The sequence below is a fragment of the Kitasatospora sp. SUK 42 genome (genome assembly GCF_015776785.2).
Lineage (GTDB): Bacteria > Actinomycetota > Actinomycetes > Streptomycetales > Streptomycetaceae > Kitasatospora.
The window spans coordinates 1785381-1841679 of the sequence record NZ_LFMD02000003.1 but is presented as its reverse complement, the minus strand read 5'-3'; the positions used below and the strand labels follow the sequence as shown (position 1 = coordinate 1841679).

The window sequence follows — 56299 nt, the reverse complement described above, 5'->3', positions numbered from 1 at the left end:
CGAGGAGGTGATCGCGGCCGTCTTCGGGGAGATCCTCGGGCTCGACGGGGTCGGCGCCGACGGGGACTTCTTCGCCCTCGGCGGTGACAGCCTGCGCTCGGTGCAGATCGTCAGCCGGGCCGCCAAGGCGGGGCTGACCCTCTCGCTGGCCGACGTCTTCACCCACAAGACGGTGGCGGCCCTGGCCGCGGCCGCCCGCCCCGCGCAGGCGCCCGTCCGGGAGCTGCCGTCCGCCGGGACCGCCGCGCTCCCGGCCGCGATGCTGGGGCCGGTGCTGCCGATCCGGCCCGGCGGCGGCGCGGAGCCGCTGTTCTGCGTGCACGGCGGGGTCGGCTTCGGCCTGCCGTACGCCGAACTGGCCCCGCACCTGGACCAGGACCGCCCGGTCTACGCCCTCCAGTCCGAGGGCATCGCGGCGCCCGCCGGGCAGTGGCACAAGCCGCTCGGGGTGGGGGAGCTGGCGCAGGTGTACCTGGAGCGGATCCGGGGGGTGCAGCCGCACGGCCCGTACCACCTGCTGGGCTGGTCCTTCGGCGGGCTGGTCGCGCACGAGATCGCGGTCAGGCTCCGGGAGGCGGGCGAGCGGGTGGACTTCCTGGCGGCGCTGGACGTCTACCCCGTGCGCCCGGGGGACCCGAACCCCACCGACGAGGAGATCCGGGAGGCCTTCCTCACCCACCACGCCGCGGACGGCGGCATCGAGGAGGGGGAGCTGGCCCGGCTGATGGCCGTGATGCGCCACCACACGGACATCGCACGGGAGTTCACCCCTGGGCGGTTCGACGGCCCGATGCTGCTGTTCGTCGCCGCCGACGAGCCGCAGGGCGCGCCCGGCGCCGAGCTCGCCGAGCGCTGGCGGGCGCACCTGGGCGGCCCGCTGACGGTGCACCAGGTGCCGTGCGGGCACGAGGAGATGCTCGGAAAAGCGGCGGCCGGACGGATCGGTGGGATCACCGATGCCGCCCTGCGCCGCCGCTAGTCCTTCAGTCCGTCCTTGAGCCCGGGGCGAGCTGCCCTCGCCCCGGGCTCACAGGGACGGGTCCTGCATCAGGATCGCCTGGTACAGGTGGTGGAGCCGGCGGCTCGGTTTGAGCCCCAGCTCCTCGTCGAGCCACTTGCGGGTGCGGTGGAAGATGTCCACCGCCTCCGACTGGCGGCCGCAGCGGTACAGAGCGATCATCAACTGCTCGCTGAACCGCTCCCGTTCGGGGTACTGGGCGAGCAGCTGTTTCAGCTCGGCCACCACCGCACCGGCCTCGCCGGACTGCAACTGCGCCGAGATCAGGTCCTCGCGGGCCGTCTTGCGCTGTTCGTCCAACCGCAGTGCGACCGCTCGGCACCACGGTCCGTCGCTGGTGTCGAGCAGAGCCGGTCCGCGCCACATGGCCAGCGCCCCGCGGAGCGTGTCCATGGCCTCGTACGGCCGGTGCTCGACCAGCCCCGCACCCTTCTCCGCAGTCCGCAGGAAGCGGTACGCGTCGACCGCCTCCTCCGGGATGTCCAGCATGTACCCGTTGTCGACCGTGCGGATCAGCTCCTGGTCCGGTCTTTCCAGGCCGTGTTCGGCCAGGGACTTCCGCATCCGCTTGACGTTGGCCTGGAGGGCGTTGCGCGCGTTCTTCAACGGCGCCTCCCCCCACAGCTCGTCGATCAGCTCGTCGAAGGCGACCACCTGACCGGCGTTCAGCGCCAACATGGTGAGCATCACGCGGTTCTTCTTCGCCCGTAGACCCACGGTGCGCTGACCGTCCCCGATCAACAGTGGGCCTAATATGGAGATGTACACCAATTTCCCCGTTCCTAGCGGTGAACTCCAGCCACAGGCTTTTCCGTTGATTCATCAGGGCGTCACCACCAGTGGTGGTCGATTTGTTTGGAAGGGCCTGAAAAAGGGAAAAGCCGGGTATCATTCGCGCCGGTCAAGTATCGGACACGCGCGGCTCGTCCGGCCATGTACCTTCGTACATGAGTTGGTGGACCTGGGCCACCAGCCCGGCCTGGAGCCGCGACTCCACCCCGAGTTTTGCCAGGATGCTGGCGACATGGGCCTTGACGGTGCGTTCCGTGACGTGTAGTCGGTCGGCGATGCCGCGATTGGAATGGCCGGCTCCGATCAGGTCGAAGACCTGTCGCTCCCGGCTGGAGAGCGTCCCGACTCTGGAGAGTTCCTCGCGCCAGCGCGCCGAGGCGAGGCCGTCACCGTGCATGCCCCACCACCACACCAGCCCCCCCGCTTCCGTGGTGCGCCCCGTCGCAGATGCGCCCTCCTCCGGGAGGCTGCTCGCGCAACGACGAACGCGTTTGCGATTCTACAACTCCCGTAACAAACCACCCCAGGCCAGGCGCCGTCAAACCCCTCGTCGCGACCGGATCGCCGACGGGGTGTACGCACGAAGCGGCCGGGGAGGGCCGAAGCCCGTCCCCGGCCGTTCTGCCGGTTGCCCTGGTGTTACGGAAGTGTCGTCCGGGCGGCAGCCGAGGCCGCCGCGGCTGCCACCATCGCGGGCATCCGCGGGGTGCGGGCGACGGACTGGCGGGCGAGGCGGGAGGGCCACCAGGTCTTCCAGCCGAGCAGGGTGATCATGGCCGGCAGCACCACGATCCGGATCAGCGTCGCGTCCAGCAGCACCGCGCAGGCCATGCCCACGCCCATCTGCTTCATCTCGATGTAGTTGAGCGAGGCCAGCAGCGAGAACACGCAGACCATCACCACCGCCGCGCTGGTCACCACTCCGGCGGTGCGGGTGATGCCCTGCTCGACCGCCTCCCGGAGCGACAGCCCGCCGCGGGCCGCCTCCCGGATCCGGCTGACCACGAAGACGTGGTAGTCCATCGAGAGCCCGAGGAGGATCACGAAGAGCATCAGCGGCAGCCAGGCCACCACCCGCCCGGTGGACTCGAAGTGCAGCAGTCCCTCCGCCCAGGTGTGCTGGAAGATCAGCGCGAGCACACCGAAGGAGGCCACCGCGGAGAGCAGGTTGAGCACCACGGTGATCAGCGCCAGCACCAGCGAGCGGAAGGCCAGGGCCATCACCAGGAAGGTCAGCGCCAGGGCCACCCCGAGCACCCAGGGCATCTTGTCCATCACGTTCGCCCGGTAGTCCACGTCGTAGGCCACGTCGCTGCCGCCGACCGCGAACTGGGCGCCCTCGACCGCGCCGAGGGTCTGCGGGACGAGGTCCCCGCGCAGCCGCTCCAGCGAGGCGCGGGCCTGCGGCGAGCCGCTGTCGAACTGGGTGCCGATCGCCACCGTGGCCACCGTGCCGTCCGCCGAGGTCCGCACCACCGGGGCGGGGTCGTGGACGAACAGGTCGTCCGTCATCGCGAGTTGGACCAGCTCGTCCACCGCCGTGCCCAGCTCCGCCGACCGGTCGGCCGGGACCTTCACGGCGACCGTGTGGGTGTCGGACTGGCTCGGGAAGGAGTGGGTCAGCCGCTCGTAGGACTGCATCGCCGGGATGGACCGGGGCAGGTCGTCGATCCCGGTGGCCTTGAGCTTCAGCCCGAGCGCGGGCAGCGCGAGCAGCAGCAGCGCGCCGACCGAGGCCACCAGCGCGATCACCGGGTGGCGCAGCGAGGGCTTGAGCATCGTCGACCAGAGCCGGGGCTTGACCCCGCCCCGCTGGGTGAACCGCCACACCAGCGGCACCCGTGGCGCGTCCAGGTAGCGGCCGAACCGGGACAGCATGGCCGGCAGCACCGTCAGCGAGGAGATGATGGCGATCGCCACCACGATCACCGCGCCGGTGGCCATCGACTCGAAGGCGATGTGCCCGGCCAGGTAGAGCGCGCCCATCGAGACCAGCACGACCACACCGGAGACCAGCACCGAGTGCCCGGAGGTGGCGGCGGCGATCTCGATCGCGTCGATGTTGTCGGCGCCCAGTGCCCGCTCCTCGCGCTGGCGCTTGAGGTAGAAGAGCGAGTAGTCGACGCCGATCGCCATGCCCATCAGGACCATGAACTGGGTGACCGGCCCGGGATCGGGGATCCACTGCGAGGCCACCCCCCACAGGCCGAGCCCGGCCAGCACCGAGGAGAGGCCGAGCACCACCGGGACGCTCGCGGCGACGATCGCGCCGAAGACGAAGACCATCACCAGCAGGGTCACCGGCAGGCTCAGCACGGTGGCCTTGCCCAGGTCCCTGCTCAGCATCTCGTTCAGTCCGGCCTTGATCGAGCCGGCGCCGACCAGCTCCATCCGCAGGTCGGTGTGCTCCTTCCGGGACCGGTCGACGGAGTCCAGCAGCGGCTGCACCCGGTTGGCGGCGGTCTCCGGGTCCCCCTCCAGGGTGACCGGGACCAGCAGGGCGGAGCCGTCCGGGGCGGACTGCGGCTTGCCGATCGAGGCGATGCCGCCCAGGGTGCTCAGGTCCCGGACGGCGTCCACGGCGGCGGAGCGCGCGCGGACCGGGTCGAGGGCGCCGCCGCCCCAGGCGGTGATGAGGAGGTTCTCCACGGCGCGGTCCTGGAGGCCGCCGCTGCGGGCGATCGCGGCGGCCCGGCCCGACTGTCCGATGGAGAGGTCGGAGTTGGTGGCCTGCCGGGTGCCGGTGACGCCGCCGACCACCAGGGCGCCGACCACGAACACCACCCAGAGCGCGATCGCCCACCAGGGGTGGACAGCGCTCCACCGAGCCGCCCTGGTGATCACGTTCCTGCCTTCCACGATCACGTTCCCCTCCTCTTCAGCAGAATTCGCCCGGACCCGGGCACGGGCCGAACCGACGATCCGGCCGTGCGGTGCGGCGTGCGTTCGTACCGGAGAATCTAGTGACGATCCGGCACGTGATCACGGGTACAACTTCGCCGTTTCGAGGGGGAGTTTCTTCTACTTGACACCCGGTTTGTGCGGGGTGGGGTCGGAATCCCCAGGCGCTATTGGATACCACACTCCTCCGGAGACGCTGAAGGGTCCGTCGCCCAACAGCGCGACGGACCCCGCGTATTCCTCCGGGAGCGGCAGGTCGGCCACTCTCCAGGGCCCCGTGAGCGGCCCGGAATCCGGCGCGTGCACGGTGGCCTCGGCGGCCGGGTGGGCCACCGGGAGCGCCAGCCCCTCGGTGAGCCTGCCGCCCGAGGCCTTCACGCACGCCTCCTTCCTGGCCCACAGCCGGGCGAACGCCGACCGGCCGCCCCGGGCGACCAACTCCTCCTCCTGACAGGGGAAGAAGCGCCGGGACAGCCGGTGGACGTCCCGGCCGGAGCGGACCAGTTCGAGGTCCACGCCGACCGGCCGGGGGGCCAGCGCCAGCAGCGCCAGCTCACCTGAGTGGGACAGGCTGAAGTGCAGGCCGGGAGCGTCCGCGACCGCCGGTTTGCCCCAGCGGCCGCGGACGAAGCGCAGCCCGTCCGGAGGGCGGCCCAGCCGCTCGCCGAGCAGGATCCGGGTGGCGGCGTGCGAGACCACGAAACGGCGCCGCACCCCGGGCAGCCGACCGCTGCGGGCGCGGGCCCGTTCGTCCGCGTCGAGCAGTTTCTCCAGTTCCGCCAGAAACGGCGCTTCCTCCGTACCCGGTTGAATCGGACCGGACAATGGAATCCGCCAGACCAGGACCGATTGTCCGGTCCCGTACGGGACTTCCGCACTGATCGGATCTCCCGTTCCGATCGGGTTCCCGGTTCCGGTCGGATCCTCGGTCCTGATCGGATCCTCGGTCCTGTTCAGAGCCGGCCGACCTTTCCGGTGTGCAGTCCCTGGAAGAGGGTGAGCTTCTGGATGTTCCGGGTCCCCTCCATGAACTCCACGCCCCGGGCGTCGCGGGCGAGTTTGTCCAGCAGCGGGTGGTCCAGCCGGGCGCCGGGGCCGAAGAAGCCGGGCGCGCGCAGCGTGACCTCCTCGGCCACCTCGCAGGCCCGCGCCTTCGCCGCCGAGGCCAGGTACCCGTCGGACGGCTTGTCGTCCACCGCGAGCGCCGCCCGGTAGGTCAACCGCCGCGCCCCGTCGATCCGTCGGCCCAGCTCCTCGTACAGGTCCCGCTCGGCGCCCCGCAGTTCCTTGCGGTTGTCGCCGATGTAGTCGTGGGCGGCCCGGGCGATGCCGAGCGCGATCGCCGCGACGCTCGGACGCAGCCGGTTGAAGACCGAGACGATGCCCCACATCCCGCGGCGGGTCGGCGGCAGGTGGGCGCCGAGCACCTGCTCGGCGGGGACGTGCACCCGGTCGAAGGTGATCCGGCACAGCTGCACCCCGCGCAGGCCCAGGGTGGGCAGCGGCTCGGCCCGGTAGCCTGGGTCGGCGGTGTCCACCAGGACGGCCAGCACGCCGAGCCGCTCGGTGCCCGCGACCCGGGCGAAGACCGCGCCCAGGTCGGCCCGGGCGGCGTTGCCGACGTAGCGCTTCTCGCCGTCCAGCAGGTAGGAGCCGTCGCCGACCGGGGTGAGCGTGGTGGTCATCTCGCCGATGGCGGAGCCGCGGTCCGGCTCGGTGAGGGCGAAGCAGGTCCAGCGCGGGCGCTCGCCGAGGCGGCCGTACACCCAGTCCTTCTGCGCCTGGCTGCCGAGCACGCCGAGCAGTACCCCGGTCATCGAGGCGCCGGGGGAGCCGAGCATCATCCCGGCGTCGCCGCGCGCCAGTTCCTCGCTCACCAGGACCCTCTCCAGGGTGGCCAGGCCGTGTGCGGGGCCGCTGCCGGCCTCGGGGCCCGTGCGGTCCCACTCCGGGGGCGTCAGGTGGCCGGCCAGGAAGCGGACCGCGGGCAGGTCCAGGTAGCGGTGGACGGCGTCAGGGTCGCGGTCCAGTTCGAGGGCGCCCGCCCGCAGGTCGTCGGCCCACTGCCGGACGTGGCGGTGGGTGGTCCGGAGCGGGCCAGGCAGGGTTCTCACACGGTCCCCTCGGGGGTGTTGCGGTCGTTCTCGGAGTGCTGGGCAGGGCCGGGCCAGCCGCAGTAGACGTCGGCGAGCAGCTCGGAGGCGTACGCCGCCTGGCCGGGGCCCTCGGCGGTGAACCCGTACGCGCCGAGCAGCCGCAGCAGGGCGCGGTCGACCTCGGTGATCTGGGCCTGGAGCCGGGCCAGGGCGGGCGGGTCCAGCGGGAGGGCGGGGGCGAGCGGGGAGCAGCCGTCGGGGCCGGTCTCCTCGGCGTCCTCCGTCAGGTAGTCCAGCACGCCCTCGATCTCCAGCTGTTCGATCAGGGCGTCGGCGAGCGCGCCCTTGACCAGCTGCTGGAGCAGCAGCGAGGTGCCCTCGACCTTGCGGGTGGCGAGGTAGGCGACGCAGGCCTCGCGCAGCCGCTCGGAGTTGCCGAGCCGCAGCCAGGCCAGGCCGGCCCCCCAGGCGTCCGGGTCGGGGCCGGGCAGGGGCTGCGCGGTGGTGGCGGGGCCGAGGACGGCGAGGCCGGGCAGCGGGTCCGCCGGCTCGGCCTCGGGGCCCGGCCGGTGGCTGTCCGGCTGGTGGCTGTCCGGCCGGTGGCCGTCCGGTTCTGCCGGGGCGCTGGTCCCGGTGCGTTCGCCGTAGCCGCCGCGATCCGCGAACTCGCGGTACTCGACCAGGAGTTCGCGCGGGACAACGGCGTGTCCGCGCGGGCCGCGGGGCGGCGTGCTCGGGGACAGCGCGCGGGACAGCAGGGTCAGGGCGGGGACGAGTCCGTCGTTGCGCGCGCTGACCCTCGCCTCCCGCCAGTGCTCTCGCACCTCGGCCGGAACGGTCATCTGTGTCTCAACTCCCCCGTGTGGAGCGTGCAGTAGGCCAGGAAGTCGCGTTCCCGGTCGTAGTCGGCGACGACCACCGGCCGGTCGCCGCCGTCGACGGTGAGCAGTGCGGCCCAGCTCCCGGTGGCCGGGCGTCCGGCCACCGCCTCGGCCGAAGTGCCGTGGTGCGGCGGGAGGTCGGGGCAGTCCGCCAGGCCCGCCCCGGCCACCAGGGCCGCGTCCTGCGGCCACGCCTCGAACAGCGCCGCCCCGGGCCGCCCCTGGGCCAGGCCGTCCAGCGGCCGTTCGCCGCCGTCCCAGCGGAGCAGCAGGGCGACCGCCGAGTCGCCGCGGACGGCGGCCGGGGACGGCTCGGCAGGCAGCGGGAACGGCTGGGTGCCCTGGTCCACGACCAGCAGCAGCAGGCGCGACCAGCCGCACCGCCGGGCGTACTCCACGGCCACCCGCAGGGCGCTGAACGGCGCGAGGCCGCCCTGGTCGGACAGCGCGAAGGCGAGCGGCTCGCCGGGCAGCCGCCGCTTGACGCAGGAGGCGACCAGCTCGGTGTGCTCGAAGTCCGGGGCGGCGTAGGCCACCACCACCACCTCGGGGGCCTCCTCGGCGCTCAGCGGCCCGAGCGCGTCCAGCGCGCCGTAGGCCAGCTCCACCGAGGTGCGCCGCCCCGAGGCGGCGAACTGCTCACGGTCGAAGGACGCCCCGTAGAGCGCCCCGAGTTCCGCGTAGAACTCCTCCCGCGCGTCCCCGGGCCGGTACGGCTCGCCCGGCTCCGGCGGGGTGTGCACGGCGGCCCGGACGAGCCGGGGCAGCGCCGCGGGGCCGACCGGGTGCGGGCGCCGTACCGGCGCGGTCGCGCGGAACATGCTCAGGCGCTCGCTTCCGCGGCGACGAAGCCGGCCAGCGAGCCCACGGTCTCGAAGTGGGTCATGTCCAGCTCGTCGGCGTCGAACTGCACGTCGAGGATCTCCTCGATGGTGATGAGCAGTTCGAGCGCGCTGCTGGAGTCCAGGCCCAGCTCGTCGAAGAGGCGGACGTTCTCGTCGGCGCCGGAGACGTCCTTGTTGAGGACCTCCGACAGGCCCTTGCGGACGGCGTCGACGAACTTCGGGTCGGTCGCGGTGTCGCTCATGAGTGTGCTCCTCGCTGTGGTCCCGGCCGCCGGTCGGCGGGCCGGTGGGGTCCGGTGCGGCCCGGTGGGGCCTGTGTCGCTGGTGGGGCCGGTGCGGCCGGGGGCGGTCAGTCCTGCCGCGGGGAGGGCCGGTGGAGCCGCTGCCCGGCGAGCATCACGTCCACGTCGTCGCGCTCGCGGACCAGGTGCGCCCGTCCGTCCAGGACGAGCACCTCGGCCGGGTAACCGTGGCTCAGGAAGTGCACCGGCGAGGCGGTCGGCCCGTACGCGCCGGAGCGCTGCACACCGATCAGCTCGCCCGGCCGCAGCGCCGGCATCGGCACCTTCTTGCCGATCACGTCGTTGGGCGTGCACAGCGGGCCGGTGATGTGCCAGGGCTCGGTGGCCGGGTCGTCCAGCCGCTCCAGCGCGGCCATCGGGAAGTTGCGCTTCACGTACGAGCCGATGCCGACCGCCGCCATGTGGTGGTTGGTGCCGCCGTCGGTGACCGCGAAGTTCTCGCCCATCGAGGTCTTGGTGTAGCGCACCCGGGTCACATAGGTGCCGGAGGCGGCGACCAGGAAGCGGCCCAGCTCCATGATCAGGCGGGTGCCGGGGTGCCGCTCGGCGAAGTCCTCGATCAGCGGGTTGAGCCCGGCGGCCAGCACCGCGACGTCGAGGTCCTTCTCGTTGTCGAAGTAGGCGATGCCGAGGCCACCGCCCACGTCCACGGTCTCCAGCGGGAAGCCCAGCTCAGCGGAGAGCCGCTCGGCCAGGTCGAAGATCCGCCGGGTGTTCTCGACCACCGACTCCTCGGAGAGGATCCGGGTGCCCAGGTAGACCTGGACGCCCATCAGCCGCACGTTCGGGTGGCGGGCGGCGAGGCCCTTGCCCTCGGCCAGCAGCAGCTCCTCGTCGGTGCCGAACTGGCGAGGCTTGCCGCCCATGGTCAGGCCCGAACCCTTCACCTGGAAGCTCGGGTTGACCCGCAGCGCGACCCGCGCGGTGACGCCGCGCTCGCGGGCCAGCTCGTCGATCAGGCCCAGCTCCTCGACCGACTCGCAGACGATCGCGTGGATGTCCTCGTCCAGGCAGGCGGCCACCTCGGCGCGGCTCTTGCCGGGCCCGAGGAAGATGATGTCCTGCGGGCCCACCCCGGCCCGGCGGGCGGTGACCAGCTCGGTCAGCGAGGACACCTCGGCGCGGGCGCCGCAGCTGTGCAGCAGCGCGCAGATGGAGATGTTGGGGTTGGCCTTCAGCGAGTAGAAGACCTCCATCGCGGGGTGCAGCGCCTCGCGCAGGCCCCGGAAGCGGGTGGTGATCTCCTCGCCGTCGTACAGGTACAGCGGGGTGCCGAACTCCTCGGCCAGCTCGGTGATCCCGAGGCCCTGCACCTCGAATGCGACGCTCACGCTCAGCTCCGTTCCGGGTAGGCCGCGAGGCGGCTGGTGATGTCGGTGTCGATCTCCGCGATCTCCTCGTCGGAGGCGCCCACGAGGACGCCGTACAGCCGGCCCTCGAAGCCGTCGGCGCCGTCGGCGGCGGTTCCCGCGGCGGCGTTCACCGTGGCGTAGTTGTTGACGAACAGGCCGCGGGGGCGCGGGCCGCGACCGGTCAGCAGCAGCCCGTCCAGCACCTCGGCCAGCTCGGCGAAGGGCAGCGGGCGGGTCAGCCGCAGCGGGTAGTGGCGGGCTACGGCGACCTCCTCGGGACCGGCCAGACCGCCCTCGTGCACCACGTTCTGGTACGTGGACATGTTGTTGCGGGCGTTGATCTCGATCACCGGGTACAGGCCCTCGTCCGGGTCGACCATCGCGTCCACCCCGACCACGCCGTAGTAGCCGTCCGCGGCGAGACGCTCGCCGAGCCGCAGCGCCGTTCCGGCGATCTCGTCGACCTGGGCTCCGGTCAGCCGGGCCGGGATGCGGTGGCCCTTGTGGACGCCGCCCTCGGTGAGCAGCTCCTTGACGAAGTCGAAGTGCACCGAGCCGTCGCGGCCCACGGTGAACTGGTAGTTGAGGTCGCACCGCTTGGCGACCCACTCCTCGATCACCAGGGCGGTGCGCGGCGCCCCGCCCTCGGCCCTGGCCGCCTTCTCGGCCTGCTGGACGGCCATCCGGTGCAGCCGGCCCAGCCGGGTCGAGCTGTCCAGGACGACGATGCCCTTGCCGGACACCCCGAAGGCGTCCTTGAGCACCACCTTGCGCCCGGCGTCGAGCAGCTCACCGGCGGCGGCCACCGCCTCGGCCAGCTCCTCCAGGGTCTCGCAGGCCCAGCCGCGCGCCTGGCGGATGCCCAGCTCGTCGGAGAGGCGGCGGCTGTACACCTTGCTGTTGACCCGCTTGCAGACCGCGGCGGAGGGCGCACCCAGCGGCACCCCGGTGCGGGCGGACAGCTCCTCCTCGACGGTGGAGATGCCGTGCGCGGTCAGCCGGGCTCCCTCGGCGGTCAGGGCGGCGAGGGAGCGCAGCAGGGCCTCGTCGGCGAGGGCGTCCTCGCTGACGGTGCGCTGCGGGTCCTGGTCGGCCACCACGTGCACGGTGGGCAGTTCGAGGCCGAGGCCCTCCAGGTAGCCGCGGTAGCCCTGGTCCAGCGCGGTCTTCAGCACGACGTGGTCGTTCTTGCCGCCGAGCAGCAGCGCGAACTCGTCCATGCGGTTCACCACCGCGCTGCCCGCGTGCGAGGCGACCCGGGGCAGCGCGGGCTCGCCGAGCGCCCAGTGGTTCTCCACCTCGAAGTTGCCCAGGAACACCAGGGGGGTGTCCGCGGAACCGGTCACCGCGCGCTTGAGCCGCGCGCTGAAGCCGGCGGAGGGAAGGTGCATGTCGACCTCGTCAATTCTCGTGTGCGCCGGACCGGGAGGGGCCCTTGGGCGCCGTCAGTGCTCGAAGACCTCGGTGCTCGATGGCTCAGTGCTCGAAGACCATGGCGGCGAAGGTCGCCCCGAGTCCCACGCTGGTCATCAGGTAGCGGTCGCCGGGGCGCAGCCGCCCCAGCTCGGTGGCCTTCTGCAGGTTGATGAAGGGGTCGGCGCAGAAGCAGTGGCCGGTCTCGCCGATCAGGTCGAGGAAGACCCGGTCGATCGGCAGCCCGAGCTCCTTGCAGACGCCGATCCAGGACAGCCGGTTGACGTTGTGCGGCAGCACCAGCGCCAGTTCGTCCAGCCCGCAGCCGGCTTCCGCCAGGGCGGCCTCGATCACCTCGCACAGGCCGGGCCCGTACAGGTCCTGGAACTCCTTGGCGGCGCTCTCGCTCATGATGAACTCGTCGCCGAACCGGGTGTGGGTGCGCGACGCGTAGCCGAGCATCCGGTCCGGTCCGGAACGGTCCGCGCTCACCAGGAAGGCCACCGTGCCCTCGCCCATCACCGTCACGTCCGGGATGGACTGGGTGTGGGTGGTGCAGGCCTTCTCCCCGGCCACGACCAGGGCGAGCGCGTTCGGGTCCGGGTCGGCGGCGAGCAGGGTGCCGGCCAGGTCCACGGCGAGCAGCCCGGAGGCGCAGGCGTGGTGCGAGACGACGAACCCGGCGGCGTGCTCCAGGCCGAGTTCGGTCTGGAGCGGCCGCAGCGAGGTCATCGGGTACGGCAGCGGCGAGGGCATGGTGCGCGCCTGGAGGACGTACTTGACGCGCTGTTCCTGTCCGCGCAGCTCCACCAGCTTGGTCGCGGCGCGCAGCAGCAGCTCGGTCTCGGTCGCCGCGGGGTCGCGGCACACCTCGGCGAGCCCGTAGAAGCGCTGGTAGCGCCGCAGCTGAACATCCGTCAGCTGGAGTTCCTTCTGGAAGCGGGCGATCGGGATGGTGTCGGGAAGACAGCTGGAGACTGCCGTGATCGACGTCATGCCCACTACGGTCGCGCGCGGCGCTGACGCTTAGCTGACGCTGCGCTGACCGCCGCCGATGTACACCCGGCGGGGCACTCGGCAGGGCACTCGGCGGTGCCCCGGGCGAGGCACCCGGTGGGCCGCCCGCCTCAGCGGGCGGCGTGGCGTATCGCGTCCAGGGCGAGCGCGGCGGAGGCCAGGGCGGCGGCGAGGCCCGCGACCGCGAGCGGGGCCGGTGCACGGTCACCGGTGAGGCCGAGGAAGTCCAGCCCGGAGACGTGGTTGACCATCCCGTACCAGAGCATCGGGTAGACGGTCTGGAACAGCCGGGGCCCGCGCGTGACGGCGCCGCAGAGCATCGCCAGGGCCGGGACGAGCACCGCCCCCGCCAGAGCACCCCCGGCGGCCCGGGTCTGCCCGGCGCCGACCAGCCGCAGGACCGGCACGGCGACCACCACCAGCGCGGGGACGACCCCCGCGAGCAGGACGGCCAGCCCCCGGCGCAGGGGGGAGGGGCAGGCGCCGAGCAGTTCGTCGATGCTGCCGCCGCCCGCCCGGTGCCCCATCCGGGACCAGAGCAGCACCGGCCAGAGCATCGCGAACGGCAGCACCGAGTGGCTCGGCCGGTCCGGTGCGACGGCGGCCGCGATCGCCGCGAACGCGGCCGCCCCGGCCCACCACCGCCGGTCCGGTACCAGGATCCGCAGCTCCCCGAGCACCGTGTCGAACCCCGTGCGTCCCTCGCGGGCCGTGGTCAGCCGGGCCGGGTCCAGGGCGAAGCCCGCCGGGGCGGCGGCCGACGCCGACGCCGACGCTTCCGCGGCCGCCTCCGCTTCGGCCGGGCGGGCGCCGAGGCCGGCCGCCGACCCGTCGAAGCGCCGGAACCAGAGCGCCCCGAGCAGCGCGATCCCCACCGCCGCGCCGACCAGCAGCACCCCCACCGAGGCCGGACCGCCCGCCTCGCCCGGCCCGAGGCCGGGCCAGTCGAAGCTGCCGAGCACCCGGTTGTCGGCGGTCAGGCCGACCCCGAACTCCACCCCGTCCACCGGCCGCCCGCTCGCCGTGAGCGTCTCCCGGATCGACGCGGTGATCCGCCGCATGCCCAGCAGGTCCGCCCCGCCGGCCGACTGTGCGCCCAGCACCAGGGCCGTCCAGACCACGAACCAGACCAGGGCCCCGATCCCGCCGCGCAGCCCGGGCACGGTGTCGAACAGCACCGCGCACCCGGCCACCGCGGCCAGCAGCGGCAGCGTGATCAGGACGTACGGCAGCAGCAGCCGCACCACGTCCACCCGGCCGGAGTCCCCCTTGACCAGCTGCACCGCGAGGGCGGTGCCGGCCAGCGCGAGCAGCATCGAGCCGAACAGCAGCAGGTTGCTGCCGAACTTGCCCGCCAGGTAGCCGATCCGGCTCAGCGGGGTGGCCGCGAGCAGGCTGCCCACGCCGCTCTGCTCGTCCCGGACGATCGTGCCCCGGGCGATGCCGAAGCCCGCCAGCGAGAGCCAGACCGCGCCGCCGAGCGCCGTCACCGTCCCCACGTAGCCGCTGGTGTAGCGGCCCTGGAGGTCGGTCACCTGGAACACCTGCCAGCGGGAGTCCCCCACCGGCGCGGCCAGCAGGCCGAGGGCCAGGGTGCCGAGCAGCACGACCAGGTAGCCCGCCCGCCGGCGGCGCTCCCGGAAGTCGGCGAGGGCGATCGCTCCGATCCGCGTCACCATGCCGCCACCCGCCCGGGTACGGCCGGTCCGGCGGTGAGCAGCAGGTACGCGTCCTCCAGCCGGGGCGGTACGGGTTGCGCCTCCGGTGCGGGCGGGTGCCCGGACAGCACCCGGACGCTTACGCCCCGCGGAGTGCGGGTGGTGCCGCCGAGCAGGAACCGCGAACGCAGCAGCGGGAGTTGATCGGCGGCGACGGTCAGTTCCCAGACCGAGCCCTCGGCACCGAGGAGCAGCTCCTCCGGGCTGCCGTGGTGCAGCAGCCGCCCGGCGCCCATCACCGCGATCCGGTCGGCGGTGGCCGCCACGTCCGGGACGATGTGGGTGGAGAGCACGACGATCCGCTCGGCGCCGAGCCCGCTCAGCAGACCGCCGAAGCGCAGCCGCTCCTCGGGATCCAGCCCGACCGTCGGCTCGTCCACGATCAGCAGCGCCGGGTCGTTGAGCAGCGCCTGGGCGATGCCGACCCGCTGACGCATCCCGCCGGACATCGCCCCCAGCCGCTGCCCGGCCGCGCCCGAGAGGTTGACCAGTTCGAGCAGTTCCTCGATCCGGGCCCTGGCGGAGCGCCGCCGCAGCCCCTTGGCGGCGGCCAGGTAGCCGAGGAACTCGCGGGCGGTGAGCTGTGGGTAGACGCCGAAGTCCTGCGGCAGGTAGCCGACGGCGCGGCGCAGGGGCCCGGGCCGGCGGGTGATGTCCACGCCCTCCCACAGCACCCGCCCCGAGGTGGGCCGGGTGACCGTGGCCAGGATGCGCATCAGGCTGGACTTCCCGGCGCCGTTGGCCCCGAGCAGGCCGAGCACGCCGGGCCGCAGCGTCAGCGTGAAGGAGTCCACGGCGCGTTTGCCGCCGCGGTACTCCTTGGTGAGGTCGAGGATCTGGAGTTCGGTCACGACCGGAATGCTTCCGCCCGGGCCGGCTTCGCACATCTGCCGTTCGGCAGATATCCGCGGGGTTCCCGGGGCGGAGAACGCCGGAGGGGTGGGCCTTTCGGCACACCCCTCCGATCATCGGACCAGGCGTCAGTCCTCGTCGCCGAGGTCGCCGAAGTCGCCCCCGGCCTCGCTCCCGTCCGGCGTGCCGCTGATCGCGTACCCCTGGCGGCGCGCCTCGTAGCAGGCCACCGTCGCGGCCGCCGAGACGTTCAGCGAGCCCACCCGGCCCAGCTGCGGCACGAACACCACCTGGTCGCAGAGCGCCAGCGCCTCGGGGGTGATCCCGCGGTCCTCGTGCCCGAGCACGAAGGCCACCGCAGGCGTCAGCTCGGCGGCGAACATCGGCACCGCCTCGTCCGCCAGTTCCAGCCCGACCACCTTGAAGCCGTCCGCCTTCGCCGCGGCCACCGCCTCGGCGACGGTCGGGAAGTGCTCCACCTTCAGGTACTTGTCGGTGCCCATCGCGGCCTTCTGCGCACCGGAGGAGCGCACCGACGGGGTGTCCCCGGTCAGGTACAGCTTCTCGGCACCCATCGCCGCCCCGGTCCGGACCACCGAGCCGACGTTGAACGGCGACTGCAGGTTCTCCAGGATCATCGCGAGCCGGAACTCGTTGCTGCGCCGCCAGGAGCGGTGCAGTCGCTTCAGTTCGGTCCCGCGCAGCTGCTTCACGACGTCGTTCCCCGTCCACTCTCCGAGCCCTCGCCCGACTCCGGGCGGGGTTGTGCTTCCAGAATCCGGAACCCGTTGACCGACGTGACCCGGGAGGTCGGGTAGCCCTGGTCGTTGAGCCACTTCTGCAGCGAGTCCGAGCCCAGGTGCTTCTGCACCACCAGGAACGCCGAGCCGTCCGGGGTCAGCCGGCCGAGCCAGTGCGTCAGCAGCCCGCGCAGCGCGGCCTTGCCGATCCGGATCGGCGGGTTGGAGTAGATGGTGGCGAACCGGAGGTCCTCGGGGACGTCGTCCGGCAGCGCGGCCTGGACGTTGCCCAGCCGCAGCGCCTCGGCGTTCAGCCGCACCAGCTCCAGCGCCCGCTCGTTGACGTCCACCGCCCACACCGGCAGCCGCTTGCGGCGGGTCGCCCAGGTCAGCGCGATCGGGCCGTAGCCGCAGCCGATGTCCAGGATCGGGCCGCGCACCCGCGGCTGCGGGGCGTGCTCCAGCAGGATCCGGGTGCCCGGGTCGAGCCGGTTGCGGGAGAACACCCCGGCGTCGGTGGTCAGTTCGAGGGTGACGTCCGGCAGTGCGACCGTGATCGGCCGGCGCTCGCTGGCGACCTCGGGTGCACCGGTGAAGTAGTGCGAGCCGGACATGCTTTCCCCGTCGTTCGTAAGGGCCTGGGGGCCACCGGGTGGGTGTGGTTAAGCCCTGGGTACGGCACCGATCGTACCCCCGGTGGCCTGCGGCGCGTTCCGGGCGGCCGGGCCGTGCGGGCCTCCCGAGGGGGCTCCTACGGGGTGCCCGGGGTCTTGCGGGTGGCCACGTTGATCCGGTTCCAGGCGTTGATCGTGAAGCAGACCGAGATCAGCTGCGCCAGCTCCGCCTCCGGGAAGTGCTCGGCGGCCCGGGCGTACACCGCGTCCGTGACGCCGCCGTCGATCCGGGCGATCTCCTCGGCGAGCGCCAGCGCGGCCCGCTCGCGCTCGCTGTACACCCCGGCCGGGGCCTCGTGCCAGACCGGCAGCAGGTAGATCCGCTCGTCGGTCTCGCCGGCCTTGCGGGCGTCCTTGGCGTGCATGTCCAGGCAGTAGGCGCAGCCGTTCAGCTGCGAGGTGCGCATCTGCACCAGCTCGACCAGCGCCGGGTCCAGGCCCTCGCGGGCGGCGGCGTCCAGGGCGATCATCGCGCGGAACACCTTCGGGGCGGTGCGGGCGTAGTCGAGGCGGGCGGGGGCCGCGGTGGTTCCGTTCGTCGTCATGGCTACGACCCTAGGTGCGGAATGAACCCGTTCCTTGGGTCATTCAGGGGTTGGTTTTGTGGGTCAATTCGGCTTGGGGTGACAGGGGACGGGCAACCCGCCGGAGCGGTTCCCGCGCGTCGCGCCCTCGCGCCCGACGGCGGATACTGCCAGTACCGCCACCAGTGCCCTGCGAGCCTCCGAACAGTGAGGACGGACGCCATGCCGCAGAACCACGAGGACTACCTGATCGACGAGGTCGTCGAGATCATCGAGCCCGACGAGGAGCCCCCCACCGGAGACGAGTACGACGAGGTCGCCGAGCGTCTGGCCCTCGGCGCCGACCCGGCCACCAACGTCGCGGACGCCGCCGAGCAGAGCCGGGCCGTCCAGCTCGACGAGGACTACGACCGCGAGTAGTAGGCCCTGGGGCCGTCGGGCACGGCCTAGACGGCCTTGCGCCGCCGCAGCCAGGCCAGCGCCGCCCAGCCCGGCAGCACCGGCAGGATCAGTGTCAGCAGCCGGAACAGCGCCACGGCCGCCAGCGCCCCGCCCTTCTCCATCGACGCCGTCTGCTGCATCAGCCCGACCAGGAACGTGTCCACCGCGCCGGCCCCACCCGGGGTCGGTGCGGCGTTGCCCGCCGCGTTGCCCACCAGGAACACCACCGCCATCGAGGCGAAGGACGGCTCCCTGCCGATCGCCCGCACACAGCAGTACAGGCAGGCGATCAGGCAGAGCGACACCAGCAGTTGCCCGGCCACGCCCACCGACAGCCGACCCGGGTTGCGCAGCAGGTCCAGCAGCCGCGGCAGCACCTCGGCCGTCAGCGGCCGCAGCCGCGCCGCCAGCCACTGCCGGGCCGGCGGGATCGCCCACACCACCGCCAGCAGCACCGCCGCCACCGCCAGCCCGCCGACCACGGCGGGCAGCGCCTCCAGCTCCGAACCACCCGGCTGCACGTCCAGCAGGTAGACGAAGGCCCCCAGCTGCAGCAGGTGCAGCACCAGCCCGATCAACTGCCCCACCCCGACGCTGGACAGCGCCTGCGCGGTCGGAATGTTCGCCTGCTGCAGCAGCCGGGTGTTCAACGCGATCCCGCCGACGCCTCCGGGCGACACCAGCTTCACGAACGCCCCGGCCAGCTGCGCCAGCACCGCGTTGCGGAAGTCCAGCCGCTCCGGCACGAACCCGACGAACCCCATCGCCGCCGCCACGTGGCTCGCCCCGGCCGCGACCAGCGCCAGCACCAGCCACCAGGGATCGGCGTCCGCCAGCACCGCGACCGGGTTGTCCTCCGCCGCGAACAGCTGCGGGATCAGCAGCCACCCGGCCACCACCCCGCCGACCACGGCCATCAGCGTCCGCGGCCGCAGCCGCTCCAGCCGCACCGGGCGCACCACCACCTCCGGCCGGCCCCGCAGGACCTCCGCCCGGATCTCCTCCAGCAGGCCTCCGCTCCCGGGCTGCCCGTCGGTGCCGGGGGTGGGCCGGTCGGTGGGGGGCTGTTCCCCGATGGGGGTGGGCCGGTCAGTGGGGGGCTGCTCGTGGGTGGGGCCGCCCGTCGGTACCGGGGTCGGGGCGGGCTGCTCCCCGGCGGCCGGTGCTGCGGCGGACCCGTCGACGGGCTGCTCCGTCTGCGCCCGGGCGTCGCGGCCGCCGGTCACCCCGGTCCGGGGCGTGTTCGCGTCCGTGGCCGACCGGGCGGCCGGGACGGTCGGGTCGGGTATCGGCGCGGCCGTGCGGCGCTTGAGGGACTGGCGGGTGGTGCGGGTGAGGGCGATGGGCTGGAGGAGGGGGAGTGCGGCGCCGATGGGTCCGGGGCCGAGGACGGCGGTGGCGGTGCGGACGGCGCGGGGTGCGCCGGTGCGCAGGGCGAGCGTGGTGAGGAGCTGGGCGAGGTCGCAGCAGAGGACGAGTTCGCTCGCCGCGATGTCGCCGTCCGCGAAGTCGACCAGGTGGACCGCGCCGGTGTCGTCGATCAGCAGGGAGGACGGGACCAGGGCGCGGTGGGCGATCTCGCGGCCCTGCAGGAGGGCGAACTGGTGCCAGGCGTCCGTGAGGAGCTCGTCGGTGATCTCCTCGTCGGCGAGCTGGTCCAGGGTGCGGCCGGCCAGGCGCTCGTACGCGATCAGGGCGGTGTCGTGGCCGAGTCCGGCGGTGGCGGCGATGCGGCGGGTGCGGACGCCGGCGGCCAGGGCCGCGTACGTGACCAGGGCCTCGTGCTCCAGCCCGGTGCGCGGCGAGCGCAGTGCGCGGGGGTGCGGGGCGGTGCGCAGCCGCAGGCGGCGCCAGGCGCGTTGGACGGCGGCGGCGGTGACGGCCTGCCGGTCGAGGAGTTGGACGTCGAGTTCGGGCCGCCCCTCGGCCTGCTGGACCCGGTAGCGGTCGGGCCCGACCGGCACCGCCTCGATCGGCCGCAGTCCGCTGTCCCGCAGGGCGCGCAGGATCTCGCCGGGCCGGGGCCGCGGGTCGGGGGTGCCGACGGCGTAGAGGGTGCCGTGGGCGCCGGTCCAGCCGATGAGCAGGCCGAGCAGCAGTGCGGTGGGCGTGGCGTACCCGCAGGCCAGCCCGGCGAGGCCGGAGAGCGCGAGGACGGTCCAGGGCACCCGCCGTTCGCGGCTGCCGGAGGCGGTCATGAAGGCGAGGGCGGGGGCGAGGTAGCCGTAGACCGGCTCGGTGTGCCCGAGTACGTCGCCGGGCAGCCGCTGGGTGAGCGCGGCGGTCAGGGAGACCGGGGCGGAGCCGTCGATCCAGAGCTCCACGGCGAGGGTGGCGCCGTACGCGAGGACGGCGGCGAGCAGCCCGTCGGAGACCTGTTGGAGGGCGCGCCGCCGGTCCGGGCCGAGCAGGCGGCGGACGGCGAGCCCGACCGGCAGCAGCAGCACGGCGGCGGTGGTGAGCCCGCCGGCCAGGCTCGCCAGCGGGCGCGGCACCAGCGCGGCGGCCTCGGCGACGTCAGCGGCGAAGCCCCCGGTGGTGGCGCGGGCGTAGTCGGCGAGCAGCAGGGTGAGTGCGATCGCGGTCAGTCCGGTGAACAGCCGGATCAGGGCGACGGGTTGCCGGATCCGCCCGGCGTCGGTCACGGACCGTGCCCGGTACCGTCCGGTGCCCGCCGACCCGGGCGTGCCGGGCGCACCGGCGGGCCCGGACCCGCCGGCGCCTTCGGGCCCGCCGGTGTCACCGCCGGCCGTCCCCCCGCCGGTGTCGCTGTTCGTACTCCCCGTCACGATCGCCACGGGTGGCATGCTCCCATGCCGCCCGGGGGCTCGGCGCCGGGTTCCCGCGCCGGTGGGGGGTCGACCGCGCCGTCGACCGCGTCGCCCGCGCCGCCGGGGGCGGTTCGCGCTGAGCGGGCGGCCCGGACCGGGCCGTCATAGCCTGCCAGCATGAGCGCCTGCGAAGACCTCGCCGCGGCACCGGAGGACATCGAGCCCCTCCCGCCCACCGACGGCTGCGCCGACTGCCTGGCCCAGGGCCGTCGGGACTGGACGCACCTGCGGATCTGCCTGGACTGCGGCCACATCGGCTGCTGCGACTTCTCGCCGCAGCGGCACGCCACCGCGCACTTCCACAACACCTCCCATCCGGTGATCCGCTCCTACGAGCCGGGGGAGGACTGGCGCTGGTGCTTCGTCCACGAGGTCATGGGCTGAGCCGCACGACGGCTCCCGCAGTCGCAGCGACCCGCAACCCGGATAAAATCCGGACATAACGCCCGTGCGGCTCCTCCGGCCGGCACCCGCCCGGCCGTGGCCGCCGAAGGGAGGCCGACGATGACCAAGCGAACCCACGGCAGCACCGCCAGGTTCCGCCAGGGCGCCGAGGAACTGCTGGAACGTCGGGGCATGGCGAGCACGCCCAGCCGGCTCGGGCCGAAGCCGGCCGCCGGTGCGGTGTCCTTCTCCGCCGCCGGGAACGCCTCCGGTGACGCCTTCCGCCACGGCGGGCGCGACGCGGCGGCCTCGGCGATGCGCACCACCCCGGCGATGCACGCGGAGCTCAAGGGGCACCGGCACCGCGGCGCGGAGAAGCACTCCGCCCACTGACCCGCGGGCCGGAACCCCGCAGGGGCGGACGCCACCGGTACCCGGCGCCCGCCCCTGACGCACACTCAGGGATCTTTCTCCGGGGCGCATCGGGGCCGGTCCCCGATGCCCGGGCTCCGGGACGTCCCGAAGACTCTCTCCTGTCCGAGCCGCCGCCCCCAGGGCGGGCCGCCGTTGGAGAGAGGCCTCATGAACACCCGTACCCAGAGCCGCCGTTGGGCCACCCTGGCCGCCGCCGGAGCGCTGCTCGCCGCCGTCACGGCCGGTGCCGCGACCCCCGCCCTGGCCGCCGACGCCAAGCCCGCCGCCGGCGCGCCCGCCACGGCCGGCCTGCCCGGCCCGCTCGACCGGGACGCCCTCGCCCGGACCCTCGGCGCCCTGCCCGGCGACATCACCGGAGCCCTGGTCCGCACCGACGGCCCGGGCGCCCGGTGGCACGGCACCTCCGGGGAGGACGTCCCGGCCGACGCCCGGTTCCGGATCGGCAGCATCACCAAGGTGTTCACCGCGACCGTGCTGCTCCAGCTCGCCGGCGAGGGCAAGGTCGACCTGGACGGCACCGTCCAGCGGTACCTGCCGGGCCTGCTCCCGGCCGACTACCCGCCGGTCACCGTCGGCCAGCTGCTCGACCACACCAGCGGCCTGCCCGGGGGCGGCGGCATGACCTCCGGCGACGGCACCGCCGGATGGTTCGCGGCGCACAAGGCGGAGTACTTCAGCCCCCGGCAGGTCGTCGCCGACATGCTCACCCAGCCGATGAGCTTCCAGCCCGGCACCGCCCAGCAGTACAACGGCAACAACTACTTCATCGCCGGGCTGGTGATCGAGAAGGTCACCGGTGACAGCTACGCCGACCAGGTGCGGCAGCGGATCGTCCGCCCGCTCGGCCTGCACGCCACCTACGTCCCGGCCGCCGACGACCTCACCATCCGCGGCCCGCACGCCGACGGCTACGTGGACGTCCGGGCCGCCGACGGCACCACCGACCGGGTGGACGTCACCGAGCAGAGCCCGTACCCGTGGGCCGAGGGCGGCATGGTCTCCTCCGCCGCCGACCTCGACCGCTTCTTCGACGCCCTGTTCCGCGGCCGCCTGCTGCAACCCGCCCAGCAGGCCGAAGTGTTCGCCGTCCCCGACGTGCCGAACCAGCACAACAAGAACTGCGAGCTCGGCCCGACCGCCGGGCACGCCTGCTTCAGCAAGGGCGGCATGCTGCGCAGCGTGCTGCCGAACGGCACCGAGATCTGGGGCAAGACCGGCGCCCGTCCCGGCTACAGCAGTGCGGTCTTCGCCACCCGCGACCTCTCCCGCACCGTGGTGATCGGGCTCAACCCGACGGGCATCTCAGGAGAGGAGTTCCCCACCCTGTGGAAGCTGGCGACCACCGCCTTCGGCTCCGGCCAGGTGTACGGGAAGCAGTGACCCGGCATCAGTGTCAGTGCCGTGCGCTACGTTCCCCCCGAAGCGCCGAACCACTGATCCACTTGCTTCACTTGCTTTACTGATCCACTTGATCCACTTGATCCACAGCGCACGGCAGGACGACGGGGGCACACCATGACCGAGGTGATCACGGAGGAGCCGGTCGAGCTCCAGCTGGAGCGGTACCGCACCGAACTGACCGGCTACTGCTACCGGATGCTCGGTTCGGTCTTCGAGGCCGAGGACGCGGTGCAAGAGACCATGGTCCGGGCCTGGCGCGGGTACCGGGGCTTCGAGGGGCGGGCCGCGCTGCGTTCCTGGCTGTACCGAATAGCCACCAACGTCTGCCTGGACGCGCTGAACGGCCGCAACAGCCGGGCCCGTCCGATGGACCTCGCCGGTCCGGTGACGGTGGCCACCGCGAGCGACGCCCAGTTGCCCGAGGTGGCCTGGATCGGCCCCGCGCCGGACGGCCGGGTCCTCCCCGAGACGGGGGACCCGGCCGAGGTGGCCGCCCAGCGCGAGTCGGTGAAGCTGGCCTTCGTCGCCGTGCTGCAGCGCCTCGCGCCCCGCCAGCGGGCGGTGCTGATCCTGCGTGAGGTGCTCGGCTGGAAGGCCGCCGAGGTGGCGGAGCTGCTCGGCGTCACGGTGGCCTCGGTGAACAGCGCGCTGCAGCGGGCGCGCGCGGTGCTCGCCTCGGACGCCTCGGCCGCCCGTCCGGCCCCGGCCCTGGACGAGGGGCACCGCGCGCTGCTGGACCGCTACGTCCGCGCCTTCGAGGCGTACGACATGGACGGCCTCACCGCGCTGCTGCACGAGGACGTCACGCTCAACATGCCGCCGTTCGCGATGTGGCTGCGGGGGCAGGACGAGCTCCGGGCCTGGATGCTGGGCCCGGGGCACGGCTGCCGGGGCTCCCGCCTGCTCCCGGTGACGGCCAACGGCGGCCCGGCCTTCGCCCAGTACCGGCCGAGCCCGGAGGGCGGGCACACGCCGTGGGCGCTGATCGTGCTGGAGGTGTCAGAGGGCCGGATCACCGGGTTCACCAACTTCCTCGACACGGCCGTGCTCTTCCCGCTGTTCGGCCTCCCACCCCGGCTCGACGCCGAGTAGTCCCGCCTCGACGCCGAACAGTTCCGCCTCGGCGTCGAGCAGCTCCGCTTCGGCGTCGAGCAGCTCCGCCTCGGGGTCGACGGGTTCCGTTCCGGTGCCGAGCGGTTCCGCGAGGTCCAGCGGGTCGGTGGCTTCGGGCAGCACCGCCGAGAGCCCGCTGAACGCGAGCAGTTCCCGCAGCGGGCCGTGCGTGTTCAGCAGCACCACGCCCACCCCGTGCCGGGCGGCGGCGAGCCGCAGCCGGGCGAGCGCGTCGATGACGGCCAGGTCGGGGGCGGTCAGGGCGGCGAGGTCGCAGGTGATCACCGGTTCGCCGGTGGGGGGTTGCTCGTTCCGTCGGGTCTCCATACCGATGTGACTCCGGTGACGGCGCCGACTCATCGGTCCCGCCGGGTACGACGCCCTCCCCGCTCTTCCCGCTCGCACCGGTCCGGCCCGGAATCCGGTGTCGGACGGGTGCCGGACCGGTGGCAGAGTGGGGGCGAGCGCACCCACCCCGACCCAGGAGGAGCACCGTGACGGTTGAGCCCTTGAGATCCCGCGAGGAATGGCTGGCGTCCCTGCCCCGGATCTACGCGGCGGCCGGCTGCCTGCTGCGGGACGAGTCCGGCCGGATCCTGATCGTCAAGGCCGGCTACCGCGAGTACTGGCAGTTCCCGGGCGGGACGATCGACCGCGGCGAGGGCCCGGTCCGTTGCTCCGAGCGGGAGTTGGAGGAGGAGACCGGCCTGGTCAAGGAGGCCGGCGCCCTGCTGGCCATCTCCTGGACCCACCCCTCGGACGAACTCGACCACCCCGCCCAGCACTTGATGTTCGACTTCGGCACCGTCCCGGACGGCACCCCCGTGACCGTCCCGGCCGGCGAGCTGGACACCTACCGCTGGGCCGCCGTGCCGGAGGCGCTGGAGCTGCTCGGCCCGGCCCGTTCGGTCCGGCTGCGGGCGGCCCTGGAGGCCGCCGTCGACGGCCGGGTCCGGATCGTCACCACGGAGATGTCCGGCTTCTAGCGCGACAGTGGGAAACACCGTGCCCCGGCCGGAGTTCACCGCCCGGGGCACGGCCCTCCGGCCCCGCAGGGCCTCACTGCTGCTGCTCGGACTCCTCGTTCCGGGCGGCGATGATGGCGGCGATGGCCTCCGAGATGAAGGTCTCCGCCTCCGACTTGTCCACGTTCAGTCCGGCGAGCACGCCCTCGCCGTTCTCCAGCTCCAGCAGCGCGAGCAGGATGTGCTCGGTGCCGACGTAGTTGTGCCCGAGCTTGAGCGCCTCGCGGAAGGTCAGCTCGACCACCTTCTTGCCCTGCGCGTCGTACGGGATCAGCGCGGGCAGCACCTGCTCGACGGCGGCCGGCAGGGCGGCGCTGGTCGCCGTCCGGACGGCCTCCGGGGTGACGCCCTGGGCGGCGAGCGCCTTGAGGCCGATGCCCTCGGGCTCGGCGAGCAGGCCGAGCAGGATGTGCTCGGCGGTGATCTCGGGGTTGCCCGCGTTCCGGGCCTCCTCCTGCGAGGCCACGATCACCTTGCGGGCCCGGGGCGTGAACCGGGCGAAGCCCTGGCTGGGGTCGAGGTCGAGGGCGCCCGGGTCCTTGGGGACGAAGCGCTTCTGGGCGGCCTGCTTGCTGACGCCCATGCTGCGGCCGATGTCGGTCCAGGAGGCGCCGGAGCGGCGGGCCTGGTCGACGAAGTGGCCGATCAGGTGGTCGGCGAGGTCGCCGAGGTGGTCGGCGGCGATGACCGCGTCGGAGAGCTGGTCGAGCGCGTCGGTGTGGACCTTCTTGATCGCGGCGATCAGGTCGTCGAGGCGCAGCGGAGTGGTGTTGGGAACAACGGGATTCTCCATGCGTCAACCGTAGGTTGTCGATCCTGGGATCGTCAACCATCGGTTGACGCTACCTGCGGGTAGTGTTCCGCCGCCCGTCGGGCGGTTCTGGGAGGAGTCCGTCAGGCGGTCTTTCGGGGCCCGTCGACCGGCCCTACGCGTCGGGCAGCAGGCGGCTCCGGACGGCGGCGATCCGCTCGGGCGAGACCCCCGCGGCGAGCAGGTAGGTGGCCGGGTCGAGCGTGTCGAGCGTGTCCGCCAGGGCGGCCTCGGCGGTGGTCCCGGCCTCGGCCAGCGCCGCGTCGATCCGGCGGTACGGGTCCGGCAGGCCGAGCATCCCGTACAGCGGGCGGATGTTGGGGCCGCTGAGCAGGTAGTCCTCGATGATCGCGGCCCGGTCGACGCCGGCCAGGGCGAGCAGCAGCAGGGCGGCCAGGCCGGTGCGGTCGCGCCCGGCGCCGCAGTGCACCACCACGCCACCGGGACGGGCGTCGGCGATCGCGGTGACCAGCGCGGCGGCGGCGTGCGGGCAGTGGTCCAGGTAGGGGCGGAGGGCCAGCGGAGTGCCGTCCAGTCGGCCGTGGGCCTCCCACCAGGCGGGGCCGGCCAGTTCGTCCAGGGGGACGCGGACCAGGTCGACGTCCTCGGGGAGCGGGAGGAGCGGCTTGTACTCCTCGATGTTGCGCAGGTCGACGACGGTGCGCACGCCGTGGTCGAGGAGGGTGTCCCAGCCCTCGGCGGTGAGGCGGTCCAGGTTGTCCGCCCGGACTATCGCCCCGCTGGCGGTCGGCCGCCCGGAGTCGGTGGGCAGCCCGCCCAGGTCACGGACGTTCAGGCAGCCGTCCCAGGCGAGGGTGCGGTCCTCGATGGTGCTCGGCGCGTACGTCCCGTTCATGGGGCTCCCCGTTTCCTCGTTCGGGGGCCCGTTACCCCCTCGTTATGCAACGACGCCCGAGAGATCCGGATGGTTCCTGATTTGTGCGTATCGTCGGAACCCGCAGTTCAGGGGATTACCGAGGGGTGTTCAGGCGGCGGTCGGGGCCTCGGCCTCGGCACGGACCAGCCGCTCCATCGGCTCGACCGCGATCTGACCGAGCATCGAGCCGCCCACGATCGCGCCGACCAGGAACACGGTGGACAGCCAGGCCATGGTCGACACCGGCAGGGTGAAGGCGCCGACCACCCGGGCCGCGCACTCGGCCAGCAGCGCCGCGCCCCAGATGGCGGCGAACACCCGCTCATGGCGGCGGAAGGCCCGCGAGCCGGCCGCCCGGCCCTCGACCAGCCGCTGCCAGGCGGCGGACCGGTCCCGGCGGCCCTTGGTGACGAAGGGCATCAGCATCGGGGTCATCACCGGCCGGCCGACCAGCGCCGAGACCAGGATCGCCAGCGCCACGGTGCCGCTCAGCCCTCCGTCCTTGGCGATCATCAGCCGGGCGTCGCCGGTGACGAAGGTCAGCGCCAGGCCCGCCAGGTTCACCGTCAGCATCAGCGCGGCCCACAGGTTGAGCCTGCGCTCGCGCAGCAGGCCGAGGACGGTCCGGCCGGCCGGGAAGGCGCTGCTCCAGGCCAGCGCGGCGAACTCGCTCAGGCCGCAGGCCGAGTGCAGCAGGTAGTAGCCGACCAGCGGCGCGGCCACGTCGAGGGCGAGCGGGCGGAGTCCGGAGACCAGCGGGTTCGGCGCCTTGGCGTGCGAGGCGGCCCCGGCGTGCGAGGCGCCCCCGGCGGACCGCACGGCCCCGGTGCGAACGGTGACGGTGCGAACGGTGACGGTGGCGGCGCTGACGGTCTGGCTGCTCACGGTGGGTCCTCCCCCGACTGGTGGCCGCGGGCCGCTGCCCGCGTCGTGCCGCCAGTCTTTCCGTCCGGCCCTGCGTCAGGGCAGTGCCGTCCGTTGCCCGTTCCGTGTGACAGCTGTCATGGTGCGGCCCGTGACACCCCGTCCGACCTGCGGGAACAGCGAGACGCGGCCTACGGGAAGACCCACAGCTCGCGGCCCAGCGTGTCCCGGCAGCGGACGGTCCGGAAGCGCTCGTCCCCGGCGGACAGGAACCCCCGCGCGGCCCCCGCCAGGACGGTCCGGGCGACGCCGTCGCCCCTCGTCCAGGCACCGGTCAGCACCAGCGCCTTGTCGGCCAGTTCGGCGCGCTGCACCCGGGCCACCGAGGCGGTCAGCAGCGCGGTGTTGACCTCCTCCAGCTCGGCGGGGGAGAGGTACGTCTCGCCGGTGGGGGTCCGGTCCGCCTCGGCCCGGCGGCGCAGTTCCGGCAGGCCGTAGTGGCGGACGGCGGCGACGGCGTCGTCCAGGGCGAGCTGCCAGCGCGGCCCGGGCAGCACCTCCCACCAGACGTCCTCGCCGATCGGCAGCACCTCGCCGATCCGGGCCCGCCAGACCTCGAAGCCGTACCGGGTGCGCGGGTCGGGCCGGTGGTCGGGCCGCCGCACGGCGGCCCAGTCGGCGCGGCGGACCAGGCTGAGCCGGAAGGTGAAGGGCACCCGGTCGGCGGCCGGGCGCTCGACCAGGCCGAGCAGCACCCAGTGGGTGTCGTCGGGCAGGCTGAAGGTCCGGCGCCACCCGACGAGGCCCAGGGCGCGCAGGGCGGGCGCGAGGTGCTCGCGCAGGCCCTTCGCGTGGAGCTCGTGGGCAGTCGTCATCGCGGCCGTTCCTGGTGGTCGGTGGTTCCTCCGGGCCGTTCGGTTCGGTGGCTCCGGTCGGCTCCGGGCGGGTGGGGTGCCCGGCCCCCGGCCCCGGTGTGTGCACGGGTGCGGCGGGCCTGGCGGGTCGGTGGATCCGGCGGCCGCTGCCGTGCGGCCGCGTGCCGGATCGATTCGCCTACGGACAAGGTAGGCGGGGGAGGAGCCCCGGGGCTGCGGGCGAAGGGCAGCCGTCGGCGGGACCTTGGCCCCGCCCGCTCCGGCCCTTCGACCGGAGCCGTCCCGTTCGTTCGGATGGCGCATCATGTGGCGGGTGCAGAGTGCAGAACGCCCCGGAGCGGGCACCGGCAGTTCCCACGGCCGCTCCGGACCGGTACCGCCCGACGGCCCTCCACCGGGCCGGCCCCCCGCTCCCGGCGACCTGACCGAGGCGGTCCGCGCCGCACAGGGCGGGGACGAGGAGGCGTTCCGGCTGCTGTTCCGGACCGTCCAGCCGGGCCTGCTGCGCTACCTGCGGGTGCTGGTCGGCGGACGGCCCGAGGACATGCAGGACGCCGAGGACATCGCCTCCGAGACCTGGTTGCAGATCGCCCGCGACCTGCGCGGCTTCTCCGGCGACGGGGACGGTTTCCGCGGCTGGGCCGCCACCATCGCCCGCCACCGCGCCCTGGACCACCTGCGCGCCCGGCGCCGCCGTCCGGTCGCCGACCTGCCGTACGAGTACCTCGTCGAGCTGGCGGCCGGGGACGACACCGCGGGTGCCGCGCTGACCACCGTGGGCACCGCGGACGCGCTGGCGCTGATCTCCCGGCTGCCGCGCGACCAGGCCGAGGCGGTGCTGCTGCGGGTGGTCATGGAACTGGACGCCGAGAGCGCCGCCCGGGTGCTCGGCAAACGGGCCGGCAGCGTCCGGATGGCCGCCCACCGGGGGCTGCGGCGGCTGGCCAAGCTGCTGGATCAGCCCTTCGCGTCGGGCAGCGGGATCCCCGCGGCCCGACGGGTCGAACAGGGGGCCGACCGGCCGGCGGGGGAGGCCGTCGGGGAGGCCGTCGGGGAGGCCGTCGGACGACCCGACGGGAAACCGGACGGGAGACCGGACGGAAAACCCGGCGGAAAGCCCGGTGGAAAACCCGCGAAAAAAAGTTCTCCGCAAGGTGTGACAGAACGCCGGGCCGCGACGCTGAAGGACATGAGATGAGCACCAACCGATCCCGTCGGATCGACCGTGATGCCGCCGAGCACCTGCTCGGCGGTGCCGTGGGCGGCCCGTCGGACGGACAGGACGCCTCGCTCACCGGACCGGATGGTCCCGGGCGGATCGCCCGGGTACTGGCCGCGGCCGCCGCCCCGGCGACGACCGGGGAACTGGCCGGGGAGGAGGCCGCCCTGGCCGCGTTCCGGGAGGCGAGTCTCACGCCCGACCCCGTAGTGACCCCCGTCCGGAGACGATCGATGGCAACCGCCGCGCTGGCCAGGGCCTTCAGCACGAAGGCCGCTGCCGCCGTGCTCGGCGCCACCGCGCTGTGCGGGGTCGCGGTCGCGGCGGGCACCGGCAACCTGCCGGTCTCGCTGGGCGGCGGCCCGTCCGAGCCGGAGCGCACGGTGGCCGTCCCGGGCGGCTCCGGCGGCGCCTCGGCGGGCACCGCCACCTCCGCCACCGGGCTCGCGTCCGGTGCCTCCACGCCCGGCGGGTCCGCCCGCCCGTCCGGCGGCACCGGGGCCGATCCGCGCGCGGCCGTCCCGTCCAGCCCCGCCGGACCGGGCACCCCGTCGGCCGACGGGCACGGCGCCCGGTCCGTACCGCCGGCCGCGCTGGTCCCGCTCTGCCAGGGCTTCGCGGACCGTACGGGCAAGGGCGAGCGCCCTCGCCAGCTGGCCGCCGACCCGCTCTTCGCCCCGCTGATCGAGGCGGCCGGTGGTGCGGACGGCGTGACGGACTACTGCCAGGGCGCGAGCGGCCGCCAGGACGGTGACCACCAGGGCGCCACCGGGCAGCCGAGCACCCCCGGCCGGAACGGCACCGGGGCGGGCAACGGCTCCGGCTCCGAATCCGGGTCCGGCGCGGGCCCGAACGCCGGGAACGGCAAGGGCGGCGGCGACACCGGCAGGAACGGCACCGGCGGAAACGGCAACGGCAACTCCAACGGCAACACCAACGGCAATGCCAACGGCAACACCAACGGTGAGGACACCGGCGGCGGTGCCAAGCCGGGCAGGAGCGGCGTGACCGCCCCGACCCCACCCGCCGCACCCAGCCCGCCGGACATCCGTCCGAGCAAAACCGCCCCCTCCGAGGACGAGCAGTCGGCCCGGAGATGACCCCCAGAACTCCGGGTGGGCGCCGAGCGACTCCCCCCGGGCTCGCCGCCCACCCGGATCGCACCACCCGTACCACCCGAAGGAACCGCAGGACGGCAACAACCGCAGTAACCGCAAGACCCGTAGGACGCACAACCACCCGAACCCCGGGCGGACGGTCGGCTCCCCTGTGCCCACCGTCCACCCGGCCGGCCCCGGCCGGACCGGCAGGCGCTCACCCCGGATGCGCCCCGGCCCGGCCGGCCCGGAACGTGCGGCCCGCCCGCCCGCAGTCAGGGCGGGCCGCACCCCGAGCCGGCGGTCGGGGGACCGCTGCCCGGTCCCCCGGCCGCCACCCCGGCCGCCCCGGCCCGGCGTCCTCCTGACCAGCGGCCGCCCCCGGCGGTCCGCCCGCACAGGGCCGCTATCGTGCACAGGTGCACGACGCGGCCCGGAACCCCGGGCGCCGCACGTGAGGGGAGCAGCAGGTGATCGGACGGGCGCTGAACGGGCGTTACGAACTCGTCGAGATACTCGGCGTCGGCGGCATGGCCACCGTCTGGCGCGGCATCGACCACGTGCTGGGCCGCCAGGTGGCCGTCAAGGTCCTCAACGGGGGCCTCGCCGACGACCCCCGCTTCGCCGAGCGCTTCAGCCGCGAGGCGCAGCACGCCGCCATGCTGGTGCACCCGAGGATCGTCATGGTCTTCGACTCCGGCGTGGACCAGGGCACCCCGTTCATCGTCATGGAGCTGGTCCAGGGCCGTTCCCTCGCCGCCGTGCTGGCCCAGCAGCCGCAGCTGCCGGTGGAGCGCGCCGTCGGCATCGCGGCGGCGGTGTGCGAGGCGCTGGCCGTCGCGCACGCGGCCGAACTGGTGCACCGGGACATCAAGCCCGGGAACATCATGATCACCGACGACGGCGGGGTGAAGGTCGTCGACTTCGGCATCGCCCGGGCCGGCTCCTCCAGCAACCTGACCCAGACCGCGAGCGTGCTCGGCACGGCCGCCTACCTCTCGCCCGAGCAGGCCACCGCCTCCGCCCTGGACGGCCGCACCGACCTGTACGCCGTCGGCTGCGTGCTGACCGAAATGCTCACCGGTGAGACCCCGTTCACCGCCGAGACCCCGGTGGCGATCGCCTTCAAGCACGTCAGCGAGCAGCCGCAGCCCCCGTCCCTGCGGCGCCCCGGCCTGCCGCCCGCGCTGGACGCGGCGGTGCTGCGCCTGCTCGCCAAGCACCCGGCCGCCCGCCCGGCCGACGCCGCCACGGCGCGCGCCGAACTCCTGTCCACCGTCCCGGGGCTGGCCGTCGGCGATCCGACCGCCGAGCTGCTGGCGACCACCGCGGCCGCCACCCAGCTGCTGCCGCCGGTCGCCCCCGCGCACCCGGTCGCGCCCGCGTACCCGGCGGCCCCCGCGTACCCGAACCAGCAGCACACCACCCTGCTGCCGCCCCAGCCCCCGGCCGCCACCTCGGTGATGGCGTCGATCCCGGCGATGCCGACCACCCCGGCCCCCGCCCCGGTGCCGCACGGGCCGCGACGCGGCTCCCGCCGCAAGCCCCTGGTGCTCGGCGCCCTGGGCGTGGCCGGGCTGGCCGGGGTCGCGGCCCTGGCCGTCACCGCCTTCGACGAGCCGGCGGGCAACGCCGCCGCCACCAAGCCGTCCGCGGCCGCCACCGCCCCGGACACCCGGGCCGCGAGCCCGACCGCGACCGCGACCCCCGCCCCGACCCCCGGCTCGGCCGCCCCGACCACCCCGGCGGCGACCCCGACCCCGCCCCCCACCCAGGCCGTCCCGCGCAACCAGCCCGCGGACCTCCAGATCCAGGCCTTCCGTCAGGCGGTCGCCCAGACGCAGATCGCCAAGGAGCGCGACCGCCAGCTGGAGCTGCTGCGGATCCTCGACGACACCTCCGCCCGGCTCAACGAGGGCAACCCCGACGACGCCGCCCAGGAGCTCAAGGGCGCCCAGAAGGTGATCAAGGACCTGGGCAAGAAGCACGCCATCGACGGCCCCACCTACGCCAACTGGAACGCCCGGCTGTCCGCCCTGTACGCGACCCTGCACACCGCCGGGAACTTCCAGGACGACTGACACCGCACCAGAATGGCCTCATGCTGACGATCGGTTCCATCGTTCTCGGTGTCTCCGACCTGCCGCGCGCGGTCGCCTTCTGGACGGGGGCGCTCGGCTACGTCCCGCGCGGCGGCCCGGTCGAGGAGGGCTGGACTGTCCTGGTGCCCGCCGACGGCGCCGGCGGCGTCCAACTCGCCCTCGGCCTCAGCGAGTCACCCGTCCAGCGGCACCCGCGCGTGCACCTCGACCTCTACGCGGGGGACGCCGCCGACCAGGCCGCCGAGGTCGAGCGGTTGCTCGCCCTGGGCGCCGAGCACGTCGACTGGGACCGCTACCCGGAGGACCCGGACTTCGTCGTCCTCGCCGATCCCGACGGCAATCGGTTCTGCGTCATCGACACCAGCCGTTCCTGACACCCGCCGTTCCCGGCGCCGGCCCGTCCACAGGCTGTGGACGGGCCGGGTTCCGAGCGTCAGGTTCCCGCCCCTGAACGGCATTGAGCCCCCGGTGGGATCCACCGGGGGCTCAACGGGAGCTCGATACGACTCAGGCGGCCGTCTCCGGGCGCTTCGCCTCGGTCGCCTTGGTCACGTTGGTCGGCGTGACGGCCGGGCGGTCGGCGGCCTGCTGCGGAGCGGCGGTGCTCTGCGCGGTGCCGTCCGCAGGGGTGTCGTCCTCACGCATCGCCTTGGTCTCCGCCTTCAGGATGCGCATCGACTTGCCGAGGCCACGGGCCATCTCCGGCAGCTTCTTCGACCCGAACAGCAGGATGACGACCGCCAGCACAACGAAGATGTGCCAGGGCTCAAGACCGTTCCGCAGCATCCCTGGCCACCGGTCCCTTCTTGTCTAGAGTCACGGGGGGCGCTAGCGCCCATGCTCGCCAGTATGCCTGGACCTCACGGCGAACGGATACACCGGCCGGGAAACGCTGGCCAAAAACCAGGTGCTGTTCGGACGGATCGCGAGTGCCCGAGGGCCCCGTCGTGCCCTGGCTCACACCCGTGCCGCCCCTGCGCGAACCGTACGCGATCGGTGGACGAACGGAACCATCCGCTTCGACGCCGTCCGCCACTCGGTGCACTCCGCGCCGGAGGCCTCCGGGCCGCGGACGGCGGAGAGCCCCCGCCCGGTGTCGGGCGGGGGCTCTCGATGACTCGCGTGGACCGGCGGCCGGGTGGGGTCAGGCGGCGACGGGCTCGGGATCGGGCTCCGGGGCCGGGGTGGCGGCGGGGAGGTGGCCGAGCAGGCGGTGGGCGAGGAGGGCGGCGCCCAGGGCGAAGACGGCGCCGACGACGGCGGCCAGGTGCAGGCCGTCGGTGAAGGCGGTGCGGGCGGTCTCCAGCAGGTCCGTGCCGAGCTTCCCGGGCAGGTGGGCCGCGACGGAGACCGCGCCGCCGAGGGTGTCCTGGGCCGTGCGGGCGGCCTCGCCCCCGACACCGGTCGGGAGGGCGCCGTCCAGCCGGTGGCGGTAGACCGCGGCGCCCACCGCGCCCAGCAGGGCGATGCCGAGCGAGCTGCCGAGTTCGACGGCGGTCTCGGAGGTGGCGGAGGCGGCGCCGGTCTGCTCGACCGGTGCGGCGGAGACGACCATTTCGGCGGTCATCGTCATGGTCCCGACCGTCCCGGCGGCCAGCACGCCCGCCGCGGTGAGGACGAGCGCCAGCGGCGAGTGCGCGCCGACCCGGGTCATCAGCGCGAAGCCCGCCGCGCCGACCAGGAATCCACCGCCCATCAGGACCGCCGGGCGGACCCTGCCGGCCAGCGCCGAGCCGATCCCGACCGCCGCGCCGACGCCGACGCTCGGCACCAGCGACCAGAGCGAGGCGGTGAGCGGGCTCATGCCCTTGACCAGTTGCAGGTACTGCGAGGTGAACAGGGTGAAGCCCATCATCGCGAACATCGCGAGGGTGTTGACGCTGATCGCCCCGCTGAAGGTGCGGATCCGGAACAGGCTCAGGTCGATCAGCGGGTTCGCGGCGGTGCGCTGGCGCCACACGAACGCGGCGGCCAGCAGCAGCCCGGTCGGGACGGCGAGTGCGGGCAGCGGGCTCCAGCCGTCCACGGCGAGGGTCTTGACCCCGTAGACCAGCGGCAGGACCGCGGCCATCGAGAGCGCGGCGCCGGGCACGTCGAAGCGGCCGGCGGGGCCGGTGCGGGCGGTGGCGCGGTACTCGGGCAGCAGGGCGGGCGCGGTCAGCAGCACCAGGGCCATCACGGGGACGGCGAGCAGGAAGGCCGAGCCCCACCAGAAGTGGTCGAGCAGCAGCCCGCCCGCGACCGGGCCGAGGGTGGCTCCGGCGGTGAGGACGCCGCCCCAGGCGCCGAGCGCGACCTGCCGCTGCCGGGGGTCGTGGAACATGGTGCGGATCAGCGCGAGGGTCGAGGGCATCACGGTGGCCCCGGCGGCGCCGAGCAGGGCGCGGGCGGCGATCAGCTGCCCGGCGCTGTCGGCCCAGGCGGCGAGCAGCGAGGCGCCGATGAATCCGGTGGCGCCGATCATCAGCAGCCGGCGGCGGCCGATCCGGTCGCCCAGCGAGCCCATGGTGATGAGCAGCCCGGCCAGCAGGAACGAGTACATGTCCATGATCCACAGCTGCTGGGTGCCGCTGGGCGCCAGCGTGGTGGAGATGTACGGGACGGCGAAGAACAGCACACCCATGTCCATGGTCAGGACGAGGGTCGGGAGCAGGAGGACGGCCAGGCCGATCCATTCGCGACGGCCTGCGCGGCCGGGGGTTGCGGTCATGGGGAAGACGGTACGGACGTGTCAGACGCTTGTCTAGTACGTATGTCTAAATCGATCGTCCAAGACATCCGTGCAGTCCTTCCGTAGGATTCGGGCCATGGGAAACCGCGAAGACCTGATGGCCGGCGCCAAGCGCTGCCTGTACGAGAAGGGCTACGGGCGCACCACGGCCCGTGACATCGCGACCGCCTCGGGCGTCAGCCTGGCCGCGATCGGCTACCACTTCGGCTCGAAGGACGCGCTGCTCAACGCCGCGATGATCGAGGCGATCGGCGAGATGGGCGAGGCCCTGGGCGCGGTGGTGTTCGGCGCGAACCAGGTGTCCCAGGATCCGGAGGTGCGGTTCGCGGCCGTCTGGAACGGCCTGCGGGACGTCTTCGTCGAGCACCGCGGGCTCTGGGCGGCCCAGTTCGAGGCGCTGGCCCAGGCCGGACACGCTCCCGAGCTGGCTCAGGCCTTCGCGGAGGCGCAGAAGGAGGGCCGGCTCGGTCTCGCCGCGGTGTTCCAGGGGCTGCCCGAGGTGCCGGACACCGAGGAGGAGGTCGTCCGCGGGGCCTTCTACCAGACCCTGCTGGCCGGGTACGTCGCCCAGTGGCTGGCCGCGCCGGAACTGGCGCCCAGCGGGCAGGACTTCCTGCGCGGCCTGCGGCTCGTCAGCGAGAGCGTACTGGGGCCCGCCACGCGGTGACGGCGGCTAAGCGGTGACGGCGGCTAAGCGGTGACGCCGCCTAAGCGGTGACGGCGGTCAGCAGCACCACCGAGTCGACGTGCGCCAGCAGCCCGTGCAGCTCCTGCGGGACGGGCTCCAGCCGACCGGCCGGCAGTTCCAGCCTGCGCCCGGCGATGGTCAGCGAGACCCGCCCGCGCAGCACCTGGACGCTGCCGGCGGTGGGTGGGGCGTGCTCGTCCAGCGCGGTGCCGGCGGTCAGCGCGATCACGGTCTGCCGCAGCACCCCGTCGTGCAGCACCAGGTGGGCGCTGCGCCCGTGCGGGCTCTCGGCCGCCAGGGCGGCGTGCTCCACGGCGAGCTGTTCGAGATCGGGCATCGCGCCGCCTCCTCCTCACCCCGTGTGCCCAGGGTCGCGGACGGGGTGGCGCCTCGCACCCCGAAGGCCCCGGAGCGGGTCACCCGAGGTGCAGGCCCCGCCGACTGGCCGCATCGTGGAGGCATGGCGACCAACCAGAGGATCTTCAACGGCTTCCAGGTCAACCGTCCGCTGCTGACCGGCGGAGTGGTGCTCACCGGAATCGGCTCACTACTCGGTGCGGCCGGGGCCGCGATGGTGTGCGCGGCGCTGCTCACCGCGGGCCGCGGCTGGGTGCGCAGCCTGGAGACCCCGCCGGCCGAGCTCGCCCAGCGGGCCCTGTCCGGGGCGAAGGCGGCCCGTTCGGCAGGCTGGGAGGCCTGGCGGGCCGAGCACGGCTCGCCCAACTGAGCGAGCCGGCTCCGCCCTCCGTGACGCCGGCAGTGTGACGCCTACAGTCCGAGCGACTTGGCGATGATGCTGCGCATGACCTCGCTGGTGCCGCCGTAGATCCGGAACACCCGGTTGTCGGTGTAGAGCCGGGCGATCGGGTACTCCAGGATGTAGCCGTAACCGCCGTGCAGCTGGAGGCACTTGTCGATCACGGTGGAGGCCGACTCGGTGCAGAACAGCTTCACGGCGGCCGCGTCCGCGACGCTCAACCCGCCGTTCTGGTACAGCTCCAGCGCGCGGTCCACCATCGACTGCTGGGCCACCACCTGGGCCTCGCAGTCCGCCAGGGTGAACTTGGTGTTCTGGAACTCGGCGACCGCCTTGCCGAACACCTTGCGGTCCTTGACGTACTGCACCGCGAACCGCACCGCCGCCGCGGAGGCCGCGTACGCGCCGACGGCGATCGCCAGCCGTTCCTGCACCAGGTTGTGGGTCAGGTAGGAGAACGCCCTGCCCTCCTCGCCGAGCAGGTCCTCCACCGGCACCTTGACGTCGCTGAACGCCAGCTCGGCGGTGTCCGAGGTGCGCAGGCCGATCTTCTGGAGCTTGCGCCCGACGGAGTAGCCCGGCGAGGTGGTGTCCACGCACAGGATGGACAGGCCGGCCCGGCGGTTCTCCGGGTCGTACGGCGCGGTGCGGCAGACCACCAGGACCAGGTCGGCCAGCACGCCGCCGGTGATGAAGGTCTTGGCGCCGTTCAGGACGTAGTGGGTGCCGTCCTCGGAGAGCCGCGCGGTGGTGGTGATGCCCGCGAGGTCGGAGCCGGCGCCCGGCTCGGTCATCGCGATCGCGGTCATGATGTCGCCCGAGACGAAGCCGGGCAGCCAGCGCCGCTTCTGTTCCTCGGTCGCGTACTCCAGCAGGTAGGGCAGCACCAGCCCGGTGTGCACCCCGGAGGAGCCGAAGCTCACGCCCGCCCGGGCGGTCTCCTCGGCGACCACCGCCTGGTACTTGAAGCCGCTCTCGCCCGCGCCGCCGTACTCCTCGGGCACCTCGATGCCGAAGATGCCGAGCGCGCCGAGCTGGCGGTAGAAGTCGCGGGGCGGGTGGCCTTCGGCCTCCCAGCTCTCGTAGACCGGGACGACCTCGTTGGCGATGAAGTCCCGGATGGTCTCCCGGAAGGCCTCGTGGTCCTCGTTGAAGACGGTGCGGCGCACGGCGGCGCTCCCTTCGACGGCGCCGGCCGGCGTACCGGCCGAGGCGGAACGTGCCAGGTGGTGGCCTCACAAGTTAATCCCGGGTAGCTTCGGCTGTCCAGGGTTCGAAGGCCCGCGAGATCCGGTCTGCGGAGGCCTCAAGTGAATCCTTGCTAGCCTTCGGGCGGCGTTCGGTACGGCGTTCTGTACGGCATCGGGGACGCCGTTCGGGCGGCGTTCGGTACGTCGTTCGGTACGGATCCGGGGGAGGCCCGCCATGGTGGTTCGACGGCCGCCCGGTCGGCGCGCCCAGATCCTCGCGGTGGCCGCCGACCGGTTCCACCGCAGCGGCTACCACCAGGTCTCGATGACCGAGGTCGCCGCCGGGGTCGGCATCACCGCGCCCGCCCTCTACCGGCACTTCCGCGGAAAGCCCGAACTCCTCGACCGCGCCGTCCGCCTGGGCCTGGAGGAGCTCGCCGAAGGCCTGCGCGCGGCCCGCACCACCGCCGAACTCGCCGCCGTACTGGCCGAGGTGGCGGTCGGCCACCGCCCGCTCGGCACCCTGGTGCAGCGCGACGCCCGGCTGCTGCCGCCGCCCCGACGGGCGGCGCTGCGCCGCGAACTCCGTACCGACGTCGCCCTGATGGCCGCCGTGCTGCGCGCCGATCGGCCCGAACTGTCCTCCGGGGACGCCGAGTTGCTCTGCTGGTCGGCGCTCTCGGCCTGCGCCGGACTGTCCTACCAGTCGGCCGTGCCGCAGCCCCGCCGGGCCGAGGCGCTGCTGCGCGAACTGGTGGCGTCCGTCCTCGCGGTGTCGCTGGACGGCACGGCCGTCGCCCCCGTGGCGCCGACGGTGCCGCGGCCCGGGCCGAGGGCGAGGCGGGAGGAACTGCTCGCGGCGGCCGTCCGGCTGTTCCACCAGCGCGGCTTCGACAACGTCAGCACCGACCAACTCGGCGCCGCCGTCGGCATCTCCGGCCCCAGCGTGTACCGGCACTTCGACAGCAAGGCGCAGCTGCTCGCGGCCTCGCTGGTGCGCAGCCGTGAGCGGCTCTGGCACGAGGTGGACGGCGCGATCCGGTCCGCCGCCGGGCCCGGGGCGGCGCTGGAGGCCGGGCTCGGCGCGTACGTCGGCTTCGCGCTGCGCAACGGCGACTACCTGGGCGCGATGCTCAGCGAGACCGAGCGGCTGGCCCCGCCGGACCGCCGGGCCGCGGTGGACTTCCGGCGGGACTTCCTGCGCACCTGGGTCGACCTGCTGCGGCAGGTGCGCCCGGAGTTCGACGCGGCGGGTGCCCGGATCCGGGTGCACGCGCTGTTCGCGCTGGTCAACGACGGGGTGCGGAACCGTCCGTGCAGCGCGAGGCCCGACCTCGGCGACTGCCTGCTGCGTCTCGGCCGGGCGGTGCTCGGCACCTGCGGAGGGGAGACCGGGTAGGGGAGAAGGAAAGAAATGGTGGCCAGATTGTCGCACTGGCACACTGAGGACCCATGTCTGAAGGTGCCCCGATCGAGCCCACCCCCGCCGAGGAACTGCGGACGACCGAGGTCGATCTCGGCGGCCTGGTGAACGTCCTCGCCACCCACCTCTACTCCACCCCGCTGGTCGCCCTGCGCGAACTCGTCCAGAACGCGCACGACTCGCACACCCGCCGGTTCCTGGAGGACCCGGACGGCGACCACCGCCCGCTGATCCGGGTGCGCGCCGACGCCGGGCGGCGCACCGTCGCCATCGAGGACACCGGGGCCGGCCTCACCGAGCCCGAGATCCACGCCTACCTCGCCACCGTCGGCACCGGCTACACCCGGATGCTGCGCGAACTGACCGGGAACCAGGAGCTGATCGGCGCCTTCGGCCTGGGCTTCCTCTCCGCCTTCTCGGTCGCCGACGAGGTCACCGTCACCACCACCTCGCACCGCGAGCCGGCGCTCGGCCACCGCTACCGCAGCCGCGGCGGCGAGCAGTACCAGGTCGAGCCGGTGCCCGCCCGGCCGCGGCCCGGCACCGTGGTCGAGCTGACCCTCAAGGCCGAGCACGCCCACCTCGCCGACGAGCAGGCGCTGCGCGAAGTCCTCGGCCGCTACTGCGTGCTGCTGCCGATACCGGTCCACGTCGGGGACGACGAGCAGCCCGTCAACTCCGTCCCGGTGCCCTGGCGCCACGAGGTCGAGGGCGACCCCCACGACGCCCGGATGCGCTTCGCCACCGCCTTCGGCCGCCGCTTCGAGCCGCTCACCGCCTTCCCGGTCGACCCGGTCGAGGGCGTCACCGACGCGGTCGGCCTGCTCTGGGTCCAGGACGGCGGCACCTACGGCAGCAGCGACAACCGCGACCTCGCCGTCTACCTGCGCGGCATGCTGCTCGCCGAGGACGCCCGCGACCTGCTGCCCAGCTGGGCCGGGTTCATCGGCGGGGTGATCGAGTCCAGCCGGCTCACCCCCACCGCCAGCCGCGAGGACCTCCAGCGCGACGAGCACTACCAGGCGCTGCGGAAGGTCCTCGCCGACGCCGTCGTGGACGGCCTGTACGAGACGGCGCGGCTGCGGCCCGCCGCCTGGCGCCGCATCCTCACCCGGCACGGCCAGGACCTGCTCGGTGCCGCGCTCTGCGACGAGCGGCTGTTCACCCTGCTCGCCGACGACGTCCCGGTGCCCACCTCCCAGGGCGACCTCACCGCGGGCGGGCTGCGCGCGGCCGGCGGCGGAGCGGTGCACGTCGCGCTCGGCAGCGGCGGCGGCTTCGAGGAGATGCTGTACCGGGCGATGCGGGTGCCGATCGCCCGCGGCGACCGCTACGCCGTCCTGCCGTTCCTGCGCCGCTACGCCCAGCTGCGCGGCTGCCGGCTGGTCGAGCTGGGCAGCGAGCAGGGCAACCGGGAACTGTTCCGCGACCCCGAGCGCCCGCTGCCGCCCGAGGAGTCGGCCTGGCTGGCCGGCGCCCTCGCCGACCGGGGCGAGCAGCTCGTCCCGGCCCGCTTCGACCCGCCCGGCCTGCCGCTGGTCCTGGTGCCGGACCGCGAGGCCGAGCTGAAGGCCCGGATCGAGGACGACCAGGCCGACGCCCGGATCCCGTCCGCCGCACTGCGCCTGGCCCGGGCGTTCACCGCCCGCACCGACGGCACCGTCCGGGCCCGGCTCTACCTCAACCTGGCCAGCCCGGCCGTCCAGGACCTGCTCGCCGCCTACCGCGCCGGGCACACCGGCAGCGCCACCGCGGCCGGGCTGCTCCGCTCGATCAAGGTGATCATGGCCGCGGCCTCGACCGGCCCCGCCGAGGGCGACCTCGGCGCCGCGCTGGCCGGCATCGGCACCGCGGTCTCCGCCCTGACCGCCGCCGTCCCGGTCGGCCTGCCGGACGTCCCGGACAGCCCCGGGGCACTGCCCGGACCGGCGTGACGGACGGATTGTCAGTGGGCCGCGGTAGACAACTCATCAGCACGACGCAGGGGGACAGGACATGACGACGGACATCTGGGCCTGGGTGCGCGACACCCATCGGCAACTGGCCGAGGCCGGCCACTGGCGGCTGGCCGACGCCATGTACGAGCTGCCCGACCACGCCACCGAGGGGCGCAACGCGCAGCTCGACGCGATGTACCCGGAGGCGGTCGCCTCCGCGCGGGCGCTCGGCCTGCCCTGGGTCGAGGTCTACCTGCGGCACTGGCGGATGCAGAACCTGCTGAACAAGCGCCAGCAGGGCGAGGCGGTGATGTCCGAGGTGGTCGACCTGCTGGACTTCGCCCACCGGGAGGAGACCCTCGACTGCCCGCAGTCCGTCTGCGTGGTGCAGGACTTCGCGATCTGCCACGCCCGGGTCGACGGCCCCGGGTACGTGGCCGAGCGGCTGGAGGTGGTCGGCGAGACGCTGGACCGGATCGAGCCCGGCCGCGCCTGCTACGACTGCCTCTCCCGCGAGTACTCCGACGCCCTGGAGGACGACGGCCGGGCCGCCGAGGCGCTCGCCCACCTGGACACCGCCGCCGCCCGGATGCAGGCGGCCGGCCAGCGGGTCTCGCTCCGCTTCCACCAGGCGCGGGCCGGAACGCTGCACCTGCTGGGCCGGCACGAGGAGGTGCTGGCCCTGATGGACACCGCCGAGCGGGCCGCCCAGCAGCAGGGCCAGGAGATCGACGAGCGCGACCAGCGCTGGGGCGCCCTGCTGCGGGCCCGCGCGCTCGCCTCGCTCGGGCGGGTCGCCGAGGCGCTCGCCCTGCTGCCGGAGCGGGACGAGGCCGAGCAGCACGCCGATCTGCGCGGGATGTGGACGGAGACGGTCGAGCTGCTGGTCGCGGCCGACGCCTGGGCGAACGACGCCGAGCTGGGCGCCGTGCTGGCCGGCTGGGTCGGCTACCTGGACGCCGCCGGTTCGCACCGCCCGTGCGTGGACCTGCTGCTGGCGGCGGGTCGGCTCGCGCTGGCCCGGGGCGCCCGCACCGTCGCGCTGGCACTCGCCGCGACCGGAGAGCGTAAGCTCACCCAATTGCGCCGCACCGACGGCGTCGCCGAGGAGGTCGCGGCCCTGCGCGCGGCCGCCGAGGCGCTGCCGGTGCCCGGGCTGCCGGTGCCGCCCGGCGAGCTGGCCGCGCACCTGGCCGAGGCTCAGGTGCCCTACGAGACCGGCGCCGACCTGCTCTCCGTCGCCCTGGACCGGTACCAGGGTGAGCAGGCCGGCGCCACCGAACTGGCCGTCCTGCTGGCCACCGTGCTCGGCGGGCTCGGCCACGCCCGGGCCGCCGCCGACCTGCTGTGGGGGCGACTGGACGCCGACCCGGGCAGCGAGGTGCTGACCGGCACGCTCGGCCAGGCCCTGATCGAGGCCGGGGACGCCGAGGGAGTGCGCCGCCTCGCCGACCGGCTGGCCGACACGAGCCCGGCCGACGCGCACTGGATACGCGCCCGCTGGGCCGCCGCCGAGGGCCGCTGGGCCGAGGTGCTGGAGCAGTGCGGGGCGATGCTGGCCCTGGACCCGGCGCTGATCAACACCCGCCGTCTGGCCGCCTCCGCCGCCACCGAGCTGGGCGACCACGCCACCGCGCAGCGCCTCTACCAGGAGCTGCTGGAGCACGCCCGGCCCGCGGAGGAGACCGCGCCGGAGGAGGGCCACCGGGCGGTCCAGGAGTCCGATCTCTGGCACCTGATCACCGCGGCCAGCGCCAACCGGGACTGGGCCGTGGTCCGTACCACCGGCGCCCGGCTGGGCATGGAGTTCGACCTGGCCGAGGGGCCGGTGGACGAGCAGTGGCAGCTGGTCGCCGTCCGGACGGCCCGCACCGACGGCTCGCCCGTCGACGTGGCGGCCGTGCGCACCGGCCCGGCCACCGCCCGGATCCTGCCGGTGCTGCGCGAGGACGTGCCGCTCAACCACGGCGACGTGGTGGTCTTCGCACCCGCCCTGCTGGAGCAGCCGCCCGCCGAGGACGCCCCCGAGGAGGAGCGGCGGAGCTGGCAGCCGGTGTTCGGACTGCTCACCCTGCTCGACCCGGCGGGCTACACCACCCACTGGATCGACGGCGCCTGGCCCGGCGACGAGGCCTGGGCCGAGCTGCGCGAGCGGCTCGGGGAGGCCGACTTCGCGCTCTGGGCGTACAGCGGGGAGCAGTACCGGATCACCGACCCGGCGCAGGAGGGCGGCACGCTGCCCGGCGTCTACGCCGCGGTCGGGGTGCCGCCGACCGCCTCCGCCGCCGAGGCCCACGCCCTGCTGCACCGGCTCACCGGGCACTGGCCGCACCCGATGGCCTGGCTCGCCCTGGCCAAGGCGGCGGGCGCGGACGTGGCCCGGCACGAGGAGGTCAGCGAGCGCTACGAGCTCTGAGCGCCGGGTCGGGGCGGGTCGCCACCGTGCTCGGGGCCGGGAACCTTTCCGGCCCGGGTCGAGTCTTTGTGAATGCTTTACCATTTCATTGCCAAGACTCGACCTCCAGGAGCGCCCGCCCCGTGACCAGCCTCGCCCTCGGCCCGTCCTGGCTCGATCCGACCAACCTGATCTCCACCTTCGGACTGATCGGCATCCTGGCCGTCGTCTTCGCCGAGTCCGGCCTCCTGATCGGCTTCTTCCTCCCCGGCGACTCGCTGCTCTTCACCACCGGCCTGCTGGTGGCCGGCGGCACCTACCTGCACCAGCCGCTCTGGCTGGTCTGCGCGCTGATCGTGCTCGCCGCGATCGCCGGGGACCAGGTCGGCTACCTGTTCGGGAGGAAGGTCGGCCCGAGCCTGTTCCGCCGCCCCGACTCCCGGGTCTTCAAGCAGGAGAACGTCGAGAAGGCCGCCGCCTTCTTCGACCGGCACGGGCCGAAGGCGATCGTGCTGGCCCGCTTCGTGCCGATCGTGCGGACCTTCACCCCGATCGTCGCCGGGGTGAGCAGGATGAACTACCGCAGCTTCGTGGTGTTCAACGTGCTCGGCGGCGTGCTGTGGGGCGGCGGCGTCACGGTGCTCGGCTACTTCCTCGGCCAGATCCCCTTCGTCCGGGACAACATCGAGGCCATCCTGGTCGGCATCGTGCTGGTCTCGGTGATCCCGGTGGCGTTCGAACTGCTGCGGGCCCGCCGCTCCGGCGCGGCGCGCGCCACCCGCCACCGCGCCGGGTAGGCACCCGGGGGCACGGCCACCGGACGTCGCGTACATGTGCGTCCGGCCGTTCGATCAGGCAAGGTTGTAACCCTAGATCGAACGGTGGCAGGCGGCCACCTGGGGCGGCAAGGAGCAGTGGAAGTGCCTAAGCGGGGCCGACCGGGAGCGGGCAAGCGGGCGAGGGGAGGCCGGGCGGTCCGTCGGGTGCGCCAGACACCGCCGTCGCCGAAGCCGGTGCACCCCGCCGAGGCGCCGCCCACCGAGGGCCTGCTCGGCCATCCCGCCCCGCCCGTCGAGCCCGTCACCGTCGTCCCGCTCGTCCCGCCCGTCCCGGAGACCAAGGGCCTCCTGGCCCCCGAGCCCGAGCCGCACCCCGAGCTGACGATCGACCTGAGGCCCCGGGACGCGCTCCCCGAGGAGGCCCGCCCGGCCCGCCGCCGCTCGGTCGCCGAGGACACCCTCACCCCCGAGGAGTGGCGCGCGGCCGGCTACACCCCGCCCACCGGCATCCCGGTCCCCGAGCTGACCGCCGGCGCCCCCGGCGAGGCGCCCTGGCCGGACCGGATGCGCACCCTGCTGCGCACTCCCATGTCCGAGCGCCCCGCCTTCGAGCGGACCGCCCGCGAGATGCACCCCTCCGCCGGCGCCGCCCGCAACGTCCCCCGCATCCTCGACCTGACGCTGCGCATCGGCGAGCTGCTGCTCGCCAGCGGCGAGGCCGCCGAGGACGTGGAGGCGGCGATGCTCGGCATCGCGCACGCCTACCGGCTGGACCGCTGCGAGCCGCAGGTGACCTTCACCCTGATCGGCATCTCCTACCAGCCCTCGCTGGTCGAGCCGCCGGTCACCGCCGACCGCGTGGTGCGCCGCCGCACCTCCGACTACACCCGGTTGAACTCGGTGTACGAGCTGGTCGCGGACATCACCGCGGAGAAGGTGACGGTCAACGACGCCTACCGCCGGCTCGCCCTGATCCGCCGCAACCGGCACCCGTACCCGGCCTGGCTGCTCGCCCTGACCACCGGTCTGCTGGCCGGCGCGGCGACCTTCCTGGTCGGCGGGCGCCTGGACGACAAGGCCTGGCTGGTCTTCGCGAGCGCCTTCATCGCGGCCGTGCTCGGCGACCGGCTGGCCTCCGCGCTGGCGCGGCGCGCGCTGCCGGAGTTCTACCAGTTCGTGGCCGCCTCGATGCCGGCCGCCGCCTCCGGGATCATCCTGTCCCTCAACGACTGGGGCCTGCGCGGCTCGGTGGTGATCACCGGTGGTCTGTTCGCGCTGCTGCCCGGGCGCGCCCTGGTCGCCGCCGTCCAGGACGGCCTGACCGGCTTCTACATCACCGCCGCGGCCCGGCTGCTGGAAGTGGTCTACCTGATCGCGGGCATCGTGATCGGCGTCATGGTGATCCTCTACCTGGGCGTCGGCTTCGAGGCGAAGCTCAAACCGGACGAGAGCCTGGCGGGCATCAGCTACCCGCCGGTCCAGATGGTCGCCGCGATGGTGCTGACCCTGGCCTTCGCGACGCTGTTGCAGACCGACCGCCGCACCCTCGCGCTGGTCACGGTCAACAGCGGCATCGGCTGGGCCAGCTACGGCGCGCTGGTGTACAACGCGGGCGTCAACCCGATAGCGGCGACCGGGGTGGCGGCCGGCCTGGTCGGCCTCTTCGGCCAGCTGATGGCGCGCTTCCGCAACGGCTCGGCGCTGCCGTACGTGACCGCCGCCATCGGCCCGCTGATGCCCGGTTCGGCGCTCTACCTCGGGATGCTCGCCTTCGCCCAGGGGCACTCCAGCGCCGGCCTGGTGTCGGTGTTCCGGGCGGCGGCGATCGCGATGGCGCTGGCGGTCGGGGTGAACCTCGGTGGCGAGATCGCCCGGCTGTTCCTGAAGCTGCCGGTCGGCGCCGAGCTCCCCTCCCTCTACCCGGCGATGCCGCGCCGGGCGGCCAAGCGCACCCGCGGGTTCTGACCGCGCGTCGGGGCCCGCGCCGGGCCCCGTACCGGGCTCCGTGTTGGGCCGGTATTGGGCCCCGGGCCATGTCACGGCAGGCAGCACGCAGGACCAGGAACGAAGGTAAGACCCATGACGACACTGCTGGACAGCTACCGCGAGCACATCGTCAACGCGCACAAGCAACCGCTGTTCCTGCTGCTGGTCGGCTTCATCACCTCCTTCGTCTTCATCCGGGTCAGTGTGCGGATGATCCGGGCCCAGGTGCGCTGGTGGCCCGGCAACGTCACCCCGGGCGGCCTGCACATCCACCACATGGTGTTCGGCCTGGGCTTCCTGCTGGTCGGCGGCATCGGGGTGTTCGCCACCTACGGCGGGACCCCGTGGATCAGCTGGTTCGGGCTGGTCTTCGGCATCGGCTGCGGCCTGGTGCTGGACGAGTTCGCGCTGATCCTGCACCTGGACGACGTCTACTGGAGCGAGCAGGGCCGCAAGTCGGTGGACGCGGTGATCTTCGGGATCCTGTTCACCTCCCTGCTGCTGATCGGGTACGTGCCGTTCGGCGGGCTGCCCGGCGAGGACACCCGGTGGGGCCTGATCACGGTGATCTCGGTGAACGCGCTGGCCTCGGTGATCACCCTGCTCAAGGGCAAGGTGTGGACCGGTCTGCTCGGGATCATGGTCCCCGGCCTCTCCTGGATCGGCGCGATCCGGCTGGCCCGTCCGAGCAGCCCCTGGGCCCGCTGGCTCTACACCACGCGACCCCGCCGCCGGGCGCGCGCGCTCCGGCGTGAACGCCTGCTGCACCGGCGCGCGGACCGCGCCCGCACCTGGCTCTTCGACCTGATCGCCGGGGCACCCGACAAGGTGCCCGCCAACCACCCCGCGGCCCACCGGGTGGCCGAGCAGATGGCCGCCCGGGCCACCGCCCACCTCGACGCGCACGCCGCCCGGGCGCTGGCCCGCCGCCGGGCGCGGCTGGCCGACCGCCGTTCGGCCGCCGCGGCCGGCACCGGGTCGAACCCGCAGGGGGCGCGCCCGAAGCCGGCCGAGGGAGCGGCGTACGGGGCCTCCGGCGCCGTCCCGGTCCGCACCAGTGGGGCGCAGCAGCGCCGCCGTGCGGTCCGGGCCGGGCGCAATCGGTCCTACGCGGTCGGCCCGAGCGGGCAGGAGCGCCGTCCCGAACGGAACCCCCGTCTGCGGACGCGGACCCGCCGGATCCACCGGTAGTTCGTACACCCGAGGCGGTCGGCCGGAACTGATGCGTGGTCGGATCATCAGATAGTCACCCTGTCGGCGGACCGAATTCGAGGTGTGAAAAGCGCCGGAGTTGAGAACATGAGCGGCGAGTGACCGTTCTGTCACGTGATGGGATGATTCGTCGGACTTCTGCCACCCGGCCGCCGCCCGCCCGCGCGCCGCTCGGCATCCGCCGCCGTCCCCTCGGACCCGTGAGAAGGGATGTCTCGTGGTGCGCAGGCTCCTGCCGACCCTCCTGTTGTCCCTCACCGCCCTGCTCGGGCTGCTCCCCGCCGCCCAGGCCGCCCCGGCGGACCCGGAACCGGCGACCGGCCCGGCCGCCGGCAGGCCCGGGGGAGGAGCCGGCGGGGCGGACCCGTACCCGACCACCGAGGAGATCGACCGGGCCCGCGCCGAGGCCGACGGCAAGGCCGCCTCGGTCGCCGCCCTGGAGGCCGCACTCACCGCCGCCCGGGCCGAACTCGACCGGGTCGGACGCGAGGCGGAACAGGCCGTCGAGGCCTACAACGGCGCCCAGCTCGCCCTCACCCGGGCCCGCGCCGAGGAGGCCGCCGCCGCCCAGCGCGCGTCCGCCGCCGAGACGGCGCGCTCCGAGGCCGCCGAGGACGCCGCCCGGCTCGCCGCCGAGACGTACCGCCAGGGCGCGGGCGCCGAACTGTCCGCCCTCAACGCCCTGCTCGGGGCGCACGGCGCGCGCGAGGCGGGCGACCGCGCCGCCGTGGTCGGCGTGGTCAGCGCGCGCACCCGGCAGATCCTGGACGCCGCCACCTCCACGGCCGCCGCCGCCAAGGCCGCCTCCGACGCCGCCCGCGCCGCCGCCGGGGCCGCCGAGAAGGCCGCGAGCGAGGTCGGTGCCGCCAAGACCCGGGCCGAGCAGCGGCTCGCCGCCCAGCAGGGCGAGGTCGCCGCCTCCGCGCGGCGCCGGGAGCAGCTGCTCACCGACCTGGCCGCCGCCCGCCACACCACCGTCGAGCTGGAGCGCCGTCGGCGCGACGCCCTGGAGGAGATCGCCGCCCGCGAGGCCGAGGCCGCCGCCCGGGCCGCCGCCGAGCAGGCCGCCCGCGAGGCCGACGCCGCCGCCGAGGCCGCCAACACCGCCCAGGCGGCCCCGCCCGCCGCCCGCCCCTGGTCCGCCGAGGGCGCGGCCGCCGCCGTCGCCTTCGCCAAGTCCAGGATCGGCCTGCCCTACATCTGGGGCGGCGAGGGCCCGGAGGGCTACGACTGCTCCGGGCTGACCATGATGGCCTGGCGCGAGGGCGGCCGGCAGCTCAACCACTTCGCCGCCGACCAGTACGCCGAGAGCACCCCGGTCACCTACCGCCAGCTGCGCCCCGGTGACCTGGTCTTCTGGACCAACACCGGCCGCGCCGCCGACATCTACCACGTCGGCCTCTACATCGGCGGCGACCAGATGGTCGAGGCCCCCCGCGCCGGCATGCCGATCAAGCAGGCCAGCCTCTGGATCATGGGCACCCCCGACTTCTACGCCCGGCCGTAGACGGGCTCCAGGCCTCGGGAGGCGGCTCGGCGGTCAGCCGGCTCGACGCGCGGGCCGGCAGGTCGATCAGCGGCGCGCGCTCCTCGGCGCCGAACCCGTCGGCGATCCGCCGTTCGGCGACAGCCCTCGTGTCGGGTCTCCCGAGCAGGTCGCGGCCCTCGTCGGTGAGCCGCACCTCCGCCACCTTGCCGTGCCAGGGGTGCGGCTGCCGGGCGATCAGCCCCTTGGCCTCGTGGCCGGGCGCCGGGCGCGGGACGGGGTCCGAGCCCGCGCGGCCCCCGAGCCCTACCGCGTCAGCTCCTCGAACGGGGCGAGGGGCACCAGCCCCTCGGCGGCCCTCGCCAGTTCGGGATCGAGGGTGACCAGGGCGTCCGCCTGGAGCCGGGTCAGCGCCAGGTACTCGGCGCCGAGGGTGTCGGGGAGCCCGAGCCGCTCGGCGATGCCCCAGGCGGCGGACTGCAGGACGCGGTCGCCGAGCAGGCGGATCCGCAGGGCGCGCACCCGGTCGAGGGCGTGGTCGGCGTCCTTCCTGGTCAGCCCGCCGCGACGGACCTCGCCGTAGAGCAGCGAGAGCAGCTGCGAGCGCAGCAGGGTCGGGGCCAGCAGTTGGTGGCCCTCCGGGGCCACCCCGTCCCGGACCAGCCGCAGGGCCGCCTCCGGGGTGATCACGTACTTCTTCACGGCCGATCGCCTCCTCGCCGCGTGCGCAACGGTTCGGCGACCAGTCAACCCCCGGTGGCGGCCCGGCCGGTGGAGCCGGGCGGCGGTGTCGCCACCGTCCGATCGGAGCGCCCGGCTCCTGCCGGGTCTCGCGCGTCCTCCAACACGCCAATGTCATTGCCCCGCGCTAGCGTTGCCGCTCCGATCGATCCTGAGGAGGCACGGTGCGGCTGCGGAACGTCGAAGCGGGCGATGTCGAGGCGTACGTCCGGATGCGGTGCGATCCGGCGATGATGGCCGAGCTGGGCGGCCCGCTGCCCAGGGAGGAGGTGGAGGGCCGGCTGGCCAAGGACGTCGGCCTGGTGGCGGCGGACGAGGCCTGGATCAAGATGATCGTCCTGGACGACGGCGACGGCGACGCCAACGGCGAGGCGGTCGGCACGGTCAACCTCTGGCAGTACGAGGAGGACGGCGCCACCGTCACCGAGATGGGCTGGATGGTGCTGCCCTGGTACCAGGGCCGCGGCCTCGCCAAGGCCGCGGTGCGCCAGGTGCTGGACGCCGCCGCGAAGGACGGCCGCTGGGGCGAGGTGCACGCCAACCCGGGGGTCACCAACGGGCCGTCCAACGGGATCTGCCGCGCGCTCGGCTTCCGGCTGCTCGACGAGAGGGAGGTCGACTTCGGCAAGCGGATGCTGCGCGTCAACCACTTCGTCGTGACGCCGGGGGAGCACACCTGATCGCCGGCACGCACCGGCCCGGGCGCGGGTCAATCGGGCACGGAATAAATCGGATGCCGCCGCCGAAATGCCGCCGTACGGTGGCCCCATGGGCAACAGCAACGAGGATGCGGCCATTGACACCGTGAACGGGCTCCAGGTGCGTGCGATCACCGAGGACGAGGCGGGGGCGTGGGACCGCGCGGTCGCCTTCGGGTTCCTGCGCCCCCACGCGGGCGACGCCACGGAGATCCGCCGCCGGCAGTGGGGGACGAGCCGGCTGGTGGCGGGCTTCGACGGCGACCGCCAGGTCGCCACCTTCCGCAGCTTCGACGCCGAACTGACCGTCCCGGGCGGAGCGGTCGTCCGGGCCGACGCGATCACCAACGTCACGGTCACCGCCACCCACCGCCGTCGGGGCCTGCTCAGCACGATGATGAGGCGGGACCTCGAAGCCGCCGCCCGGCGCGGCTGCCCGGTGGCCGTCCTGTGCGCCGCCGAGTACAACATCTACGGCCGGTTCGGCTTCGGCCCGGCCACCCGGGGCAGCGGCTGGCGCATCGACCTGACCCGCACCCGCGGCCTGCGCGACGGCCTGCCCGGCGACCCCGGCGGCCGGACGGACTTCGTGACCCCCACGGAGCAGCGCGAGCTCGGCGCCGAGCTGTACGACCGCTGGCGGCGCACCCAGCCGGGCGCGATCGACCGCGACGCGCTCTGGTGGCAGCGGAACACCAACGAGATCGCGGTGCCGGGCGACGACTTCAAGGAGCCGTTCACCGCCGTCCACCGGAACGCCGACGGCACGGTCACCGGCCTGGTGGTCTACCGGATCGAGAACAAGTGGGACGGCGCCTACCCCGACAGCAGGCTCACCGTCACCGAGTTCATCGCGCTCGACCTGCCCACCGCCGTCGAGCTGTGGCGCCTGGTCCTGTCCGTGGACTGGGTGCGCAAGGTCGAGGTGGGGAGCCTCTCCCCGGACGACCCGCTGCCACTGCTGCTCCAGGAGCCGCGCGCGGCGGTCCCGCACGAGGACGACGGCGACGTCATGTGGCTGCGGGTGCTGGACGTGGCGGCCGCGTTCGACGCCCGGACGTACGGCGCCCCCGGCCGGGTGGTGCTGGAGGTCGACGACAAGTCCGGCTACGCCTCCGGCCGTTGGGCGCTGGAGGTGTCCGATGACGGCACCGGCCGCTGCACCCGGACCACGGACGACGCCGACCTCGCGCTCGGCGCCTCCGAGCTCGGCTCGCTCTACCTGGGCGCCGAGACCGCCCCGAGGCTGGCCGCCGCCGGACTGGTCACCGAGCTGAGGCCGGGCGCGGCGGCCGCCGCCGACCTGCTGCTGCGCACCCCGCTCAAGGCCTGGACACCGACCGGCTTCTGAGCGGCGCTCCGAACCGCCCGGACGCACCGGAGGCCGGCCCGTACCCGACGGGCCGGCCTCCGGCCGTTGCACGCATGACGTCGCACGGATCACGTTGTACGGATCACGTTCCACGGATCATCCGCCGCCGGGGGCTACTTGACGGCGGTCTTCCCGATGGTGGGCAGGATGAAGTCCTGGATCAGCCCCTTGGCGTCGCGCACGATCGGCCGGAACACCCGGTAGCGCGACAGGTTGATCAGCCGGGCCACCAGCGGCGTGGAGCGCCGGACGAACTCCCTGGTCCGCTCGGTGTCCTCGGTCCGGTCGAAGACCCAGTAGAGCACCACGATCATGAGGTGCAGCCACAGCACGTCGGGCAGCAGCTCGACGAGTTCGGCGTCGAGCTTCGGCGCCAGCTCCGAGCCCTGCAGGACCTCGCGGAACAGTTCGACGGCCGTCGCCCGCGCCGGGTGGGACTCGTTGGAGAACGGGCTCAGCGAGCTGCTCGGGTCGGCGGCGGTGCGGAAGAACTGCGCGGAGAACTCGTGGTACGGCGCGGCCGTGTCCAGCCAGGAGTCCAGCGCGATCTGGAGCCGCTCGGAGAAGTCCCGGGTGTGGGCCATGCGGCGCCTGGCGTCCGCCGCGTGGTCGTAGGTCATCCGGTCGTAGAACCCCTGGATCAGGAATTCCTTCGCGGAGAAGTAGTAGTAGGCGTTGCCGACCGAGACGCCGGCCTCGGTGGCGATCGCGCGCATCGTGGTCTTCTCGTAGCCACGCTCCTGGAACAGCCGCATGGCCGTCTCCAGGATCAGCGCCCGGGTCGCCTCGCTCTTGTCGGTCTTGGGCTGGGCCCGGGCGCCGGGCAGGGGCCCGGGGTCCGCGCCGGGTGCGGCCGGGGTTCCGGCCGCACCCGGCGCGCCGTCCGTTCGATTCGTCGCTGCCAGGTCGTCCACAGGCATGAGCCTAGTCGGAGACGAGGTTCCACCCGGTGTCCTTGTCGTCGGTGTTCGCGGCACCGAATGCCCCCTCCGCATCCGGTGCCGCGTTCACCACCCCCGTCATTTCGAACGCGTTCAAAATCACGGGAGTACTGTAGGCGGTTCGGTTGAACATGTTCAACTCCATCTCTGTGGGAGGCTCGTCGCATGATCGGTTCAGGGCAGACCACCATCCGGCACGGCGGAGCGCGCGATGCCGCGAGCGTCGCCGAGCTGCACGCCGACAGCTGGCGCACCACCTACCGGGGGATCGTCCCCGAGCAGGCGCTCGGGGACGGGCTGGCCGACCAGCGGCGCGAGCTCTGGGAGCTGCGGCTGGCGGCCGACTACGGGGCGCCGGAGAACACGCCCGTGCTGCTGATCGCCGAACGGGCCGGTGAGGCGGCCGGATTCATCTATCTCGTGCCCCAGCCGGACGGCCGGGTACTGGTGGACAACCTGCACGTCCGCCCCGGTCGGACCGGTGGCGGAATCGGCCGCGAGCTGCTGGCCGCGGCCCGGGCCCAGGTCGCCGAGCGGCACCCCGGGGCCGAGCTGTACCTGGAGGTGCTGCGCGACAACACCCGGGCGATCGCCTTCTACGAACGCGAGGGCGGCGTACGGATCAGGGAGCAGGAGGGTGTCTTCCCGGGCGGCTACCTGCTGCCCGAGTACGTGTACGCCTGGCCGGTCGAGCGGGAGCCCGCCCGGTCCTAGTCGTGTCGATGGGTCGGTCGTGTCGGTCGGTCGGCTGGCCGGCTGGCCCCGGGGCCGGTCGCACTGGTCGTCGTGTCGGTCGGTCGTGCGGGTCGGTCGGGCGGATCAGTCGTGGTCGTAGACGGTCACCGGCACTCCGACCGCCGCCAGCCGGTCCGTGACCAGCGGCTCGACCTTCTCCCAGCGCCCGCCCGCCAGGCCGCAGCCGATCCGCGGCATGTGGACGGAGGCGTCGAGTTCGAGCGCGCGCCCGCCCAGGGCGGCCAGCGCGGTGTCGATGGCCTCGTACCGCACCGGCACTCCGGTGGAGCGCCCGGTCCGGATGCCGCGCTGGCCGACCAGGTTGGCCACCCAGACGTACGGCTCGACCTGCACCAACTGCAGGGCGCCGAGGCCGAAGTCGTTCTTCGCCCGCTCCCGGTGCCAGCGTCGGTACGCCGCCTCGGGTTCGGGCCAGCGTCTGGAGAGCGCGAGCACGAAGCCCTTGCCCCAGCCGCCGAGGTCGTTGCAGACGTGCGCGATCACCTTCACGCCCTTGCCGCGGGGCGCGGTGGCATCGCCTCGGACGTAGGTGATTTCCGCCATGCCACGACGTTAGAGGGAGGGACTGACAACTCGCGCGGGATTTTCCGGCGCACCCGCCGCGAGCAGGTGCCGCCGCCCGGCCAGGGCGACCAGGAGGGCCAGCGCGGCGGCTCCGGCGGGCAGGACGTAGCCGGTGCCGGGGGCGGCGTGCTCGGCGACCGTCCCGGCGAGTGCCGCACCGGCCGAGATGCCGACCACGATGCCGGACACCGCGACCGCCATCCCCTCGTTGAACTGCCGCTGCGGCAGCAGCTCCTGGACCAGCGTCATCCCGGTGACCATGGTCGGCGCGGTGGCCGTGCCGGCCGCGAACAGCACCGCCCCGAGCGGCACGAGCCCGACCCCTCCCAGGCCGGCGGCGAGCGGCAGCAGCAGCACCCCGGCCATCGCCGCCGCCCCGAGCAGGAAGCGCGTCCCCGGCGCCCGGCGCGGCGTCAGCAGTCCGAACAGCAGCCCCGCCACGCAGGATCCGGCCGCGACCAGGCCCAGCAGCAGCCCGGCCGCCGGCTTGTGGCCGAGCGCGTCGGCGTAGGCCACGGTGGTGATCTCGGTCGCGCCGAAGACCACCCCGGTCGCCAGGAAGGTCAGCACCAACACCCGCAGCCCGGGCACCCGCAGCGGCGAGCCGTGCGCGCGCTCGCCCTCCGCGCGCTCGCCCTCCGCGCGTACCGGCAGCGGCGGTTCGGTGCGCCGCTGGGCGGCGAACAGCAGCGCGCCGGCGGTGCCGAGGGCGCCCGCGGTGAGCAGCCCGGCCTCCGGGGCGAGCGTGGTGCAGAGCAGCATCGCGAGCACCGGCCCGGCCATGAAGCAGAGTTCGTCCAGCGCCTGCTCGAAGGAGTTGGCCAGGTGCCGTGCGGCCGGGTCGTCCCGGTACAGGTGCGCCCAGCGGGAGCGGGCCATGCCGCCGAGGTTGGGCGCGGCCGCGCCGGCCGCCCAGCAGGCGTACAGCGTCCAGTCGGGCGCGCCGAGCCGGACGCAGAGCAGCAGGAGGGTGAGCGGGACGGCGTTGTACAGCGCGGCAGGTACGGCCACCCGCGCCTGACCGTGGCGGTCCACCAGCCGTCCGAGCAGCGGCATCCCGATCGCGCCGGTGACCAGCCCTGCCGCCGAGACCGTCCCTGCCAGCGCGTAGGAGCCGCGCCGCTCGGCGAGCAGCACCACCAGCGAGACGCCGTTCATCGACAGCGCGAGCCGGCCGAGCAGCCCGGTCAGGGTGAAGGCGGCGGCACCGGGGGTCGTGAACAGCCGCCGGTAGGAGGCGAAGAGGGCGCGCGAGGGCAATCGGGCTCCTGGTCAGGAGAAAAGGGGGAGTGTGCCCAGCCTCCCGGCGTCGGTGGCCCCGCGTCCAACACCGGTTCCGCCGCATTCACAACAGACTGTTGTCAATCCGCTCGCGGTCCCACACGGCCGGTCTCCGCGGCGGCGGCGTCCGCGGTGGCAGTCCCCGCGCTACCGGCCCCCGCGCTACCGATCTCCGCGCCGCCGGTCCCCGCGTTGCTAGTCTCCGCGGATGCCCCGTGACCTGCACCCCCGCCTGCTCCGCGGCTTCGTCGCGACCGCCGAGACGCTGCACTTCGGCCGGGCCGCCGAGCGGTTGCACGTCGCCCAGCAGGCGCTGAGCCGGGACGTCCGGGCCCTGGAGGGCTTGCTCGGCGCGGCGCTGTTCACCCGCACCACCCGCAGCGTCGAGCTCACCCCGGCCGGGCGGCGGCTGCTGCCCGGGGCGCGCCGGCTCCTCGCCCTGCAGGACGAGATCCTCGCCGAGGCCGGAGCGGGCGCCGGGGCCGCCGCCCGGCCGCTGCTGCTCGACCTGAACAGCGACGTCACCGGCCCGGACCTCACCGCCGACCGGGTGCTCGAACGGGCCCGCGCCGCCTGGCCGGAGGGCGAGCTGCTGGCCCGCTTCCACGGCGGCCTGGCCGCGGCCGCCGCCGAGCTGCTGGCCCACCGGCTGGACGCCTCCTTCGGCCGCTTCGCCGGACTGCCCGCCCCGGTGCGCGGCCGACTCGCCCAGCTGCCGGTGCGGTTGGAGCGGATCTCGGTGATGATGGCGGACACCCATCC

Annotated in this window: 55 protein-coding genes (2 of these 55 only partly in view); 24 read left to right on the top strand and 31 right to left on the bottom strand. The window is 74.0% G+C overall.

What is annotated here, in order from left to right; translation table 11 throughout:
- A protein-coding gene (locus RZ50_RS18030) for a non-ribosomal peptide synthetase (RefSeq protein ID WP_196951852.1) crosses the window boundary here: on the top strand, positions 1-979 show its end. The gene continues 6167 nt to the left of window position 1, outside the view; only the last 979 of its 7146 coding nucleotides appear in the window; its start codon lies beyond the left edge, outside the window; the stop codon is at positions 977-979.
- A 48-nt stretch (positions 980-1027) separates the two neighbouring features.
- Here RZ50_RS18030 and RZ50_RS18025 read toward each other — a convergent pair whose 3' ends face one another.
- The 16 genes from RZ50_RS18025 to RZ50_RS17950 all read right to left on the bottom strand — a co-directional run bounded on the left by RZ50_RS18025 (position 1028) and on the right by RZ50_RS17950 (position 17146).
- Complete coding sequence (locus RZ50_RS18025) at positions 1028-1735, bottom strand: AfsR/SARP family transcriptional regulator (protein ID WP_308271819.1); 708 nt, start codon at positions 1733-1735, stop codon at positions 1028-1030.
- Positions 1736-1919: 184 nt separating this feature from the next.
- Positions 1920-2207: a helix-turn-helix transcriptional regulator gene (locus RZ50_RS18020; protein ID WP_196951850.1), complete on the bottom strand. Its 288-nt coding sequence runs from the start codon at positions 2205-2207 to the stop codon at positions 1920-1922.
- 242 nt (positions 2208-2449) lie between these two features.
- Complete coding sequence (locus tag RZ50_RS18015; RefSeq protein WP_308271723.1) at positions 2450-4675, bottom strand: MMPL family transporter; 2226 nt, start codon at positions 4673-4675, stop codon at positions 2450-2452.
- A gap of 156 nt (positions 4676-4831) precedes the next feature.
- A complete protein-coding gene (locus tag RZ50_RS18010) occupies positions 4832-5536 on the bottom strand; it encodes a 4'-phosphopantetheinyl transferase superfamily protein (protein WP_254802520.1) in 705 nt (234 codons plus the stop codon).
- A 128-nt stretch (positions 5537-5664) separates the two neighbouring features.
- Positions 5665-6825, bottom strand: a complete 1161-nt coding sequence (locus RZ50_RS18005; RefSeq protein ID WP_196951849.1) for an acyl-CoA dehydrogenase family protein — start codon at positions 6823-6825, stop codon at positions 5665-5667.
- Positions 6822-7649, bottom strand: a complete 828-nt coding sequence (locus RZ50_RS18000) for a hypothetical protein (RefSeq protein ID WP_196951848.1) — start codon at positions 7647-7649, stop codon at positions 6822-6824. The genes RZ50_RS18005 and RZ50_RS18000 overlap by 4 nt, the downstream gene beginning before the upstream one ends.
- Positions 7646-8509, bottom strand: a complete 864-nt coding sequence (locus tag RZ50_RS17995; RefSeq protein ID WP_196951847.1) for a hypothetical protein — start codon at positions 8507-8509, stop codon at positions 7646-7648. The genes RZ50_RS18000 and RZ50_RS17995 overlap by 4 nt, the downstream gene beginning before the upstream one ends.
- A 2-nt stretch (positions 8510-8511) precedes the next feature.
- A complete protein-coding gene (locus RZ50_RS17990) occupies positions 8512-8775 on the bottom strand; it encodes an acyl carrier protein (protein ID WP_196951846.1) in 264 nt (87 codons plus the stop codon).
- A gap of 107 nt (positions 8776-8882) precedes the next feature.
- Entirely contained in the window at positions 8883-10166 is a 1284-nt protein-coding gene (locus tag RZ50_RS17985; protein ID WP_196951845.1) for a type III PLP-dependent enzyme, read from the bottom strand.
- Positions 10167-10168: 2 nt separating this feature from the next.
- Positions 10169-11578: an ATP-grasp domain-containing protein gene (locus RZ50_RS17980; RefSeq protein ID WP_196951844.1), complete on the bottom strand. Its 1410-nt coding sequence runs from the start codon at positions 11576-11578 to the stop codon at positions 10169-10171.
- A gap of 85 nt (positions 11579-11663) precedes the next feature.
- The gene (locus RZ50_RS17975; RefSeq protein ID WP_196951843.1) at positions 11664-12596 is read right to left on the bottom strand and encodes a 3-oxoacyl-[acyl-carrier-protein] synthase III C-terminal domain-containing protein; all 933 of its coding nucleotides are present in this window, start codon (positions 12594-12596) and stop codon (positions 11664-11666) included.
- A gap of 131 nt (positions 12597-12727) precedes the next feature.
- Positions 12728-14296, bottom strand: coding sequence for a hypothetical protein (locus tag RZ50_RS17970; RefSeq protein ID WP_196951842.1), 1569 nt, complete (start codon positions 14294-14296; stop codon positions 12728-12730).
- Positions 14290-15186: an ABC transporter ATP-binding protein gene (locus RZ50_RS17965; protein ID WP_374199940.1), complete on the bottom strand. Its 897-nt coding sequence runs from the start codon at positions 15184-15186 to the stop codon at positions 14290-14292. The genes RZ50_RS17970 and RZ50_RS17965 overlap by 7 nt, the downstream gene beginning before the upstream one ends.
- Before the next feature lie 129 nt (positions 15187-15315).
- Positions 15316-15900, bottom strand: a complete 585-nt coding sequence (locus RZ50_RS17960; protein ID WP_196951840.1) for a TrmH family RNA methyltransferase — start codon at positions 15898-15900, stop codon at positions 15316-15318.
- Entirely contained in the window at positions 15897-16541 is a 645-nt protein-coding gene (locus RZ50_RS17955; protein ID WP_196951839.1) for a class I SAM-dependent methyltransferase, read from the bottom strand. The genes RZ50_RS17960 and RZ50_RS17955 overlap by 4 nt, the downstream gene beginning before the upstream one ends.
- Before the next feature lie 137 nt (positions 16542-16678).
- A complete protein-coding gene (locus RZ50_RS17950; RefSeq protein WP_196951838.1) occupies positions 16679-17146 on the bottom strand; it encodes a carboxymuconolactone decarboxylase family protein in 468 nt (155 codons plus the stop codon).
- Between the two features lie 201 nt (positions 17147-17347).
- Between RZ50_RS17950 and RZ50_RS17945 the strand changes: the two genes are divergently transcribed.
- Positions 17348-17545: a hypothetical protein gene (locus tag RZ50_RS17945; RefSeq protein WP_196951837.1), complete on the top strand. Its 198-nt coding sequence runs from the start codon at positions 17348-17350 to the stop codon at positions 17543-17545.
- Between the two features lie 26 nt (positions 17546-17571).
- On the opposite strand, the gene RZ50_RS30165 is transcribed toward RZ50_RS17945, so the two are convergent.
- On the bottom strand, positions 17572-20364 hold the full coding sequence (locus RZ50_RS30165) for a lysylphosphatidylglycerol synthase transmembrane domain-containing protein (RefSeq protein WP_217680605.1): 2793 nt from the start codon (positions 20362-20364) through the stop codon (positions 17572-17574).
- A gap of 150 nt (positions 20365-20514) precedes the next feature.
- Between RZ50_RS30165 and RZ50_RS17935 the strand changes: the two genes are divergently transcribed.
- The 4 genes from RZ50_RS17935 to RZ50_RS17920 all read left to right on the top strand — a co-directional run bounded on the left by RZ50_RS17935 (position 20515) and on the right by RZ50_RS17920 (position 23709).
- Positions 20515-20781, top strand: coding sequence for a UBP-type zinc finger domain-containing protein (locus RZ50_RS17935; protein ID WP_196951835.1), 267 nt, complete (start codon positions 20515-20517; stop codon positions 20779-20781).
- 120 nt (positions 20782-20901) lie between these two features.
- Positions 20902-21174, top strand: a complete 273-nt coding sequence (locus tag RZ50_RS17930) for a hypothetical protein (protein WP_196951834.1) — start codon at positions 20902-20904, stop codon at positions 21172-21174.
- A 189-nt stretch (positions 21175-21363) separates the two neighbouring features.
- Positions 21364-22596: a serine hydrolase gene (locus RZ50_RS17925; protein ID WP_196951833.1), complete on the top strand. Its 1233-nt coding sequence runs from the start codon at positions 21364-21366 to the stop codon at positions 22594-22596.
- Between the two features lie 135 nt (positions 22597-22731).
- On the top strand, positions 22732-23709 hold the full coding sequence (locus tag RZ50_RS17920) for a sigma-70 family RNA polymerase sigma factor (RefSeq protein WP_196951832.1): 978 nt from the start codon (positions 22732-22734) through the stop codon (positions 23707-23709).
- On the opposite strand, the gene RZ50_RS17915 is transcribed toward RZ50_RS17920, so the two are convergent.
- A complete protein-coding gene (locus tag RZ50_RS17915) occupies positions 23617-24057 on the bottom strand; it encodes an STAS domain-containing protein (protein WP_196951831.1) in 441 nt (146 codons plus the stop codon). The genes RZ50_RS17920 and RZ50_RS17915 overlap by 93 nt on opposite strands.
- Positions 24058-24224: 167 nt before the next feature.
- Between RZ50_RS17915 and RZ50_RS17910 the strand changes: the two genes are divergently transcribed.
- Positions 24225-24716 carry an NUDIX domain-containing protein gene (locus RZ50_RS17910; RefSeq protein ID WP_196951830.1) on the top strand — a complete coding sequence of 164 codons (492 nt, stop codon included), beginning with the start codon at positions 24225-24227 and terminating at the stop codon, positions 24714-24716.
- Between the two features lie 73 nt (positions 24717-24789).
- Here the strand turns inward: RZ50_RS17910 and RZ50_RS17905 are convergent, their stop codons facing one another.
- The 4 genes from RZ50_RS17905 to RZ50_RS17890 form a co-directional block, all read right to left on the bottom strand.
- A complete protein-coding gene (locus tag RZ50_RS17905) occupies positions 24790-25548 on the bottom strand; it encodes a Clp protease N-terminal domain-containing protein (RefSeq protein ID WP_196951829.1) in 759 nt (252 codons plus the stop codon).
- A gap of 133 nt (positions 25549-25681) precedes the next feature.
- Positions 25682-26422: a tyrosine-protein phosphatase gene (locus RZ50_RS17900; protein WP_196951828.1), complete on the bottom strand. Its 741-nt coding sequence runs from the start codon at positions 26420-26422 to the stop codon at positions 25682-25684.
- Positions 26423-26551: 129 nt separating this feature from the next.
- Entirely contained in the window at positions 26552-27328 is a 777-nt protein-coding gene (locus RZ50_RS17895; protein ID WP_308271717.1) for a VC0807 family protein, read from the bottom strand.
- 170 nt (positions 27329-27498) lie between these two features.
- Entirely contained in the window at positions 27499-28182 is a 684-nt protein-coding gene (locus RZ50_RS17890; RefSeq protein ID WP_196951827.1) for a hypothetical protein, read from the bottom strand.
- 313 nt (positions 28183-28495) lie between these two features.
- Between RZ50_RS17890 and RZ50_RS17885 the strand changes: the two genes are divergently transcribed.
- The 4 genes from RZ50_RS17885 to RZ50_RS17870 all read left to right on the top strand — a co-directional run bounded on the left by RZ50_RS17885 (position 28496) and on the right by RZ50_RS17870 (position 32974).
- Positions 28496-29380, top strand: a complete 885-nt coding sequence (locus RZ50_RS17885; protein WP_374199939.1) for an RNA polymerase sigma factor — start codon at positions 28496-28498, stop codon at positions 29378-29380.
- On the top strand, positions 29377-30501 hold the full coding sequence (locus tag RZ50_RS17880; RefSeq protein ID WP_196951825.1) for a hypothetical protein: 1125 nt from the start codon (positions 29377-29379) through the stop codon (positions 30499-30501). The genes RZ50_RS17885 and RZ50_RS17880 overlap by 4 nt, the downstream gene beginning before the upstream one ends.
- A gap of 467 nt (positions 30502-30968) precedes the next feature.
- Positions 30969-32579 (top strand): protein kinase, encoded by a 1611-nt coding sequence (locus tag RZ50_RS17875; RefSeq protein WP_217680604.1) that lies wholly within the window; start codon positions 30969-30971, stop codon positions 32577-32579.
- Between the two features lie 20 nt (positions 32580-32599).
- Positions 32600-32974, top strand: coding sequence for a VOC family protein (locus tag RZ50_RS17870; RefSeq protein WP_196948114.1), 375 nt, complete (start codon positions 32600-32602; stop codon positions 32972-32974).
- 133 nt (positions 32975-33107) lie between these two features.
- Here the strand turns inward: RZ50_RS17870 and tatA are convergent, their stop codons facing one another.
- On the bottom strand, positions 33108-33386 hold the full coding sequence (gene tatA / locus RZ50_RS17865) for a Sec-independent protein translocase subunit TatA (RefSeq protein WP_196948115.1): 279 nt from the start codon (positions 33384-33386) through the stop codon (positions 33108-33110).
- A 358-nt stretch (positions 33387-33744) separates the two neighbouring features.
- A complete protein-coding gene (locus RZ50_RS17860) occupies positions 33745-35310 on the bottom strand; it encodes an MFS transporter (RefSeq protein WP_196948116.1) in 1566 nt (521 codons plus the stop codon).
- Between the two features lie 97 nt (positions 35311-35407).
- Here RZ50_RS17860 and RZ50_RS17855 point away from each other — a divergent pair, with 97 nt between their 5' ends.
- A complete protein-coding gene (locus RZ50_RS17855; RefSeq protein ID WP_196948117.1) occupies positions 35408-35998 on the top strand; it encodes a TetR/AcrR family transcriptional regulator in 591 nt (196 codons plus the stop codon).
- 40 nt (positions 35999-36038) lie between these two features.
- Here the strand turns inward: RZ50_RS17855 and RZ50_RS17850 are convergent, their stop codons facing one another.
- A complete protein-coding gene (locus RZ50_RS17850; protein WP_196948118.1) occupies positions 36039-36356 on the bottom strand; it encodes a cupin in 318 nt (105 codons plus the stop codon).
- 123 nt (positions 36357-36479) lie between these two features.
- On the opposite strand from RZ50_RS17850, the gene RZ50_RS17845 reads away from it, so the two are divergent.
- A complete protein-coding gene (locus tag RZ50_RS17845; protein WP_196948119.1) occupies positions 36480-36746 on the top strand; it encodes a hypothetical protein in 267 nt (88 codons plus the stop codon).
- A gap of 41 nt (positions 36747-36787) precedes the next feature.
- Here RZ50_RS17845 and RZ50_RS17840 read toward each other — a convergent pair whose 3' ends face one another.
- Positions 36788-37945: an acyl-CoA dehydrogenase family protein gene (locus tag RZ50_RS17840; RefSeq protein ID WP_196948120.1), complete on the bottom strand. Its 1158-nt coding sequence runs from the start codon at positions 37943-37945 to the stop codon at positions 36788-36790.
- A 256-nt stretch (positions 37946-38201) separates the two neighbouring features.
- On the opposite strand from RZ50_RS17840, the gene RZ50_RS17835 reads away from it, so the two are divergent.
- From RZ50_RS17835 to RZ50_RS29915, 7 genes are all read left to right on the top strand, one after another.
- The gene (locus tag RZ50_RS17835; protein WP_196948121.1) at positions 38202-39365 is read left to right on the top strand and encodes a TetR/AcrR family transcriptional regulator; all 1164 of its coding nucleotides are present in this window, start codon (positions 38202-38204) and stop codon (positions 39363-39365) included.
- Between the two features lie 53 nt (positions 39366-39418).
- Positions 39419-41323 (top strand): ATP-binding protein, encoded by a 1905-nt coding sequence (locus RZ50_RS17830; RefSeq protein ID WP_196948122.1) that lies wholly within the window; start codon positions 39419-39421, stop codon positions 41321-41323.
- Positions 41324-41384: 61 nt separating this feature from the next.
- Complete coding sequence (locus RZ50_RS17825) at positions 41385-43742, top strand: hypothetical protein (protein ID WP_196948123.1); 2358 nt, start codon at positions 41385-41387, stop codon at positions 43740-43742.
- Between the two features lie 122 nt (positions 43743-43864).
- Positions 43865-44518, top strand: coding sequence for a DedA family protein (locus tag RZ50_RS17820; protein WP_196948124.1), 654 nt, complete (start codon positions 43865-43867; stop codon positions 44516-44518).
- Between the two features lie 186 nt (positions 44519-44704).
- On the top strand, positions 44705-46465 hold the full coding sequence (locus RZ50_RS17815) for a threonine/serine exporter family protein (RefSeq protein WP_308271714.1): 1761 nt from the start codon (positions 44705-44707) through the stop codon (positions 46463-46465).
- A 114-nt stretch (positions 46466-46579) separates the two neighbouring features.
- Positions 46580-47677: a hypothetical protein gene (locus tag RZ50_RS17810; protein ID WP_217680603.1), complete on the top strand. Its 1098-nt coding sequence runs from the start codon at positions 46580-46582 to the stop codon at positions 47675-47677.
- Positions 47678-47915: 238 nt separating this feature from the next.
- Positions 47916-49205: a C40 family peptidase gene (locus RZ50_RS29915; protein ID WP_196948833.1), complete on the top strand. Its 1290-nt coding sequence runs from the start codon at positions 47916-47918 to the stop codon at positions 49203-49205.
- Positions 49206-49490: 285 nt separating this feature from the next.
- Here the strand turns inward: RZ50_RS29915 and RZ50_RS17800 are convergent, their stop codons facing one another.
- Positions 49491-49886 (bottom strand): type II toxin-antitoxin system VapC family toxin, encoded by a 396-nt coding sequence (locus RZ50_RS17800; protein ID WP_196948832.1) that lies wholly within the window; start codon positions 49884-49886, stop codon positions 49491-49493.
- Between the two features lie 203 nt (positions 49887-50089).
- Here RZ50_RS17800 and RZ50_RS17795 point away from each other — a divergent pair, with 203 nt between their 5' ends.
- Entirely contained in the window at positions 50090-50605 is a 516-nt protein-coding gene (locus tag RZ50_RS17795; protein WP_196948831.1) for a GNAT family N-acetyltransferase, read from the top strand.
- Positions 50606-50693: 88 nt separating this feature from the next.
- The gene (locus RZ50_RS17790) at positions 50694-51974 is read left to right on the top strand and encodes a GNAT family N-acetyltransferase (RefSeq protein WP_196948830.1); all 1281 of its coding nucleotides are present in this window, start codon (positions 50694-50696) and stop codon (positions 51972-51974) included.
- Between the two features lie 134 nt (positions 51975-52108).
- Here the strand turns inward: RZ50_RS17790 and RZ50_RS17785 are convergent, their stop codons facing one another.
- Positions 52109-52915, bottom strand: a complete 807-nt coding sequence (locus RZ50_RS17785; protein ID WP_196948829.1) for a TetR family transcriptional regulator — start codon at positions 52913-52915, stop codon at positions 52109-52111.
- 4 nt (positions 52916-52919) lie between these two features.
- Complete coding sequence (locus RZ50_RS17780; protein WP_196948828.1) at positions 52920-53069, bottom strand: hypothetical protein; 150 nt, start codon at positions 53067-53069, stop codon at positions 52920-52922.
- A gap of 32 nt (positions 53070-53101) precedes the next feature.
- On the opposite strand from RZ50_RS17780, the gene RZ50_RS17775 reads away from it, so the two are divergent.
- The gene (locus tag RZ50_RS17775) at positions 53102-53650 is read left to right on the top strand and encodes a GNAT family N-acetyltransferase (protein WP_196948827.1); all 549 of its coding nucleotides are present in this window, start codon (positions 53102-53104) and stop codon (positions 53648-53650) included.
- A gap of 105 nt (positions 53651-53755) precedes the next feature.
- Here the strand turns inward: RZ50_RS17775 and RZ50_RS17770 are convergent, their stop codons facing one another.
- Both RZ50_RS17770 and RZ50_RS17765 read right to left on the bottom strand, forming a co-directional pair.
- The gene (locus tag RZ50_RS17770; protein ID WP_196948826.1) at positions 53756-54235 is read right to left on the bottom strand and encodes a macro domain-containing protein; all 480 of its coding nucleotides are present in this window, start codon (positions 54233-54235) and stop codon (positions 53756-53758) included.
- 9 nt (positions 54236-54244) lie between these two features.
- Positions 54245-55516, bottom strand: a complete 1272-nt coding sequence (locus tag RZ50_RS17765) for an MFS transporter (protein ID WP_196948825.1) — start codon at positions 55514-55516, stop codon at positions 54245-54247.
- 229 nt (positions 55517-55745) lie between these two features.
- Here RZ50_RS17765 and RZ50_RS17760 point away from each other — a divergent pair, with 229 nt between their 5' ends.
- A protein-coding gene (locus RZ50_RS17760; RefSeq protein WP_196948824.1) for a LysR family transcriptional regulator crosses the window boundary here: on the top strand, positions 55746-56299 show its 5' portion. 433 nt of this gene lie beyond the right edge of the window; 554 of the gene's 987 nt are visible here — the first part of the coding sequence; its start codon is at positions 55746-55748; its stop codon lies beyond the right edge, outside the window.

Coding starts and splice junctions, on each gene's coding strand:
- RZ50_RS17790 (WP_196948830.1), top strand. CDS start 50,694: ATGGGCAACAGCAACGAGGATGCGGCCATTGACACCGTGAACGGGCTC.
- RZ50_RS17970 (WP_196951842.1), bottom strand. CDS start 14,296: ATGGTGACGCGGATCGGAGCGATCGCCCTCGCCGACTTCCGGGAGCGC.
- RZ50_RS17955 (WP_196951839.1), bottom strand. CDS start 16,541: ATGTCCGGCTCGCACTACTTCACCGGTGCACCCGAGGTCGCCAGCGAG.
- RZ50_RS17880 (WP_196951825.1), top strand. CDS start 29,377: ATGAGCACCAACCGATCCCGTCGGATCGACCGTGATGCCGCCGAGCAC.
- RZ50_RS17810 (WP_217680603.1), top strand. CDS start 46,580: ATGACGACACTGCTGGACAGCTACCGCGAGCACATCGTCAACGCGCAC.
- RZ50_RS17925 (WP_196951833.1), top strand. CDS start 21,364: ATGAACACCCGTACCCAGAGCCGCCGTTGGGCCACCCTGGCCGCCGCC.
- RZ50_RS17830 (WP_196948122.1), top strand. CDS start 39,419: ATGTCTGAAGGTGCCCCGATCGAGCCCACCCCCGCCGAGGAACTGCGG.
- RZ50_RS17780 (WP_196948828.1), bottom strand. CDS start 53,069: ATGTTCAACCGAACCGCCTACAGTACTCCCGTGATTTTGAACGCGTTC.
- RZ50_RS17825 (WP_196948123.1), top strand. CDS start 41,385: ATGACGACGGACATCTGGGCCTGGGTGCGCGACACCCATCGGCAACTG.
- RZ50_RS17980 (WP_196951844.1), bottom strand. CDS start 11,578: ATGCACCTTCCCTCCGCCGGCTTCAGCGCGCGGCTCAAGCGCGCGGTG.
- RZ50_RS17785 (WP_196948829.1), bottom strand. CDS start 52,915: ATGCCTGTGGACGACCTGGCAGCGACGAATCGAACGGACGGCGCGCCG.
- RZ50_RS17870 (WP_196948114.1), top strand. CDS start 32,600: ATGCTGACGATCGGTTCCATCGTTCTCGGTGTCTCCGACCTGCCGCGC.
- RZ50_RS17775 (WP_196948827.1), top strand. CDS start 53,102: ATGATCGGTTCAGGGCAGACCACCATCCGGCACGGCGGAGCGCGCGAT.
- RZ50_RS17845 (WP_196948119.1), top strand. CDS start 36,480: ATGGCGACCAACCAGAGGATCTTCAACGGCTTCCAGGTCAACCGTCCG.
- RZ50_RS17935 (WP_196951835.1), top strand. CDS start 20,515: ATGAGCGCCTGCGAAGACCTCGCCGCGGCACCGGAGGACATCGAGCCC.
- RZ50_RS17995 (WP_196951847.1), bottom strand. CDS start 8,509: ATGTTCCGCGCGACCGCGCCGGTACGGCGCCCGCACCCGGTCGGCCCC.
- RZ50_RS18000 (WP_196951848.1), bottom strand. CDS start 7,649: ATGACCGTTCCGGCCGAGGTGCGAGAGCACTGGCGGGAGGCGAGGGTC.
- RZ50_RS17850 (WP_196948118.1), bottom strand. CDS start 36,356: ATGCCCGATCTCGAACAGCTCGCCGTGGAGCACGCCGCCCTGGCGGCC.
- RZ50_RS17900 (WP_196951828.1), bottom strand. CDS start 26,422: ATGAACGGGACGTACGCGCCGAGCACCATCGAGGACCGCACCCTCGCC.
- RZ50_RS17860 (WP_196948116.1), bottom strand. CDS start 35,310: ATGACCGCAACCCCCGGCCGCGCAGGCCGTCGCGAATGGATCGGCCTG.
- RZ50_RS17975 (WP_196951843.1), bottom strand. CDS start 12,596: ATGACGTCGATCACGGCAGTCTCCAGCTGTCTTCCCGACACCATCCCG.
- RZ50_RS17855 (WP_196948117.1), top strand. CDS start 35,408: ATGGGAAACCGCGAAGACCTGATGGCCGGCGCCAAGCGCTGCCTGTAC.
- RZ50_RS17945 (WP_196951837.1), top strand. CDS start 17,348: ATGCCGCAGAACCACGAGGACTACCTGATCGACGAGGTCGTCGAGATC.
- RZ50_RS17890 (WP_196951827.1), bottom strand. CDS start 28,182: ATGACGACTGCCCACGAGCTCCACGCGAAGGGCCTGCGCGAGCACCTC.
- RZ50_RS17770 (WP_196948826.1), bottom strand. CDS start 54,235: ATGGCGGAAATCACCTACGTCCGAGGCGATGCCACCGCGCCCCGCGGC.
- RZ50_RS17920 (WP_196951832.1), top strand. CDS start 22,732: ATGACCGAGGTGATCACGGAGGAGCCGGTCGAGCTCCAGCTGGAGCGG.
- tatA (WP_196948115.1), bottom strand. CDS start 33,386: ATGCTGCGGAACGGTCTTGAGCCCTGGCACATCTTCGTTGTGCTGGCG.
- RZ50_RS17990 (WP_196951846.1), bottom strand. CDS start 8,775: ATGAGCGACACCGCGACCGACCCGAAGTTCGTCGACGCCGTCCGCAAG.
- RZ50_RS17835 (WP_196948121.1), top strand. CDS start 38,202: ATGGTGGTTCGACGGCCGCCCGGTCGGCGCGCCCAGATCCTCGCGGTG.
- RZ50_RS17905 (WP_196951829.1), bottom strand. CDS start 25,548: ATGGAGAATCCCGTTGTTCCCAACACCACTCCGCTGCGCCTCGACGAC.
- RZ50_RS17915 (WP_196951831.1), bottom strand. CDS start 24,057: ATGGAGACCCGACGGAACGAGCAACCCCCCACCGGCGAACCGGTGATC.
- RZ50_RS17950 (WP_196951838.1), bottom strand. CDS start 17,146: ATGACGACGAACGGAACCACCGCGGCCCCCGCCCGCCTCGACTACGCC.
- RZ50_RS18020 (WP_196951850.1), bottom strand. CDS start 2,207: ATGCACGGTGACGGCCTCGCCTCGGCGCGCTGGCGCGAGGAACTCTCC.
- RZ50_RS17930 (WP_196951834.1), top strand. CDS start 20,902: ATGACCAAGCGAACCCACGGCAGCACCGCCAGGTTCCGCCAGGGCGCC.